Raw genomic sequence first — 57,428 nt, 5'->3', positions numbered from 1 at the left:
GCAGGTCGTCCCACTCCATGCCGTCGGGGATCGGCCAATCGAGGCCATTCACGAGCAGGTCTGTGAACGCCTGGAGGGATGAGCCCGCCTTCTGCAGGTAGTCGATGATCGTTGGCACTACTTGACCTCGATCCAGGCGACAGTCTCAGGGGTTGGGGCGTCGAGCGGGAGCTGGACCTCCTTGCGGAGCTGCTTCGTCTCGTCGCGCTCGAATTCGCGGAGCGAAGCGAGCAGATGGCCCTTTGCGCTGAACGGTTGCGCTGTGTCGTCCGGCTTCGCCTCGATTGCGGCGTCGATCGTGAGCAGGCCGCGCTCGACATCGCTGCTGGTCTTCAGCGCCCACTCGATCCGACCGGGCTTCAGGCTCCACTCGGGCTCGGCGTTCTCATCCAACTTCACAAGCACCGGGACGCGTCGCACCGTGAAGAGGCCGGCGGGCTTGCCACCCTTCGCAACGGAAATGCCGTCCGGGAGTCGGTCGACGAGGTCCGGCAGAGCCGGATGATCCTTGACGAGCCCGAGCCACTTGAGGCGGAGCTCCTCGCCCGGGGTGATATCGCCCTCGTATTCGTCCTTGAACGCCTGGAAGACTTTGACGTCGTCGTAGAGGTCGGACTCGTCGATGAGCTTGCCGCCGGGGATGCCCAGCGTTTTCGAGATCATGAGCGTCTTTCCCTGGACCCGGCCGTAGAGCTTGAGCAAGCTCTCGATCTCCTCGGGTGGGAGGAAATTGCGAATCTGTATGTGGCCACGGGAGCCCTTCGACAGCTTCCGCTCCTTCACGAGCTCGGCCTCAATGCCCGGATTCATCCGGCGATCGACGCGGCCGATGCGTTGCATGAGACGGACCGGGTTCCAATGGATGTCGTAGTTCACCAGCAGCGAACCGTCCTGGAGGTTCACGCCTTCGCTGAGGACATCGGTGGAGACCAGCACCCGGAGCGGCGTGAGCTGCCTCCGGTCGGCGGGGCCGACCTTGTTGTAGAAAGGGGCGAAACGCTTGATCATTGCATAGCGGTCGTTGCCCCGATTGCCGTCGATCCGGTCAACGTCGGCGAGACCGTCGGCACGGAGTCGTTCCTCCAGATAGCGGGCGGTGTCGGCAAACTCGGTGAAGACAATAACCGGCTGATCTTGGAACTCTTTAGTGAAGATCGTTGGGTCGAGCGCCTTCTTCTCCAGCTTCGACGGGCCGAGGAGCAGAGCGCGGAGCTGCGCGTATTTGTCATCATGCCCGGCCGCGAGTACGACGAGGTCCATAAACCGTTGCAGCTGGTCGAGGTCGCCAAAGGCCGCGTCTATCATCTCGCCGAGCTTGTATCTCCCGCCGACAAGGTTGTACTCGAGCTCGTCGAGTTCCTGCTCGGTGAGGTCCTCCTCGTGCCAAACTTCGTCGAGCGTCGCCCGGTAGGTGTCGTGAATACGCTGCAGAGTCGGCTCGTGCGCGGTGCGCCAGGCGACGAGCTTCGCCGCGTTCGCCGCGTCGCCCTTCGTGTTCACGTCGAGCCAGCGCAGCATCTTCGCCGAAAGGTCCAGGCAGGAGCCGGCGAAGGCGGCCAGGCTCGACTCGAAGCGCTTGAGGAAGATTGTGCGGATGAGAGCCACGACCTGCCGCTGGCGGTTCTCGGTGACTGTGTCGATGTCGCTGTCCGTCGAGAACGCGAGCGGGTAGTACATCGGCAGGATGAATAGCGGCGTCGCCCGACTGAATGCTGCCTGGATCTCCTTGAAGAGCGGTGCATAGAGCAGGCCGAACTCGTAGGGCACCACCCTCGGCACCTGCGTCTCTGGGAACACGACTTCGGCGCCGCCAGCGAGCTTCGCGCTGTCGACCGCGTACTTGCGGCTGCTCTGGTGGATGATTGCCTGGAAAAGTTTGTCCTTCGCCATCAGCGCGTCAATCTCCGCGTGGTCCGGAATGGCGGTCTTGAATGGCTTCTCGAGGTCGACTATGTACTTCCGCAGTGAGCTCACGCCGGCGCTTGCGAAGTGGTCGTCGGCGTCGACGCCAGTGAAAAGCTCCGCCTCGTGGACGAGGTCGAAGAAGGTGTTGTTGATCGGCGTTGCCGTCAGCAGGAAAACCGTCTTTCCCTTGCAGATCTCCTGCATCCGCCACCAGCGGGACCCCCAGGGGTTCTCCTCGGTCGGCATCGCGCCGTGGTTCCGGAAGTTGTGCGCCTCGTCGATGATGACGATGTCGGCTCGCTTGGCGAGGTGCTCGATCTCGGCCGCGCCCTTGTTCGTCGTGAGGTCCGTATGCGCGCGGACGAGGACGTTCGAGAACTGGCCACCAAAGAGCTCGGGGAGCTTCTCTCTAAGCTCTGGGTCCCACACCGCGTCCTGCCCGGTCTTCGTCGCCATGATGAGGACGTTCTTCCGCTGCCGAACTGCGAAGTACTCGGTGAGCATGAGCCCGACGAACGTCTTACCGAGACCGACGCCGTCAGTGAGGAACCCGCCGCCCCATTGCTTAGACATCTCGATCAGCGAATGGAACGCTTCCTGCTGGTACGGCGCGAGCAACGGGTAGATCGCGGATTCTGTCTCCTCCCAGCCCATGTCGCTCGGGTCAGCGTTCGCGGTGAGCGCCTGCAGCGCCTTCGCGTAGACCTCGAAGGGACTGAATTCGCGCACGTTATGGCTGAGGACCGCAAGCAGCTCGGGATTCACGAGAGTTGCCTGCTCCCAATGCTCTTCGTACCACGCCTGGAGCTCGACGACTTCTGGGCCTTGAAAGCGCACATTGAGTTCCACGTTCTGAGTCAGGCCCGGGCGGGTGAAATTCGACGATCCGACGAGCGCAGCCGAGCCGACGACGCGATGCCGGCCGTGCGTGATGTACGCCTTGGCGTGGAACTTCCGCGGCTTGTAGACGCGAATCTCGATCTTTCCGCTTCGGATTCCATCAACAACAGCATCGACGCCAGTGAGGAAGGCGTCACCCTCCTGGCGCTCGACCTTAATCGAGTGGTCGAGCGCGGCCGAGATAGCATCGGCGGTCGTGCGGCTCGTCTCACCGCCGATCAAGAGCCGTATGCGATCCACTTTCTGCCAGGCTCCATCGAGCGCGAGGAACGCGCCGATCTCGAAATGGCCCGTAGCGATATCAATTGACTCGCTGAGGTCGCACCATTCACGGACATATTGAAGGGCCTTCCAATCGTCAGAGGTGTTATCGACGATGAATTGGTCAGGTGTGGCCATGATCTCTACTTCCACTCGTTCGGGTCGACGACAGCGACACGGTTCACACCGTCGTCATCGATTCGGATCAGATCCCCGTAGGTCGTCAGTCGCAGCAGCTCGCCGCCGACTACCATCACATCCGGAGGGAGCTCATGGGACGCACCAGTCTCAATCTCCCTGACTTGAGACCCAACTACCTCAAAGTATTGAGGAAATAGGAATCCGCGCGCGATCTCGCCAGGAGGTTCTTCACCTAAGTAGCCCAGCAAACGGGGGACTGCAGTGACAAATCCGCCAACGGCACCGTCGGCGGCGATCCACAGCTCACCCTTGGGATTCGGCGCCAACCACGCGCGCAACTTCGACGTGACGTCCCCTTCGACCCGATCTCGAACAGAGTCGCCGGTGGTCACAGAGACCAAGTCGCCCGTCTTAGTGATCTTGAACTCGCCGGAGGGCACCTCACCCTGCCAGACGCCGCCGATCTTGGGTCGAGGTACAACGCCGACGATATCCACATCCGAAGTCGGCTCGACCGGCGGCTGTGTCTGATGGACTGGAACGGCTTCGGTTGGAGGCGGGACCTGGTTCGGTACGTATTGTCCGCGCTTGAGCTTGTGAAGCCGCGTGAGCAGCGGCACGATCGCGCCATCCGTTTTCATGTTGTAGTGGCGGGCGAACCCCTGGATCAGGTGCGCAACCTCACCGATGTCCTCGATCGATGCCTCAGCGCTGAAGTGCAAGAGCTCATTGCGCTTAGCCACGATGGTCTTTGCGCTTTTGATCGTTGAAGCGCTGGGCGGCAGCGCGGCATGAATCGGCGAGGCGATCTCTCGCGCGATCTCGTTCAGCACGATGACGGCGTCCCTTGGGTCCTGCTGCTGACCCCGGATCCGCTTCTCGTCAAGGCGCTGTTGCATCAGCTTCTGAAACCACCATTTGCCGAGCTTCGGGGCGAGTGAGTTCTCGCAGATCGCTGCCAACTCCAGGCCAAAGGCTCGCATGAGAGTTAAGAAGCTCTTCATCAGCTCGCCGTAGCTGTCGCGTTCGGGCAACTCGATGGATACCTTCGTGATCTCCATCAGTTCAACACCTCGACTCCATCCCGACCAAAGTCGGTCGCTATCGGAATCACTCGAGTCAGAGCGTACGCGGCGAAGAGCGCGAGTGGCTCGTGGGGGTCGACGATGATGGCCGGCTCATCCACGAATCGACCAGCTTCGGGCCGCAGCTCTCCGTGTGTACCTGCGGCCACGGCCCCAACGCCGAGGAAGTATGCCTGCGCATCCTCGCCCAACCACTCGTCGAGCTGAGGCCACCCGACCGCCTGGAGAGACGGTAATTCGCGACTTGTGTACTTGAGCGCTCGAAGGACCGCGACCACCCCGCCCTCGGTCGTGTTCAGGCTCATGTTGCCTGCGCGTTCGAGTCGACGATAAGGATCGGGTCCGGCGACAAAATCGATCAACCGTTGATCGTAGGCCTCGTCGGGCCACTTCGTAACGCCGACATTCGCGACCAGGCCGTCGGGCGTCGACAGTTTGGCAATGCGGACTGAACCCTCACGTTCTCCGCCGTCGCGATCGGAAAGTGGAGTGCCGCGAAAAGATCTCGCCCCGTCCCGTGTCTCCACCTCGACCAAACCCAGCTGCAACTTCGTCATGGCGGAGTCTCCCTCACGTCCGAAGACTATCGAGCGTCCGCGGCGAGCAGCGTTGCGTACGCCGCCGACACGACCTGATAGGCGAGGGGGGCCTTGCCGACTGGCTGCGGCTCCCAGTTCAGGGCCTGCATCACAGCCTTGTAGGCCTCGGCGATGCCGATCATGTTCCTGCGAAGGAACTCGAGCGGATCGGTCACCCACTCGATCGTGCCGTCCGCCTGCTGGACCAGGAGCTGACGCACGCCGTACACGATCGGGTAGAGGAAACCGTCGGGGCTGGCCATGTCGATCGGGTTCAGCGTGAACTTCGAATGCTGCTGCTTGCCGCTGAGGTTCAGCTTCTTTACCGCGCCGATCCGGCCATAGGAGCCCTGGGCCTTGTTGTACGCACCGGGGAAGAGCTCTTCGATGAGATCGAACACTTCGGGAAGGTCGGCTGCGACTTTGAGGGCGCTGAGAATGCGGGGATTGTGAAGCTCGAGTTTGCCGTTGTGCTCGCTTGTCACGGCATCGAGCCGCATCAGGTCGTCGAACTTCACCAGGCATTCGCCCTTGTTTCGGTAAAGGTTCTGAGCGATCGGCGGGACGACTGCCTTCTCGCCGGGATCCGTGGGCATAGGGTCGAGCACGCTGAGGGGGATCCATGTGAGTGCAATCAGGTCGGAAACCTTCACGACTCCGCCCTCGCCGGCCTTCCACTCGATCCGTTCTGCGATTGTCGGGGGGAGGAGGTTCTTGAGCTGCTCGTACAGTCCGGCCTGGTTCGACTTGGCGCTGACGACCAGCTCCGCGTTGTTGTTGCGGGCCGCACAGATCTCGAGGATCGATGACTGGAACCGGTCGATCACGACCACGTCATCGGGGTCGCTCGGCACGATTAGCTCGACGGGGATGAGGAAGCTCAGCTCATCGTCGACAGGCTCCTGCGTTCCGAAGGCCGACAACGCTCCGCGGAACTGCATGACGTCGCCATCGGATGCGCCCCACAGCTGTCGGAATGATGCCCAGTCGCGCGCTTTGCGCAGCTTGGCGTCGGTCACACCCGCGAGCTTGAGGATGTGCAGCCCGATGGCGAGGGTGTTGTGGCCGCCGTCAAGGATCCCCTCCTTGTCGCGCTCCTGGAAGGTCGCCCGTACCCGGCCGCGGTCGAGCATCTCGTACTTGGTCGTGCCGAGCAGCACTCCCTTGGTCTTGAAGGGGAACTCGAGTGGAGTGGTCTCGATCGAGTCGATGATCGCGTTCGTGACGCGACCGATCTTGGATGAGCGCGGGTTGGCCTCGAGATCCAGCGAGTCGATGATCTGGATGAAGTGCCGCGCCCTTACGAATCCGGAGATGCGCTTGATACCACCCGCGGTCTGCTCAGCGATCTCGTCGAACTTGATGGTGAGGGTGGTCGGTTCGGTGGTTTTCTGCATGGGTTCTTTCCTCTCGTTGAGGGAAGAACTTCCGGTTGAGACAAGAAAAGCCGGCGTTGGCCGGCTTCTGCGTCTCACGATTCCGGGTGAACGGATCCGTGTTCCAGAAGCCCTGTCCAGGGTGCTGATGTGGTTGGCCGCGATTCCTTGCGGATCCGCGATGTCGGGTGTTGCCCTGACCTTCCAGCCGGAAGGCAGTAGACAAGATTCTCAGGAGAAGGTCGACTTGTCAAGAAGTCTCTTTCGGCCCAACTGAGAAACGGTTCCAACTTTCGGGAAAGGCTGGTCCCCCGTGGCGGCAAAAGTCTCCGACACTACGGGCCACACGAGGCTCCGACCTCGGGCAAAGACTGGATCGGATCTGCCATCGGTGGGTAGAAATCATCGGCCATCACGGCCGATTTGACGATCCGGCGTCGACGCGGGCACTCGAGTGCGCGGCGACCTGCACTTGCGGCCTCCCTGCACTGCTTCGCGCTGGTGGCGTGCCTGGTCGACGTCGGCCTGCTCCGATGCGGGCACGGCTGCGGCCTGGTCGGGGCCGGCCTTGATGCCCTCGACGTGCAGCTCGCGCCGTTCGGCCGAGTCCCACGACAGCTCTGCGTCGTGCTCGACGTCGGCGGCGAGGTTTCCGGAGATCTTGCACTTCCTCAGCATCCGCGAGATCCTGGTCGTCGCGCGCCTGCGCCTGGCGCTCGTCGCGCTCGGCCCGCTGCGTGTCGCGATCGACGAGCGTGGCGCGCACCCCGGCGGGATCCGCACCCGTCTCCAACACCTCGACGTCGTACCGCTCACGCAACTCTTGACGGATGCGGCTCTCTGCGTCTCGGGCGGCCTGGTCTTCGGCACGGAATGTGACGGCCGTCTCGTAGGCGCGGGCGACGTCGCGCAGCTGGGCTTGGCCCCACTACGACGACTCGTGGACGGGGGCGAGCTCGGCCCGTGCTGCGACTCTCTGCGCGTCGAGCTGCGCCTGCAGTTGACGTGCTTCCTCGAGGTCGCGGCGGGTGGCTCGCTCGGCCGCGGCCTGTCGGGCCTGGGTCGCTGAGCGTGCCAGCTGCGCTGCGCCCATCAGGGCTTGGCGCATGTTGCCCTCGGCCTCTTCGAACCGGAAACCTCGCCTATTTGTCTTCAAAGCCATTGCCGGCGAGCCCGACGAGCTCCCGGTCAAAACGCTCAACTTTTACCTTTCAGGCGGCGCTAGTATCGTCCCTGCGACGCTCACCAAGCCCCGCACCCAAGGCATGCCCGACGCATACAAGGGAAGTCAGCCAACCGATAAGGGTCACCTCCTGGTTGAGCCGCACGACCTCGCGACCGTCAGCCGAGACCCTGACTCCGCCCGCTACCTCCGCCGGTTTGTTCAGGGGAAAGACATGCTGCAAGGAGGGTCGCCGCGTCATTGCCTTCGGCTGGTCGACGCGGCTCCCTCGGATCTCAACCACTCTCCCCTGCTCCGCGAACGACTTGCCCTAGTTCGAGCAGCTCGCCTCGAATCGCCCACCGCCTCCGTCCAGAATTACGCAGAGCGGCCGTCGCTCTTCACTCAAAACCGACAGCCGTCGGGCCGGTACTTCGCCCTCCCCGAGGTGTCATCCGAAAACCGCGGCTGGATCCCGGGCCGCTTCTACGACGCAAACGTAATTGCCGGCAACAAGCTCATAATCTTTCCCGACGCGGAACCCTGGCACGCCGCGCTCCTGCAGTCATCGATATTCATGGCATGGGTCTCGGTCTTCGTCGGCAGACTCAAGTCCGACATCTCCATCTCTCCCGCCCTCGCGTACTTCCCCGTCCCCTGGCCTGAGATTGCTGATGCAGGAAAGGCAGCACTTGCGGCCGGGTGGGCAGATGTTGAGGAAGCGCGCGGCGCTCATCCCGACGCGACCCTCGCTGACCTCTACGGCTCAAACTCCATGCCCCAACGACTCCTCGCCACCCACCACGCTCTGGATGGACTCGTCGACCGTACATTCGCGCAGCGGCGACGATTCACCGACAACGCGGAACGACTCAGCCACCTCATCTCCGCTTACGCGGCAGGGACTGCGCAAAACCAGCTCACCGTTCCGTCTCGAAGTCGCCGCGCCTGAGTACTCCAGTTCGACACGCGCGGCCAGCCTCCGGCATCCCACCGCGTGACGCTCATTCAAACAAAGCAGCAGCAGACCCAGCGGGTCCCCGATCAAACAACATCGGATACGCAATGCAGGCTGCCCGCGCGTTGCGATCAACGCTCGCGCTGACTCGACCCTGGAAGTTGGTCGTTCACAAAAACATCGACGTTTCGATTGCCCCGGCCGCCGAACCTGAGTGTGGCGATGAGTGTGCTGGACTTACTGAGACGCCATCCAAGGGAGGAGCACTGTGACCGCCCGAGCTATCCACGTCAATTCCCTTCAGTTTCTCTGCGGGCACGACGCCCCAAACTACGAACCGCTACTCAACGGAACGGGTTCAGCGCGCAACTTGCGGGTGATTATCGACTTCGACGTCTGGGAGCGAATCGCCACCGAGGAATCTTGGCTAGCACGAACGCTGGTCGGCTTCCTCCATCACGAAAGGATCAGCGTGAGTCTCTTTAGCGACGCTGGGCCCCCCGATGACGCCCCCCGCACGACTATGAACCCCTGGAAGGACGTCGAGCACGCGATTGGATGGACAACACTCTCTCCGTCATCCGACGGCATGATCGCCTATTCCGTAACTCAAACGACCGCCGACTCCGTCACGAGCAGCGCGCTCTTCGTGGATTCGATCTTGATGGCGCAAGTGACACTCTCGCAGGAAGGACGCGAAGGTGTTGACGACTTCGATGCCCGCCTGCTTCTCGCGGCTCAGGAAACCCATGCGGATCTATTGATCACGGACCGATCCGCACTTCTATGCACGGAGCTGGAGGAGCGTGGGAACTGCCGAGTGGCAAACGACGAGACGGCGGTCGCCTTGGTCGCCCTATATCTGCGAGCTGCCGGCGAATACATCTACGTCAAAGGACCAGATTTCACCGCTCGAGCGACCCCGTCGATCTTCTACGAGAAAGTCTCGGACCATTTGATCCCGTCATTCCCGGAGTTCATGTTGCGCGCCGAAGGAGTGGTGAGCAGCGCACGGTTGCTGACCATCCGCCGGCGTGCTCGATCACTACTAATGAACCGCGACAAGCTGGCGTTATTGACGAGCGTGAAATCCACGCAGGACGTCGCAGATGCCATCGATTCGACCTTCACTCACGCGCTTGTTGAGATGGTGGCGTTTCACGATCTGCTCGCCCGCGTCGTCAACGAATTCCTGCCAAACCCGGAGATGAGCCCACGGCACATCAAGTGGCAGATAGATCCATGGCGCGCGCAAGCGTTGACGCACTTTCCCAGCCTTACGGATGCGTGGGCCAACAATGGTTTCGCGATGAACCTAAACCGCGCACTCCGAGCGGCGCGAAACGAGATTCACGACGTCGCACCAGTGATAACGCCTTTTAGAACCCGATGGGGCGCGCCAGGGGTCGGCCTTGGCTTCTTCGACGACGCCGGGGGCTCGATCGCGCATGCGCTTCGCCAGCTTCCTGATGGCGGAGATCCTGGCATTCAGCGTAAATTCGCAGACGGGTACGTCGTCGAGCCCCATGTCTTTCTGGAGTTTGTTCTGCCGTGGATGCTGCAATCGGTGGACGTCACGCTTGCGGCGCTGCTCGCGAGCCTGCCAGCACGCGGCCCTGTGCTACATCGATCGAGCATTCGCGCTGAAGTTGCGTCCGAGTCAATCGCGCTGATCGCCCATCTCAGAGAAGTCGATTCACAACCGCGTCCATCCGCAGCGTTAAGCTAGTTGAGCTTTGCGGCAGTGAGCCTTTCCTATCTGTGCAGCAGAACGTGAACAGCCTCTTCGGCGGCACGCTGGGTGATCGTAACGACTTGTGTTGACGCCGACCCAAAACAGGGCCAATAGTGCCGGGCGGGGCTAACGGTCCCATTTTCGGTCGGCGTTAACAACTTGCCCGCCACGCGATCGACGATCGTAATTCCAGGTTCTTGCCGCGGCAGGCTGAGAACGTTCGTCGGCTTCTAAGGTGTCCGGCAGGGAACCTCCCCCGGCCCAATTTGAGGGCCCCGTCAGAGACAGAAAACGGGGTGCATTTCGTTGACGAGATTTGCCGCCGGTGAAGGTACCGTTCTCGCATCAGATGCAATTGGTTCTGCTTTAAGACCGATAACCGCCGATATGCAAAGACCCGAAGATCGCGCCGCAATGCTCGGCGTGTGTCACAAGGGAACGGTTTGTGCACGCACTGCATCCGCTTTGCGAAACGGGCCTAGACGCCCTAGACTCGAAGCGTGCGTAATAGCGTACGTAAGAGAGGACGTCATGGCCATCACGGCAACCGCGGCACGCAAGGATCTATATCGTCTCATCGAAGAGGTCAACCTCGACCACGACGAGATCGAAATCACGTCCAAGAGCGGTTCTGCCTTTTTGGTTTCTGCTCACGAGTACAACGCACTGCGCGAAACCGCGTACCTTCTTCGTTCCCCCACAAATGCCGCTCGCCTCGCCGCGTCTGCGCTACAGGTTCGCGAGGGGCTCGCCATTGGCCGCGACCTGATAGAGACAGACGAAGAACAGGCGTAATGCTCACTCTCGCCTTCACCGACAACGGATGGGACGACTACCAGCACTGGATCGCAAACGACAAAGCAATCCTCAAGCGAGTCAACACGTTGATCAAGGAAGCCCGTCGTGATTCCTCGTCCGGAATAGGTAAACCGGAACAACTCAAGCATCTCGACGGTTCGCCGTGGTCCAGACGGATTACGCAGGAACACCGCCTGATCTACTCTTTCGACACCCAGCAACTCATCGTGTGGCAGTGCCGCTACCACTACTGAGCCTCGACCCAGTACGCCTGTAAGCTGGTTATGTCAACTCGAAGTGGCCCCGGGGTGACGGTTAGATCTGGCCCCACCTGGTGACTTGCTGGGGTGATCACAAGTGAAGTTTCGTGGTGAAGGATACTGCTCCCAGCCGTAGCGAGTCGGCTTCATCTCATAATCGGCTTTCGGTGTTGAAGACCGGCCGAGAATGCCGTGCTCTGATCATCACCTCGTGCGTGTGAAGGCACCTTCATCGGGCACCAAGTCCGGAAATTTTTGTGGGCACCCTCGGACTAGGCGAAAACTCGCATTCCAGTGACCGCGCGGGTGGCGCGGTAGATCCTCCGGCCTGCGGAGGCGCGTGTCATCGCATTTGACTTGATGCGTCAACGGAGGTGGGGCAATCTGCATGTGAAGCTCACAATTAATTCGAGGTTTCAACTAGATTCGAAGCCTAGGGAGGCCTTGCTCATGAGATATCAGACCGGAGGACCTTCGAACTCGTGGCCAGATGAGATGGAGATACGTGTTGTTGACGCTCCGGCAGATTTACTGGAATTACTTTTCTTTGTGAAAGCTTGGTCTCTAACCCCCTCGACTAGGGTTCCGCCATTGAGACCTGGAATAGAACCTAGTCACTTGCGGCCGATAGCAGAACCGGCCCGGTTGGCTCAGCTATCGACCTCTTGGGACTCTGCCTGGAGAAGTGCTTGGGCGAGGATGGTTAGGATCGAGGACAAAGAGCACGACCACATTTCTCCCGTCGAGATGCACGCGGAATTCGGGACGGGGCCGCGGTGGGGCGCCCTCAGCGAGCTGGATGCTTTAAGCCAGAGTCATCGAGACGAATGGCTAGAATCGATCAAACCAACCCCAATCGAAGCATTCTCCGAACAAAGAGAAAGGCTGAGCCTGCCGTCGCTCGTACCTGCCTGGGAACGCGGTCTTAAAACCGTAATAGTGATGCCGTATTACGAGTATTTCGCGGCAAGCATTGGTTCGAGCTGTTTGGCCGTCTCGGCAGCAACTCGCCAGGAAATAGCGAGCTACTGCCGAGCTCTTGATTCATTCATGCCTGATCGGCCACCAACGTCATAGTCAGTCGGAATTCAAAACCCCGCTGACGGTGCGCCTGCCCAACAAATGTTGCCGTCAACTTTCATGACATAAGAACCAATAGCTACCTGGCCCCAGCCGCCTCCCGCTACGCTTGTTTGGCCATACCCAGTCCAAAATGCGGTTCCAGGGTAAGGGCTGTTAAAAGGCACATTGAATACTCCGGATCCACTCGCGCCGACGACGCCCCACTGACGGAACTGAATGGGGAGATTGACCGAGTACGAAGTTTGGATCTTTAGGACGCTCAATCCGCTTTTATAAAGGTAGATCGTGGAGGAGCCGCACGGCCCAAAAACTTGGCCTGATCCCCGCGTCGTGGGTGACCCCGGACCGGCGGACGCCGCTATGTTCTGCTCGACGAGTGTTTTCGCCGATTCACTTACCGGCACCGAATATTGCTCACCGACTGAGTTGACGCGGATTTCGAATCCGTTATCGCGCGCCACATTTTCGTCAAACCCATGCGACACCATGGCGGTTGTCACGGTGCTTTTCAAAGCCGTTGGGTCCGAAGGTATATCAGCGGCCGCGGCGGGTGCTGTTGTTACAAACGTCAAGACGGCGGCGACGGCCAAACCTTTAAGAACTGCTTTTCGAACAGACACATTTTCTCCTTGCTTGTCATTGCGAAGGCAGTACGTTCGGGTCGAGCTGCTGGATTTTTCCTCACACTAGTCCGGGAGGTCCAAGAACGGAATGAAATGTCGAAACCTATTTGTTGAGCCCTGTGATTCGCCCGGCGTGTCCGGAGAGTGTTCAATTTGAGATTTCCGCTGGTCGTCGCAGCGCATCGCTGTTTTTGGTGTGGGCGAGGCGGTAGGAGTCGGTGCCGGTTTCGATGATGTTGCCGCCGAAAGTGAGCCGATCGACGATCGCAGCACACAGGCGTGGGTCGGTAAATGTCTTCGTCCAGCCAGAGAAAGATTCGTTCGAGGCGATCGCGACGCTGTTCTTCTCCTCCCTCTCGGTCAGTACTTGGAAGAGCAGTTCCGCACCACGGCGGTCTAATTCCATGTATCCGAGCTCGTCGATCATGAGCAGGTCGACACGGCCGTAGCGGGCGATGGTGCGGGCTAACACTTTCTCGTCGGCGGCCTCGACGAGCTCGTTGACCAGGCGGGTAGCGAGGGTGTATTTGACGCGGTAGCCGGCCTCGGCGGCGGCGGTGCCCAACCCGATGAGCAGGTGGGATTTGCCGGTGCCGGAGTCCCCGATCAGACACAGTGGCTGGCCTTTACGGACCCAGTCACCGGTAGCGAGGGTGTGGATGGTGGCAGGGTTGATGTTCGGGTTCGCATCGAAATCGAAGTCGCCCAACCATTTATCCCGCGGGAAGCCGGCTGCTTTTACGCGGCGGACAGAGGACCGTCGGTCGCGGTCGTCGCATTCGGCCAGCAGCAGCTCCGCGAGGAAACCCTGGTAGGTCAGCTGCTCCTTCTGCGCGGCACCGATAGCTTCATCCACCACCGCCCGAATTGTCGGCAGTCGCAGGCGCCGGCAAGCTTGATCGACAGCAGCATTCGCGGCTTGCTCCGTCATCCCGCGCCTACGGCGCAGCGTGGTCGTGATCGACGTGGTTGTTGGGCTCATGATCCGGTCTCCTCCCTCGCTGTTGGTTCTTCGGTTCGTGCCGGGCCGGGCAGATGGAGTAGTTCGTCGTATCCGGCCATTGATGGGATTGGTCGCCGGTCCGGCGGCAGACCCGCGATCACCGCCGCAGGATCCGCCAGACGCCGCTGGGTGAGACTCACCACCCGCAGCTCACTTCGCTGCTGCTCCGCGGAGGGGAACCGGACCCGGCCACGACCGGAAGAGGGCGTGCCCGGTGTTTCGTGGTGTTGTGAGGCGTGGAGGCGGGCCTCGACCGCGACGACATCCGCGGTCACCGCACCGACCGTGACCGCGGCCTGCAGACCCGCAACCACATCAGCGGCATCCATAGAGCGGTGCAGCAACAGCACATCGATCAGCTCCCGGGTGGCGACAGCATCGCCGTCGGTTTTGCGGGCGGCAGCCCAGAACGCTTCATGCGCCGACGTGAACGCACCCGTAGCCCGTGCATGCGCGAGAGCGGTCGAGCCCGGTAGCGCGCCGGGCTTCAGTTTCAACACGTCGAGGTAGTGGTCCAGATCAACCGACTCCCCGCCGCGGGCCACCACCCGAGGGTGGCGTGCCACGACCGTGCGGGCGTCGAAGACGACTAGCTCCGACGCCCGCAACGACACGCGAACCTGCCTGCCGATCAAGCGGGAGGGCACGGAGTATTTCGCCATCCGCACCGTGACCAGACTCGACCGGTCCACCCGGGGTGTCAACGACAGGCCCGGATCGAACCGCTCCAGAGGCAACGACGCCAGCAGGGGTTGCTCGGTGGTGAAGTCCGCACCGACCGTGCGGATCCTGGTCGAGATGCGCCGGGTATCGTCGGCGTGATCCCACGCGCGAATGCGATCGTTCAACTCAGCCAGAGAATCGACCACGGGCATCGGTGAGAGATGGTTGCGGCGAAACCTGCCAACCTCACCCTCGACACCACCCTTCTCATGGGCCCCTTCAATACCCGGTTCGCAATAGAACGAGTCGAACCCGTAGTGCGAGCGGAACAGCACCCAGCGGGGGTTCTCTACCCGGTTGCGGCCGAACAGCACCTTCGTGACCGCGGACGTCAGGTTGTCGTAACGAATATGCCTGGTCGGGACACCACCGATCGCCTCGAACGCCTCAATATGACCTTCAAGGAACGCCTCCTGCCCCTGGGTCGAATACACCCGGTGGATCGCCTTACCCGAGTGGGAGAGGCGGAAGACGAACAAGTGACACTTCGTCTTCACCCCCGCCAGGACCACCCACACCTCACCGAAGTCGACCTCCGCCTCCGCACCCGGCTCGTGGTCCTGCGGGACGAACGCGTTCACACGCCGACCGGACGCGATCTCAATCTCCACCCGCCGCACCCGCACATAATCCCGAACCGTCGAATACGACAGCGCTCTCGCGCCATGCTCGTCCGCGAGGCGAGCCAAAACCCTGGTTGCGGTATGGCGCTGCTTGCGTGGAGCATCCAGATCCGTCGTCAGCATGGCGTCGATCGCCGAGGTGAACGGCTCCAGGCGGGGCGAGGACCGCACATGCGGTTTCCGTGCCGGTGGCTGGGCCGATTCCAACGCCGCCCGAACCGTGCGCCGGTGCACCTTATGTCGGCGCGCCAACTCCCGCACCGACAGCCCTTCAACCCTGGCATCCCTACGGATCTCCGCGAACACATCCACCCTTGACCTCATCCTGGCCTCCTCGCCGAATCATTCAGACGAGACCACGATCAAGTGGGGCCAAATCAAACCGTCACAACCACCCCGGCAAGTCACCAGGTGGGGCCAGATCTAACCGTCACCCCGGGGCCACTTCAGGCTGTCACAGACAGTAAGCCGAACCCTTAGTGAGGAATAGTGGTCTGCTGGTACAGGGCGAGCTTTGGCTCACCACTGATCAGGCGATAAGTGGTGGTCATGAGAGCGACGAAAGGCTCATCATCGCCCCGTACAGCGCGAGCACGGTAAACCAGCGCTGCGGCCTTGTCGCCGAGGTCGACGAGACTGGGTTCGCGGATCTCGAAAGAGTCCCATCGTGGCGAGTCGTTGAGCGATGCGACGACCGCGTCACGGTGCAACACCATGCCGTTGACCAGAATCATCACTGCGTCAGCAGACATCATCGCGCCGTAGAAGGCGCCGCCCTGGCTTTCGCACAGTGATTGCCACCCTTCGTATTCGAAAGCTAACAAGCTATCCAACGTAAGAGCCGACATGACTCGAGGGTACCGAAACACGATTGTCGTTCAAGTCCGCATACGGAACCACCGAACCTCTTGCGCTGTGGCTGGCCGTCCGCAGTGCTCGACGTGTGTCACAGAGGAACGCTAGGCGGGGTAACAGTTTCGAGTCGTGTGCGTGACCGGGTTACCTTTCGGCTAGTAGTCAAGAATCAAAGCATCTTGTGAAGAATCTGTCTGAATTTTGGTAGTCAGCGACCCGTCCCTAGTAGCAATCTTGACGGTTTTACCCTCCAGGAGTTGCACCGTCTCTTCATTACCCACCGGCACCGAGATTTGGTCCGTTATCCACTCGCGCACAGAAGCGATGTATACGGTATGTTTCGCCTCATCCCGCGCGACCCACTGCGCTGAAGCGACCGTCAGACCATAGACGCTGGCGCATCCCACGATCACAGTGGCCAATCCGCAAACAACAGCTCGCCATTTCGGTTGTGCCCCGGCGTGCGCAGCCATCACAAGCAAAAGAGTGAAAACGATCATGCCCGCGCACAGCAAAACACCAAGGAAAGGCAGAAATGGCCAAGCCTCCGTCTGCCGATACGCCTCGTATATACCCGGATTCTCAATCCCGCTCATAGTCAAGTCCCCTCACCATCGGTGTTGATGCGATCCAAGCTGTCTTCGCTCGGGGCGCGCATGAATGAGCGGCTTCAGGTCTGCTGCTGTCAAGCACACCTCCGCCTCAAGAACGGAACCCCGCAGTGGGTTGCCGCGGCCACGAGAGAATCGAATCTCGCCGCTTACTTCCATCCCGTGATACTACGACTATGCGACAGAACGTCACATCGAACGGACGATCCGCAAAGCGGGTCAAAGACGAAACCAACCATCGCGCCTCAGTGCGCTCGGCGCGCCAGATGGGGACGGTGAGCGGACGCTCCCCCGCCGCCAATGGTGGAGAGGGAGCGCTCGGAGCTCGAGTGCCCGTATGGGTGTCCCTAGAAACTGCCCGATGGCGGGGCGTGAAACGCTTGAGGTGGAGGCCTACGAAACCTCAGCTCGTCGGGACACCACGTTCGATCCCGGCGGGCGGACGGACGCAGCTAGCGGGGGGGTGTCGAACCAGCGGACGACACCGTTGGCGGTGTGTGCAGCGCTGATAGCGGCGGATGCTGTGTTGATCGCGGTCACGGCCTGCTCGAGTTTCTCAGCGGCAGTTACAGTGCCGGTCGCGCCGTCGCCGTTGGCGTCCTCGCCTTGGTAGTGCTGGCCGTCGACCGCTTTGGTGTGCCAGGCGGCGAGTTGCTGGCACACATTCTGGAGGCTGTCGAGGGTACCGACGAGCTCTCCAAGGAGGTCGTAGGAGTCCGGTGGTGACGGGACTGTCATTGTCGAGTGTGCGAGGGTGCGGGCTTGCTCTGCAAGGGAGCGGGCTATCTCCAGCTGGCGGTGCTGCTCATTGATGGCCATGGTTTCTTCCATTGTCTGGGTGGTGTTGTTGAAGATCCAACCGCGCACCCCTGACAAGTGCAGTCGTGCGCGGTCGGGGCCGGCTTTACTGGCAGCTCTCGCATTCGAGGTCATCCATCGGGTTGACCGGGACCGCGTACCCGTCGATGGAAGCGACCGTGGGGTTTGCGACGGTGTAGCTGTCGGTTTCGGTAGTTCCGTCCTGGTGCAGGTCGGTCTTGGTGACCTGGGCGATGACCGTGGGGCGCTGGTGGGTGTTCATGTGCTCTCTCCTGTCTGGTGTGTGCCTTCCGGCAAGGCAGGTCGTTGAGAGTGAAGCGGAAGAAGTTCAGGCTCGTGGAATACCGCATAGCGCAGCGAAGGATATGCCGCGAAAGGCCGCAACGTGAACCGCAAAGCGAACTAAGATCACACCGGTCGGAAAGCCCAGACTGGGGAGAATTCGTGCACTGCCACCACCCGCTGCCCTATCGTCATCCCTTATGGAACTGAGCGACCGTGTCGACTGGGCAGGACCACCATGCCCGACGTGTGGGCTTGAGCTTGATGCTGAGGTGCTGCCCACCAGTGACGGCATCGGCATCGCCTACAACTGCCGCACCCACGGGACAATCAGCATCGGCGACCCCTTCGAGACTGAGACATAGACTTCCACTCCCCCACCCTCGAGCATCAGTACTCGGGTGAACCTGACCCTACATACCCCTACAGGCATACGTGCCGCCGGTACACGGCGGTGTTGTGGTGACCGTCCGCCAGGGCGGCCGCAACACAACCACCTAGGCCAGGAGTTACGCCGGCCTGCCGGCGTTCTGTGTTCCTCCCCCGGTATCGGCCTACCTGCCAATGTCTGGGGGTGCTCGATGAAGAATGAGGCTCAGCCGCGCCCCCACCGAGCGCGGATCGCTTCCTCGACAACGTTGCGGATTACCCCTCCACCTTCGCCATTCGCGACGGCCTGATCGATCAGCTCGGCGATCTCTGGCGAGAGCCTGGTAGCGAAGGGAACGGTGACTTCGCGACGTGGACGTCCGCGCGGTGCCGGAATGGGGGCTGATACAGGGATGGGCTGAGCGGTGGAGGCTGGCTCCAATGGGGCTGGCGCAGATGTGAGGGTTTCGGGCCGACGGTAGTCGATGGGATCCACGGATTCGTCGGCCGCCGGCTGTGGCAACCGGCGCTTGCGATCCCCCAGTGTGGGGCGTTCCTCTTGTGAACTCATCGGACGACCTGCTTCACGATCTCGGTGTAGGCATCCAACACGGGAGCACCCTTTCTGTATTTGCCGTACCAGTCCCCCACAAGCCGGACTTCCTGAACGATGGTCCGTTCCGGAATTAGCGGTGTCAGCAGCAGCCCAGTCTCGCGAAGGTCGTCAATGCTGGCGACGGCGGCTCTCGACATGATCGTTTCGCGCACTCCCCCAACCACGATGCCAGCCTCGGTGAGGGTCGCTGGCGCGCCGATGCGCTGCCGACTAGACCGAAACTGTTCGACCGTGCGGCGTGCTCCCGATACGCCATCCATGCCGTCTCCTGATGCTGTGGAGGCATAGACAATTGTGTCGGAGGCATTCAGCGCCGACAAGGTCAGGGGGCCACCTTGGCGGTTGGGGCAATCGATGACAACAAGGTCAGCTTTGAGACCCTCGAGAGAGGTGCGCAGCCGTAGCTCGCCGTGATCGGCCCGGTCCGCCTCCCTATTCGAAACGTTGCGAGCGGAGGGCACGATGCGCAGTTCAGGGAACCAGGATGATTGGATCGCAAGATCTTCGGCCCAACCTTCGGGATTCTCGTCCCCGAGAATCGCACCGACGTGAAGTCCTTCCTCGGCCGGCTCGACGTCGAGCCACTTGGTTGACGCCGCGCGCGGGTCCAGGTCGATGAGGACCGTTCGAATACCTTGTGAGGCAGCGATCGCAGCGATTGAGACAGCGGTCGTTGTTTTCGTCACTCCCCCGGACTCGCTGTAAACCATAAGTGTTTGCATAGTTATATCCTTCCGTCTTTCTTTCTTTCTTTCAAGTTTTCTTTCTTTAATTCTTTCGTTCTTTCTTTCTTTCTTTCTTGAATAAACAAACATTAAGCACATGGTTCCGGAATCGCGGGGGTCGCCACCACACTCGGCTAAATCGCGACGACGCTGGGGGAGTGCCGGAGTGACGGCGGATTGTTCCCGTCACTCCGGACGCATGACGGCTATTTGCCGCTGTTGTCGACGTCATTCGCGCAGCCCTTGTCGATGCCGGCCGCGGCCGCGATGTGTTCGATGTCACTGAGAGGCGTAGCCCCACGCAGCCAGCTGCTCGAAGTATCCGGCGTAGGTCCTTCGGGGTATCGCCATGTGTTTTTGCCGGTGCGGTCTTCGATGCCACCGAGGATCACAGCAACAACGTCAGAAGAATCAGTGGGCGCAAGAAGGCGTTGCGGATGGTGCGAACTAGCAGGCCATAACCGTCGGTCCTGCACAGTGTGGATCTTTGCTGGCAAGTGTCGAGTCTGTCGCTGCCACGGGCACGATAACCGCACCCGCTCGGGGTAAACACGCGGCACACCGAGTCCAAGTCTCGTTTTATTGATGCAAAGCTGAACTCCGGTCTTTATGTGCGACCGGGGGTGGGAACCTGGGGGTTGTCCGGAGAGAACAGCACAGATCGGTCTGCCTCGTCGAGAGTTCGGAAATAGCCCACCAAGGCGCGGTCGTGGGATTCCACTGCCCACGTCACCACGCGGAAGAAGGTTTCGTTTCGCGGCCCCAGCTGCAGCGAACGAACTAGGGCGGCCGGCTCCCGGTTGTTGTCACGCATGATGACCCATTCGTCCTTCCGAATACGAATCGGTGGCCACGGGGGACGCCAGTCTTTAACCACCGGGGGACTGGCGATGGGTCGTGCGGCCGCGTCGGCAAGGCGTTGTTCAACTCGACGGTCGATTGCGTACGCGTATCGTTTGGAGCTGCCCATTGTTGTTCCTGGTCGGGCGCTCGGCCACGCGCACATCGGTCACTATCTACTGCTGCAGACGTTGTCTAGATTCACTCTACGAGCCGACAACGACAGTCGCGGTGCCGGCGGCATGCTCGGCATCCAAGGCAGAACACCCAGGCCGTCTTCTACGCTGCGTCGCCGAGATACTGCCAGCGGCTGTCTGGGCTAAGCGCCCCGACCGCGACCAGGTGCCGCGCTGAGCGGTGATCGGCACGACGCTCGGTATTACGTGGGTATCGGGGCCATGACCGTTCAGCAGGACTGGTATCAACGGATTCCAGCGTCCGGCTCGACACGTGAGGACGACGACTTCGCTTTCGGGGCGCGGTCATCATCTGCTCAAGCTCGGCTTGCCACCACTCCCACACCTCCCGTTCCCCGCGATACCTATCCGCTCGGGCCAGCAGAAGCCCTGCAACGCCGAGGATCCTGGCAGCGCCATCGCGGAGATCCCTTCTTGCCCTGACCCAACCGCCGCCGTGTTTAATGATCAGGTGATGATGGCGAAGCCGAGACAGAATCGTGGCCGCATGCCGGCTACCGATACCCACCAGACGAGCAGCTGACTCCACCGTCACCGAAGTCTCAAGTGCGAGGGCTGCATACAACTGTCCTGCGGTATGGCCAAGCCCACCCCGGGTGAACAGATCATGCCGACCATCGGTGAGCTGAGCTTCCAACAGGCTCACTAATTCCGCCCGCACATTGAAGAGTTCGCCGGGGGGGCGGGGGTTATCTAGTGGTTGTGACCGGAGTGTTCCGTAGCTTGTGGATAGATCTGCCTGTAGGCGCCATTCGGCGGCGTTACCACCGTCGCTGACACTGACCCGCTCCAGAAGCCCCGCCCCCGCAAGGGCTGTGAGGGCGTCTGCGGCCGTGGTGCGACCAAGGCCGCCCATCAGGGCCAGGTCGCGGATGGATGCCGCAACGACGCGTTTACCGGTCTGCAAGCACAGGTAGGCGATCGCGGAAAGGATCGTGCGCTGGTGCACGGCCTTCTCGCTGCGCCCCCACCGGCCGGGGGAGACCCGAAACCCACTCAGCACCGCCTCCGTGGCGGCGACGATCGTGGTCAGTTCCGTTAGGTCCGCCGGTTCCCTGCGCTCTGGCAGCGGCGCTTGCAAGGCCGAGTACTGCTGGGCTTTGGCCCACTGCCGCTCCAGGCGCGCTGTGGCCTCGACGCTGCTGCGGAGTTTGCGGGTGCCACGACTGGTGTTCTTTGTACGGTAATGCTCCATCCCCGGCGCCGTGCGCGCCTCACGCACAACCTCGGCCAGCGACCAGCCGGCTGTGGCAGCCGCAAGCAAACACATGAAACCCGTCCACGACGGGTTGCTGCCACCGTCGATGGTGGCCATGTGCGCCTGACCTGTGGCGCTCAGCGGCCGGTGTGAGGCATAACGTGCATCGACCGGACCCGACGGGGCAGAATCCGTACGCCGCACGGCCGGCCGCGACGCATCCAGCAGCACCGTCAACGCCTCGAGCTCGCTTGTCGAAACAGAGGGGGCGGTGAGGCTATCCAGATGACCGCGCAGCACGGTGGAGCTACTACCGTCGCGGTGGGGGGACAGCGGCGGACGCGCCCCGCCCGTGCGAGCGTTGCAGAGCATCCCATGATCCAACGTCGCGTAGTTGGCCCTGGCCGCCCTGGCCAACGCCTCCACCATCTTGCTGGGCGCCCCGTAGAGAGCCACCCAGATATGCCGACCACCGGTACCCGACGACCGGCACACCACATGCGCGATACGGAGACCATCCAGCAGGCCAGAAAGCGCGTCGCAGTCATCGACGGCCTGCTCCATGAGGTCGGGGGAGACGACGCCGGCCTCTTTGCCGTCAAAGTCGAAACACAACAGACGAAACATGCCCGCATCATCGGCCAGGCGCACCAACCACGGCGCCGACGGTTCTGTCGGACCCACCGGGTGCGTGCGCGGATAGCTGTTCTCATCCAGACGACCGTAAGCATCTCGCTTCATCGTGCCTACATGCCCGCGAGGGCTTATCCGGCGTGTCAGGTCCCAGGCTGACCACCGCTCTGAGGGGAAAACTGAAACACCGGAATGGATGAATGGTGCTAAAGCGCCGTTTTCGGGTACTATGAGGCCATCTCCTTTGGTTCATCATCTGGGGGTACAGCAAGGCCCCGGCCTGATAAACCGGAACTTATTGCTGATTAGCTCGAACCTCACGCCGGCAAGCTGAGAGGGTTGGAGCTACGAAACTTGGAAAGCCCGTCGCGTAAGCGGCGGGCCTTTTCGTTTAGGCGGCTGGGATATGCAGCTCCTCCTGTTGGGGGCGTGGTGCTTCCACGATGGGCAGCGAACCATTCTGGGCGAGCTGGTCGCGGAAAAAGGATTCGAGATAGTACGCCAGAGAGACACCACTAGTGGCGGCGGCGTACTCGATGCCTTCGCGAACCTCGGGGGAAACCCGGGCTTGTAGCGAGACAGTAGGTGACGGGTTTCGCCGGCCCCGTCGTGCCCGACCTGCTGTTGCGCTCATAGGGGGCGTTTGAGAAAACGGAGCTCAGAGTACGGTAAGCGCGATTTTTCCTGGTCGTCGGAGTACTTGGTGCCCTGTTTTCCTCATGGCTGGCGGCGTCCTGGGGAGCGGAGTTGTCGGTAGCGGCCGGGTTTGGTGGGGTTGCGCCAGGTGTAGTTGCCGGTGAGGTTGATGTGTTCCCAGCCCAGCGGGGAGAGGTGCTGGATCAGCTCAGGGTCAACGCCGGCGTCTGCGCTTTGGAGCGCCTGGATGGCCCTGTCGAGGTAGACGGTGTTCCAGAGCACGATCGCCGCGGTGACGAGGTTCAAGCCGGAGGTGCGGTACCGCTGCTGTTCGAAGGAGCGGTCGCGGATTTCTCCGAGCCGGTTGAAGAACACGGCTCGTGCGAGGGCGTTGCGGGCTTCGCCTTTGTTCAGGCCCGCGGTCGTGCGGCGGCGCAGGTCGGGGCTTTGCAGCCAGTCGAGGATGAATCGGGTGCGTTGGAGCCGTCCGAGTTCCCGGAGGGCACGGGCGAGACTGTTTTGCCGCGGATACGCGCCGAGTTTCCGGAGCATGAGCGAGGCGCTCACTGTGCCGGTCTTGATCGATGCGGCCAGGCGAAGGATCTCGGGCCAGTGGGTGCGAATCAGGGCAGTGTTCACGGTCCCACCGATGAGGGGATCAAGGTTGGGGTAGGAACGGCTCTTGGGAATGTAGAGGCGCGTTTCGGCGAGGTCCCGGATCCGGGGTGCGAACCGGAATCCGAGGAGGTGGGTGAGGGCGAAGACGTGGTCGGTGAAGCCGGCGGTGTCGGTGTAGTGCTCGCGAATGTCGAGGTCGGATTCGTGGTGGAGGAGACCATCGATGACGTAGGTCGCGTCGCGGACGCCGACGTTCACCAGCTGGCTGTGGAACGGCGCGTATTGGTCAGAGACGTGCGTGTAGATCAGCCTCCCGGGTGCCGACCCGTACTTGGGGTTGATGTGTCCGGTGGCTTCGGCAGAGTTCCCGGCGCGGAACCGTTGCCCGTCGGAGGACGACGTGGTGCCGTCACCGAAGTGCGCCGCGAAGGGGTGCTGGTGTTGGGTGTTGACGATGGTGGCCAGAGCGGCACTGTAGGTCTCATCGCGGACGTGCATCGCTTGCAGCCTCAGCATCTTCGCGTAGGTAGCGCCGGCGCACGCATCGGCCATCTTCGTCAGGCCGAGGTTTATCCCGTCGGCCAGGACCACGGTGAGGAGCATGTGGGTGTCACGGGCCGGTTCGCCTGTTTTCAGGTGGGTGAGGGTGTCGGCGAAACCGGTCCAGTTGTTGACCTCGACAAGAATGTCGGTGATGGGGACACGCGGGAGCATCCCGGCAGCTCGGGTGATGAGCTGCTCTGCTTCGGCGGGGACGATCGTGTCGGCCGCCTCGATGCGAAGACGGCCGCCCTCGATACTCACCCCCAGAAGCTCGCCCGTGCCGCCCTGCTCGTCGACGAGGGCCAGTTGTCGTTCCACCTCGGCGATTTCCCCGATCAGATAGTCGTCGACGTTGACCGGGAAGCCCACCGGCACCGCGTCATTGGCAGTGAGGGATTCGAAGGTCGGGGCCGGGATGAGGTACCCGTCGAGGTCCTTGTACTGCCGGGAGCCCTCCACCCAGAGATCTCCGGAACGCAGGGCGTTGCGGACTTCGGCGAGGACGCACATTTCGTAGAAGGCCCGGTCGATGGTGCCGTCCTCGGCGAACACGACCCGAGCCCACCGCGGCCGGACGATCGAGCGCGGTGCGTTCTCTGGGACAGGCCGGGAGCCGGCCTTGTTCAGCTCGCGCACGACGTCGACCGCGTCGAGGAGGTCCGCGGCTGCCGGTGCCGCCTTGAAGGTCAACGTCTGAAGGAGATCGGGCGTGTACCGGCGCAGCATCGCGTAGCTGTCCCGGATCTGCGGCAACGAATCGAAGTCCCTCCCGAGTGCGAGTGCTTTCGCTTCGGTGACGCTGCGTTGGAACGCCTCCCACCCGATTGCGGCGTCGATTGCCGCAAACGGATCCGCCCCCTCTTCCCGCGCGGTGACGAGCAGGTCCCCGACGCGGCTGAAGAGGAGCACCTTGTCATTGATCTCCCGGCCCGAGTCGTGAAACTGGTCACGATGTCTGTTCTTGGCCTGGTTGAACACACGCCCGAGGATCCGGTCATGCAACTCGATCACTTCGTCGGTGATCGTCGCCTCCGACTCGATCGCCACGGCCGCGAGGGTCGCATACCGGCGTTGCGGCTCGAACTTCGCCAAATCCCCGGCACTCATCTGAGCGCCCTCCCGAGCGAGCTTGAGAAGCCGGCTCTGGCGCACCGCAAACCGCAACCCAGCAGGCAGCCCGATTCTCCGCCAGGCGCGTAGGCGGCCCAAATGCTCCCGCATGTGCTTGGAATTCGGTTTCAACGGCGACTGCCGCAACCAGGTCAACTGGGTCCCCTGGCCATCGGAACGCGGCCGCAACAGGGCATCCAGGGCACGTTTCTGCTCCGTCGCCAACCCGTCAGCCAAGGCGGAATAGACCGCCCGGTTCGCGGCCGTAATTGCCGCCGATACAAGTTCGTCGAGCGTCCCCACCGCGGGAAGAAGCACCATCCAGGACCGTAAGAGCTCGACCGCCGCGTCAGCGATCGCCGTAGCTTTGTCGGTCTCAACGGCGACCGGGCCCAACGCGGCCAGGGCTTGCGCCGCGACTTCATCCGTGAACCGTCGCAGCCCTAACGCACTCCGCAGCTCGAGCGCGTGCTCTCGCCTGGTTTCGTCACGGCGGCCATAATCAGCCCAGAGGGCCTCCCGAACGCCAACCTGACCGGCGACCGACCTCAGTATCCGCGGAACCGGCTCCGCCGTCCCCAAGGCGATTCCCGGGAACCGGATATACGCCAACTGCACCGCGAACCCCAAACGGTTCGCGTCACCGCGACGGCGCCGAATCAGCTCCAGCTCGCTCGACGTGAATGTGTATTCGCGAATCAGGTCCTCTTCGGACTCGGGAACGGCGAGCAGCCGCTCCCACTCCAACTCCGACAAAGCAGTCCGACGAGGCACACGGCACCCTTCTTGAAAACGAGGGAAAACAAGAACCCCGCCGACATCCAGGCAAGGCGCCAGAACTTCGCGGATCCTGCTCTCTCACAAACACTTCTCAGAACGGTATTCTTGCATCATCCGGGATTCGACGGATACCGAGAACCCACCACGAGGACCCTCATGCTCATCGGCTACGCCCGTGTTTCGACCAGCGACCAGAACCTCGACCTGCAACACGACGCCTTGAAAGCCGCCGGCTGCGAGAAAACCTTCACCGATGTCATCAGCGGCGCCAAAGCCTCCCGACCGGGACTGGACAAAGCACTCGAGCAGCTTCGCGACGGCGACACCCTCGTCGTCTGGAAACTCGACCGCCTCGGCCGGAGCGTGAAGAACCTCATCGCCTTCACCGAGCAACTCCACGAGGCAGGGGTCGGGTTCCGTTCCCTCACCGACCAGATCGACACGACCACCCCGGCCGGCCGGTTCTTCTTCCACGTCATGGCGTCCCTTGCACAGATGGAACGGGAACTCACCATGGAACGAACCCGCGCCGGCCTCGAAGCCGCCCGCAAGAACGGGCGCCCGCCAGGCCGGAAAAGAATCATGACGGACCGCAAGATCGCCGCCGCTCGGCAGCTGTTCGCCCAAGGCACGTCCGCCGCTGACGTGGCCCACAACATCGGCGTCTCGATCCCCACGCTCTACCGGTGGATCCCCGCCACCGAACGCTGAGGAAGCGCCCTAACGTACTCTGAGCTCCGTTTTCTCAAATGCCCCCCATCCGACGATGAAGGCGTTCAGTTGCATCGCCCGGGTGACCTCGTCGCTCGCCGGGTCGATGGCGTCGACGGAGATGTGAGTGAGGTGCCGACGAATCAGCCGCACCCCCGCTTTGAATGCTCGCCCGTTGAAAACAGTTGGCGTATTTTCGCCCAATCGTCCGTGTTGATCACCTTCCATACGGGTCGGTGGCCCTGCTTTCAATCGGCGTTAACAGCGCAGCCAGCGCGGCTTACGCGTTCACGTTGGCCTTGACCGGGGGTTGTCCGCTACTTGCTACCTGCTAAGTGCGCGTTCTCAAGCGAGTCCTTCGCATCGCCGGCACCGGAGTGAGCTTCGGGTTGTTAACTGACCCCTGACGAGTCAGGTAATCAGGTATGGGCGACGTAGACCGTGTTCGACGATACGCCGCCGGTGAGCGGGTTGTCGAAGTCGACGACGTGCGCCGCGGGCTCGGCGAAGACGAGAGCCATCATCGCCATGAACTCCTGGTCGGGCGGATCATCCGACCACAGCGCGAACACCCCCGAGGGCTTAAGGTGGCGGCTGAGCGCGAAGAGCCCCTGCTCGGTGTACAGGTCGGCGTGGCTCGGATCGAGCTGGTGCCGCGGTGAGTGATCCACATCCAGCAGGATGGCGTCGTAGCGGGGGTCCGCTGCTTCGGGCTCGCGCCGCATCACGGCGAAGAAGTCGTCGAGAACGAGGCTCGTCCGCGGATCGCTCGTGAGCTCGCTCGAGACCGGAAGCAGCCCTCGCTGGTGCCAGTCGATCACGGCCGGCATCGTGTCGATGACCGTCATGGTGCTGACCCGGGAGTCGCGGAGGGCAGCGATAGCGGTGTAGCCGAGACCGAGGCCACCCACGAGCACCTCCAGTAGGTCACCCTCGACGGCGGCGAGCCCCAGAGTCGCAAGTTCCTCCTCCGCGACGGTGAACAGACTCGACATGAGGTACTCCTCGCCGAGCTTCACCTCGAAGATCTCCACCCCGAGCGCCGCGTCGGTGCGACGCCGAAGCGTGAGGTCGCCCATCGCGGTCTGTTGCCAGTCGAGCTCCTCGAAGGGGTGGATGCGCATGCGCCCCATTCTCCGCCTATCGGCGAGCCCCGACACGCGAACCGGGCGAGCCCACCGTGAAATGGTGGGCGCGCCCGGTCCGATCGGGGGCCGATTACCAGAGCGGCCGCTACTCCAGAGAACGGAGGATGTCGGCCATCTCAGAGATCTCGGCCTTCTGGCTGGAGGCGATGTCCTCGGCGAGGGAGATCGCGGCGGGGTTCTCTCCACCCTCGATTTCCGACTCGGCCATGACGATGGCGCCCTCGTGGTGGGTGGTCATCTGCTTGAGGAACAGCCTCGACGCCTCGACGCCGGTCGCGGCATCCAGCCGGTCCATGTCGTCGTCGGACATCATGCCGCCGCCCATACCGGACATTCCCGACATCGAGCCCATCGGGCTGCCCCAGGCGTCCAGCCAGTCCGAGAGCTCGATGATCTCAGGCTCCTGGGCGGCCTTGATCCTGGTCGCGATGTCGATGACCTTCGCGTCGATCCCGTCTTTGGTCAGGATCATGTCGACCATCTCGACGGCCTGCTCGTGGTGAGGCACCATCATCATCGCGAAAGCGACGTCGGAATCGTTGAACGGGGTCGAGTTCTCCTCCGAGGAGGAGGAGGACGACTCGTCGTCGTTCATCCCGCCCGTGCCGTTCGCAGTGCAGGCGGAGAGGGTGAGGGCCGCGGCGAGAACGCCGACGATGGCCAGGGTGGAGCGTAGTGCTGACATGAGTGTTGTCCGATCAGTTGTAGGTAGTGGGTGGAGTGTGTGCGGTAGTGCCCTTCGGCCCTGCGCACCACATCACGTCCTGCTGATCGAGAGTTCTGTCAGGTCGGGCGGCCTGGACGGCCACACCGTGTGAAGGACCTGAGCCGTCAGGGCAGGCACTGTGGCAAGCGTGGGCGGCCATCGGCGGGACACTACCGGGAACAGCAGCGCACCCGTGAACAGCAGGGCGAGCACACAGGCCATGCCCGACATGACATGACCGGGGTCACAGGCTCCGCCGCACTCGCCGGCTGTCAGCTCGTTCGGCGGCAATCCCTGCGCCCCGGCATGATGCTCCATCCCCGATGGAACGCTCGAAGCCATCGGCGACGTCATCGACATCGACGAGTCATGGTTCCCCGGCGTCGCCGACACGATCGTGTGCATCGCGAGCAACCCGACGAGCACAGCGCCGACGAAGGCGAGCAGCATCACCGTTTGCCCGAGAAACCGTGGCGGTTCGGCTGCACCCCTCAGCCGCCGGAGCGTCATCGCGAGCCCGCGCCTGCGGCCCTGAACCGCCGAAGCCTGAGGCTGTTGGTCACGACGAAGACCGACGACAGGGCCATCGCTGCACCCGCGAGCAGCGGATTCAGCAGGCCCAGCATCGCGAGGGGAATCGCCGCCACGTTGTACGCGAACGCCCAGAACAGGTTGCCCTTGATGACGGCGAGGGTGCGGCGTGAGAGCCTGACGGCATCGGCGACAACCAGCAGGTCGCCGCTGACGATGGTGATGTCGCTGGCCGAGATCGCCGCATCCGTTCCCGTACCCATGGCGATGCCGAGGTCGGCCGCCGCGAGGGCGGCGGAGTCGTTCACGCCGTCGCCGACCATCGCCACGACGTGACCCTGAGCCTGCAACTCGCGCACGACCTCGAGCTTGCCCCCGGGTGTCACCCCGGCACGCACATTCTCGATCCCGACCTCGCCGGCGACGGCAGCTGCGGCCCCGGCGTTGTCCCCTGTCAGCAGCACCGGCGTGAGGCCGAGGGCGCGAAGGCGGGTGACGGCGAGCGCGCTCGACGGCTTGACCGTGTCACGCACGCTCAGGATGCCGCGGAGCACGCCATCCCAGGCGACGGCGATCACGGTGCATCCGCGCGCCGCCTCGGAGCCAGCGTGCGCGAGGGCGTCGTCCCCGACGGCGACGGACCAGGACTCGGCCAGCCACCCCAGGGTTCCGGCGAGCACGAGGTGCCCGTCGACCGTCGCCTGCACCCCGTGGCCGGGGTGCGACTGGAACGATTCGGTTTCGGCGATGTCGGCACCCGCCGTTCGGGTGTGGTCCACGATGGCGCGTGCGACAGGGTGCTCGGACGGGTTCTCCACGGCGGCGGCCATGGCGAGCAGCATGTCGGGGTCAGCGCCGGCCATTACCTTCATCGACTGCACAGTCATCGTGCCGCTCGTGATGGTGCCGGTCTTGTCGAGGATGATCGTGTCGACGGTGCGCGTCTGTTCGAGCACCTGCGGGCCACGGATGATGATGCCCAGTTGCGATCCCCGACCGGTGCCGACGAGCAGCGCGGTGGGGGTCGCGAGGCCGAGAGCACACGGGCACGCGATGATGAGGGTGGCGACGGCGGCCGTGAATGCCTGCTCGAGGGAGCCGCCCGCGATGAGCCAGCCCGCGAACGCCGCGAGCGACAGCCCGATGACGACGGGGACGAAGATCGCGGAGACCCGATCCGCCAGCCTCTGGGCCTGGGCTTTGCCGTTCTGGGCGTCTTCGACCATGCGGGCGATGCGCGACAGTTCCGTGTCAGCGCCGACGCGCGTCACCTCGACGACGAGGCGCCCGCCGACATTGACCGTTGCGCCGACGACGCGATCGCCGGGGCCGACGTCCACCGGCGCCGACTCACCGGTGAGCATGCTCAGGTCGACAGCTGAAACGCCATCGGTGACGAGTCCATCGGCGGCGATCTTTTCGCCGGGGCGCACCACGATCGTGTCACCGACGACCAGGGATGCCGCTGCCACACGTGACTCGCTGCCATCCCGCAGCATGGTCGCGTCTTTCGCTCCCAGCTCGAGCAGCGCGCGCAGGGCCGCCCCTGACTGCTTCTTCGCCCTGGCCTCGAGATACCGACCGGCGGTGATGAAGACCGTCACGGCAGCCGCGACCTCGAGGTAGATCTCGCCCGTACCGGATCCGCCCGGTGTGAAGAGACTGAAGGACATGTGCATGCCGGGCTGGCCAGCCATCCCGAAGAAGAGCGCATACAGGGACCAGCCGAATGCGGCCAGCACGCCGACGCTGATGAGGGTGTCCATCGTCGTGGCGCCATGGCGCAGGTTCACCGCTGCCGCGCGATGGAAGGGCCACGCGCCCCAGACGACGACGGGCGCCGTAAGGGTCAGCGCGAGCCACTGCCAGTTCGTGAACTGCAGCGCGGGGATCATCGAGAGCAGCACGACGGGAACGGCGAGAGCCGCCGAGATCACGAGCCTGTGCCGCAGCTCCGCGGTCTCCGCATCGATCCGGGGCGCCGGGGGGTCGTCGGACGGCGGGGTAACGACAGGCTCGACGGCGGTGTACCCGGCCGCCTCGACAGCGGCGATCAGCTCGGCCGCATCCACTCCACCGGAGGTGACGCGCGCCTTCTCGGTGGCGTAGTTGACCGTGGCGGTGACCCCGTCGATGCGGTTCAGCTTGCGCTCGATCCGCGTCGCACAGGAGGCACAGGTCATGCCTCCGATTTCCAGGTCCACCTCGGTGTTCGTCATCGCCCGACGGTCGCCTTCGGGTAGCCTGCTTCGCTCATCGCCGCGAGAATCGTCTCGACGGGGATCGGTGCGTCGCTGGTGACGATGACCCTGGATGCCCCGCCGACCTCCAGGTCGACGCTGACGCTCTCGACACCCTCGATGGCCGAGACCTCCTCGGTGACGCTGGCCACACAGTGGTTGCAGGTCATCCCTTCCACCAGAAAGTGCTCGCTGATCGCTGGGTTGCTCATGGTGTTTCTCCTTCTCATGACCGCACGAGGCGGGCAATAGCGGCTGATGCTTCTCGGATCTTCTCGTCGGCGACGGCGCCGCCCTCGCGGGCCGCCTCGGCGACGCAGTGCGCGAGGTGATCCTCGAGCAGCGCGAGCGCAACGGTCTCCAGAGCCTTCGTCGCCGCAGACACCTGGGTGAGCACGTCGATGCAGTACGTGTCTTCCTCGACCATGCGGTGGATGCCACGCACCTGACCTTCTGCGCGACGCAGCCGCGTCAGCAGTTGTTCCTTATTGCTGGCGTATCCGACCATCACTGTGCCTTTCGTGGGTTCGCCCGGGGGCTGTCGAGAATTGCTGCCGTGCTCGACTCGGCCCTGAGGTCGAGCCGGCGCAGCAGTTGGGCGTTGAGAGCGACCACGACCGTGGACGCTGACATGAGCAGTGCACCCACCGCCATCGGAAGGATGAATCCGATGGGTGCGAGCACACCGGCGGCGAGCGGCACCGACAGCAGGTTGTACCCAGCTGCCCACCACAGGTTCTGCTTCATTTTCGCGTAGCTCTTGCGGGAGAGTTCAATCACAGACAGCACCGACCGCGGGTCGTCACTCACCAGGATGACCCCGGCGGAGGCGATGGCCACATCGGTTCCTGCGCCGATCGCGATCCCGACATCCGCCTGGGCGAGTGCGGGCGCGTCGTTGACGCCATCCCCGACCATCGCGACCTTTCGGCCCTCGGCCTGCAGCTCGCTGACCTTCGCTGCCTTGTCTTCGGGGCGCACTCCAGCGAAGACCCGATCGATTCCGAGCTCGGTCGCCACTGTCTGCGCGACGGCGTCGGCATCGCCCGTGATCATGACGACCTGGATGCCGAGGGCGTGCAGGGCATCGACGGCCTGCCGAGACTCTGGCCTGATCTCGTCGGAGAGCCCGATGGCGCCGATGACGGTGCCGTCACGCAGCACGTGCAGGATGATCTCCCCGTCGCGCTCCCAGCCCTCGGTCTCGGCCAGCGGTGCGGCGTCGTGCGAGTCGAGCATGCCGGGCCCGCCGACGCTGACACTCGCTCCGTCCACCGTGCCGCTGACGCCGACAGCGGTGGACGACTGGAAGTCCGTCGCGCGAGCCACGGTGAGCGAGCGCGCGGTGGCCGCCGCAACGATCGCCCTGGCCAGCGGATGCTCGCTGTCTCCCTCGACCGACGCCGCCCATTGCAGCAGCTCGGCCTCAGAGACGCCCTCGGTCACCGCGACCGTCGACACCACGGGTTCGCCCCGGGTGAGCGTTCCGGTCTTGTCGAAGAGCACGGAGCTGACGGTCCGCATCCCCTCGAGAGCGAGCCGATCCTTGATCAGCACTCCGCCCTTCGCCGCACGCTCTGTCGCGATCGACACCACCAGGGGAATGGCGAGCCCGAGTGCATGGGGGCACGCGATGACGAGCACCGTCACGGTGCGGATGATCGCGTCATTGGGCGATCCCACGAGCATCCACACCACTGCGGTGATGGCGGCCGAGCCGAGGGCGAACCAGAACAGCCACCCTGCTGCGGTGTCGGCGAGCCGTTGTGCGCGCGAGGTGGAGCCCTGAGCTTCGGTGACCAGTCGCTGGATGCCCGCCAGCGCAGTGTCATCGCCGATCGCGGTGATCCGCACGCGCAGAGCGTTGTCGGTCGCCACCGTGCCAGCCACGACGTGGCTGCCCATGCTCCTGCTGACCGCGCGCGACTCCCCCGTGATCATCGACTCGTCGACGTCGGCGGTTCCTTCGATCACGTCACCGTCGGCAGGCACGCGGCCGCCCGGTCGCACGACGACGACATCGCCGACGATGAGTTCTGAGGGCGAGACCGTGACGATGGTGTCACCCTCGACCCGCTCGGCCTCATCCGGAAGCAGTGCCGCCAGGGAGTCGAGAGCCGACGAGGTCTGGGCGAGTGAGCGCATCTCGATCCAGTGGCCCAGCAGCATGATCACGACGAGCAGTGCGAGTTCCCACCAGAAATCGAGCTGGCGATCGATCAGGCCGAGACTGGCGCCCCAGGATGCGAGGAACGCCACAGAGATCGCGAGCGCGATGAGCAGCATCATCCCGGGTGTGCGCGACTTCAGCTCTGATACAGCTCCCGTGAGGAAGGGGCGGCCACCCCACACGAACATGACCGTGCCGAGCACCGGAGAGATCCAGGCGATGAAGGGCAGGTCGGGCAGCGTGTAGTTCAGGATCATCGCCATCATGTGGCTGAAGACGACCACCGGGAGGGCGATGACCAGCATGATCCAGAAGAGCCGGCGGAACTGGGCGACATGGTCGGAATGGCCGCCGTGGCCGCCGTGGTCACTGTGGTCACCGTGAGCCGTGCCAGCGTGCTGCACGGTGGTGCTCGCGGGTTGCTCCAGATCGGTCTCCACACCTCGATCGTATACCCCCAAGGGGTATCTTCGCTGGGAGAGGCAGGGTCTTACGAATCCATGACAACCACGGCGATTTCACCCGCTTCTCAGGCATGAATGTCACGGTTGTCTCGTGAACAAGAAACTTGCAGCAGTCACCGTCGGCCTCGTCGTGCTGATCGGAGGCTCACTCGTGGCCTATGGGGTGACCCGAGGCGACGACGCGACGGGGAGCGACTCCGCGACATCCTCCACCGAATCGACGGCCACTGAATCGACGGCACCTGACCAGGTCACTCGCGAAGAAGCTGATCTGCCGACGGTCGCCTCAGAGGCCGAGGGTGCCTATGTCGACTACTCGCCCACAGCGATCGCCGATGCGACCGGCGACACTGTTCTCTTTTTCCACGCTCCGTGGTGCCCGTCGTGCAGGTCACTCGAGACGGACATCCTGAGTTCGGGTGTACCCGCTGGAGTGACGGTCATTAAGGTCGACTATGACACCAACCAGGATCTGAGACAGAAGTATGGTGTGACGGTGCAGACCACCTTCGTGAAGGTCGACCCAGCAGGAGAGGGGCTCGGCAACTTCGTCCCCGCCGAAGATCTTCGCCTGGCAGCGGTCGTCGACGCCCTGCTGTAGTCGTCGTGACCGGCCTACTGCTGCTCTCGTTCGTCGCGGGCATTCTGACCATCGCGGCGCCCTGCGTGCTTCCCCTGCTGCCGGTGATCGTCGGCGGCTCGATCGTACGTACCGATGCGAATGTGACGGTCGCCGACCGCACCTGGTTTCGCCCGCTCGTCATCGCGGGCAGCCTCGCCGCCTCTGTCGTGCTGTTCACGCTGCTGCTGAAAGCCACCACCGCGCTGCTGGGCGTTCCACAGATCGTGTGGCAGGTGATCGCGGGCGGCATCCTGATCGGATTCGGTCTCACGCTGGTGTTCCCCGCGCTGTGGGAACGCCTCATGATCGCCACCGGCCTGCAGAATCGCGCGAACGCCGCGCTCGACAGGTCGTACCGCAAGAGCGGCGTCGGCGGCGACATCCTGCTCGGAGCCGCGCTCGGGCCCACCTTCAGCAGTTGCTCGCCGACATACGCACTCATTCTCGCGACGATTCTGCCCGTGTCGTTCGCCGAAGGCGTGCTCTACATCGTCGTCTACGCCGCCGGACTGGCCATCGCCCTGCTGCTCGTCGCCTTCCTCGGGCAGGCTTTCGCGCGCAAACTCGGTTGGCTCTCATCGCCGAGTGGATGGTTCCGTCGGGTGGTCGGGATCCTGCTCATGATTGTCGGGGTGGCCGTGATCGTGGGCCTGGACAAGCAGTTCCAGGCGTTTGTGATCGACCAGGGCTGGTACGACCCGATCGCGAATTTCGAAGAAGGATTCGCGGGCTGATCCCACCGGTCGAAATAATGCGGCGCAGCAACCGGTTGGGCTGAAAATAACCCACGGGAAGAAGCTCACGATGGATCTCACACCACTCGACCTCAACGATCGTCGCGGAATCATCACCGGCGCCGGGCAGGGAATCGGCCTTGCGCTGGCGCTCGAATTCGCGCGTCGCGGCGGTCACCTGCTGCTCGTGGGCCGCACACCAGAGACTCTCGCTGAGACGGCCGAACTCGTAGCGGCAGAGGGTGGGACGTCCGAGGTGCTCGCCTGCGACCTCACCCAGGCTGGCGCCACCGAGCAGATCACGGACGCCGTCGCTTCCTGGAACTCGGTGGATCTGCTCGTCAACAACGCCGGCAACGTGCGCGCCGGTCGGCTGGAGCTGACCCCCGACGCCGACATTCGCTCGATGCTCGAACTCAATCTCACCGCCCCGATCCTCCTGACCAAGGCGCTGCTGCCGGAACTGCGCGAGAGCGGAGCGGGCCGCGGCAGCATCATCCTGAACATCTCCAGCGGGATCGCGCTCGTCGGCATGCCGTTCTATTCGATCTACGGGGCCACAAAAGCAGGGCTCGCGCACTTCGGCGAGTCGCTGCGCCGCGAACTGATCGGCACAGGAGTGCACGTCGCGACCGTCTACCCGGGAGCGACAGACACCGCGATGATGAGGTCGCAGAACGCCGGAGCAGACCTCGGCTGGGAGCGCCGCTCCCGTGAGGATGTCATCGCCGACCTGATGGCGGCGCTCGAGGCCGGCGAGCACGAGATCAACACCGCACCCCGGAGCCGGCGCGCCATGCAGCAGCTCAACATCAGCGACCCCCTTGCCGTGGATGCGGCCATCGCGCCGGGGCTCGTCGAACTCGAAGCCGCCGTGCGGGATCATCGCAGCATCTGACCGCGACTGAGTGGACGGGGCTGAGTGGACGGGGCTGAGCGGACAGGGGCTAGGGGCTAGGGGCTAAGCGACAGCGCGGCTCGACCAGAGCAGTCCGCGCTCGATGATGCGGCGCACATTCGGGTTCTCGAGCACGTCGAGACTGTGACCGGGGGTCGCCACGAAGATCCGGCCGTCGGCCCACTGGCGTGTCCAGACGGCGGGCGAATGCACAGGCCGGTGCCAGGGCTGGTAGCCGCGTGCAGGATGAGTCGTGGTGGCGAGCACGTCGATGAGGTCGTCGTGCAGCACCCAGTACTGCTCGGTCTCGAGCTCGAAATCCTCGATCCCGGCCGTGATCTCGTGTGATTTGCCGAGGTCGGTGATCTCGATGGTGTGCCGCAGGAAGTTGTCGGTCTCGTCGCCAGCCAGCTGGCCGGGCTCCCCGGAGGGGTGGGTCGCAAACTGCCCACCGACGAGCTGGAGGTAGTCCGAGGTGTTGCGGAACGAGTCGGCTATTCCCCCGTGCCACCCCGCGAGTCCCGTTCCCCGGGCCACCGCGTTGCGGAGTCCAGTGAACTCCTCCGGGCCGATCTCCGACATCGTCATGCACTGCAGGATGAGGTCGGTGCTGCCCATGGTCTCGACATCGGCATACACGGCCGTCGACTCCTCGATGGTCACCTCGAAATCGTTCGCCTCGAGGAAGGGAACGAAGGCATCGGTGGATTCCACCGGGTGATGGCCTTCCCAGCCGCCTCGGACAATGAGTGCTTTCCTGGATGACATGGCCCCCCAATGGACGCGGACGACGCTGCCTGGAATGCTGGCAGCTGGCTGTGGAAGAGTAGCAGGGGCCCCGCGAACGATATATCGTTAAGTATCGTCGAGCCCGACCGGGCGCCGACACCGAGGAGGTCATCATGAGTGGTTCATTCCCCAACGACACATTTTCTGGCGGCGGGTTCCCCGGAGGAGGATTCCCGGGGCGTCGCAACGGCCAGGCCGACAGCTGGCCCATGAACGCCGTCTGGGAGCGGTTCGAAAACATGCGCGGCCAGTTCCAGCAGAAGGCCGGCACCCGCATGGGTCGCGGCGATGTTCGTGCCGCCGTCCTGTCGCTTCTCGCCGAAAAGCCGATGCACGGCTACCAGATCATCCAGGAAATCAGCGAGCGCAGTGGTGGCGCCTGGAAGCCCAGCCCCGGCTCGGTCTACCCGGCCCTGCAGTTGCTCGCCGACGAGGGACTCATCCTCGCCGAGGAGTCCAACGGCCGAAAGACATACTCCCTGACCCCCGAGGGCAAGGCCGTGGCGGATGCCGCGGCCGAGCACAAGGCACCCTGGGAAGACCAGGGAATGCGGGACAGCGGTCGCGCTTCAGCCCTGCCCAAGGCCGGCATCGAGCTCGCCCAGGCAGCAGCCCAGGTGGGCCGGACCGGAACCCCGGAGCAGGTGCAGCAGGCTGTCAAGATTCTCGACGAGGCTCGCCGTAAGCTCTACTCCATCCTCGCCCAGGACTGAACCGGTGCCGGCGGCCCCGCCGCGCCAAGGAGATTAGATGACCGACAGCCGCGCCATGCGCGCCCGCTATCGCAGGATTTTGAGATTCGCGGCACGTTATCTGGCACAGGCGTGGTGGTACGAACTGTTCCTCCCCCGGCTCGGACTCTCGACGTTCGTGGCACGGGGGAGGCCCGCTCGACTGAAGAAGATCGCGCAGCGCTTCCATGTGCTCGCCGTGGAGCTCGGTGGCCTGATGATCAAGGTCGGGCAGTTCATGTCGTCCAGGCTCGACGTGTTGCCGCCCGAGATCACCAAAGAACTCGAGGGGCTCCAGGATGAGGTTCCCGCTGTTCCGTTCGCGCAGATCAAGGTCTTCGCGGAAGCCCAGCTGGGGGTGCCACTCGAGCGCGCGTTCTCGTTCGTCGACCCCACACCGCTTGCCGCGGCATCCCTCGGCCAGGCCCACCGCGCGACGCTGTCTGATGCCGACGCGGCAGACACCGGTTTGCGCGATGTCGTGCTCAAGGTGCAGCGGCCGGGCATCGACAAGATCGTGGATGTCGACCTCGCGGCGCTGCGGCGCATCGCCCAGTGGCTGAGCCGGATCCGTCTGGTCTACGATCGGGTAGACATGCCCGCCCTGCTCGAGGAGTTTGCGACCACGAGCCTGGAAGAGATCGACTACCTGCACGAGGCTTCCAACGGCGAACGGTTCGCCGGCAACTTCGCGGGAGATCCTCGCGTGAGCGTCCCCGAGCTGGTCTGGGAGCGCACCACCCGTCGGGTACTGACGTCGCAGGATGTCACGGCGATCAAGATCAACGACATCGACGCCCTGCGCGCCGCCGGGATCGACCAGCACGACGTCGCGTCTGAGTTTGCCGCCGTCATGTTCGATCAGCTGTTCTTCCACGGCTTCTTTCACGCAGACCCGCATCCCGGCAATATCTTCGTCACACCTCTGCCCAACGAGGATGGCATGGGTCGCGCCTGGAAGTTCACCTTCATCGACTTCGGAATGATGGGCGAGGTTCCCGACACCCTGAGGAAGGGGCTGCGAAGCCTCCTCATCGCTGCCGCCTCCCGCGACGGCAAGGGAATGGTCGACGGAATCCGCGGGGTGGGAGTGTTGCTCCCCTCGGCCGACACGGCCGAACTCGAACGTGCGATGACCACGGCGTTCTCCCGCTTCGGCGGCATGGGTTTCGCCGAGCTGCAGGAGGTCGACCCCCGCGAGTTCCGCGCGTTCGCCGTCGAATTCGGTGACCTCGTGCGCACCCTGCCGTTCCAGCTTCCCGAGAACTTCCTGCTCATCGTGCGCGCCATGTCGATGACCTCAGGCATGTCGAGCTCCCTCAACCCGGCCTTCAACATCTGGGATGCGATCGAGCCGTACTCGGCCCAGTTGATCCGAAGCGAAAGCGTCAATCTCGTTCAGGATGTCGCGAAACGGGCCATGACGATCGCCAGCACCCTCTCGCGCCTCCCTGATCGCCTCGACGATCTCACCACCCGCATCGACGAGGGCAGGATCGCGGTGCAGACACCCCGGCTCGACCGCCGCATCAGCGGCCTCGAGCGCATGGTGAGGCAGCTGATCTCGGCCGTGTTGTTCGGCGTGCTGCTGATCGGCGGCATCACCCTGCGCTCCGACGATGTCGTCTTCGGAACCGTGCTGATGGCCTTCTCGGTGGTCCCACTGCTGCACGCCCTGTTCGCCGGAGTGGTTGCGCGGCGCGGTCCCCTGCCGTAGGCGGCCCGGCCGCTTGACCTCGAGTGCACTCCAGGTTCTAGCATCGAGGGATGACCACCACACAGGACATGATTGCTCGCCAACAGCCGCTCAGCACAGAGTTCGGCTACCGTACGACCGCGACCGAGGTGCTCGCAGGCCGTGATCTCACCGGCACGACGGCCATCGTCACCGGCGGATACTCAGGGCTCGGTCTCGAGACAGTGAGAGCGCTGGCTGCGGCGGGTGCCTCCGTCGTTGTGCCGGCACGTCGGCCCGAGACTGCCGAGGCGGCGCTGGCAGGCGTGCCCGGAGTTCGGGTCGCGCCGATGGATCTGGGCGACCTCGAGTCGGTCGCCGCGTTCACGGCCGAGATGCGCGAGGCTGGCACATCCATTGGCCTCGTGATCAACGCTGCCGGCGTCATGGCCACCCCGGAGCAACGCACTGCGCAGGGCTGGGAGCTCCAGTTCGGCACCAACCACCTCGGGCACTTCGCCCTCGTCGCCGGGCTGGCGTCACTGCTTCAGGATGGCGCCCGCGTGGTGTCGTACTCCTCGGTCGGGCACTACCGCTCCCCCGTGTTGTTCGACGACATCAACTTCGAGACGACCCCGTATGACTCGTGGGTCGCCTACGGCCAGGCGAAGAGCGCGAACGCCCTGTTCGCGGTCGGTCTCGATGCGCGGGCCAGTGCCAGCGGCATCCACGCCTTCTCCGTGCACCCCGGCGGGATCATGACCGACCTCCAGCGCAACATGCCTCGCGAAGAACTGATCCAGCGCCAGTGGATCGACGCCGACGGCAACCCGAACCCGATGTTCAAGTCGGCAGCCGAGGGCGCGTCGACCGGGCTGTGGGCCGCGACCGCGACGGAGCTGCTCACCCGCGGCGGCATCTACGCCGAGGACTGCTCGCTCAAGGGGGTTGTGGCGAACGATCACGCTGACCTCACGAGCGGTGGAGTCAAGGAGTGGGCCATCGATGTGGATGCCGCCGACCGCCTCTGGGCTCTCTCCGTCGAGGCGACCGGGCTCGATCCATTCGCGGGCTGACGACACGTCAGTAACGCGCGCTAGTCGCGATGGCGGGACGACCACTCGGCGTGGAGGATCGCGTAGACCCCGGTATCGCTCCACTCGCCCTTGAGCCACATCTCATCACGGAACAGTGCCTCCTCCCGCATTCCCAGTCGGCGGCACAGTGCAATGGATGCGGCATTGCGGGGATCCAGCTCGGCGACCACTCGATGGAGTCCGAGCTCTCCAAAGGCGTAGGCCAGCATCGATTCGGCAGCCTCGGTGGCGTATCCGCTGCCCTCGAAGTCAGGGTGCAGGGTCCAGCCGATCTCCGCGGCGAGGTCGTCGATGCTCTTCAGGGTGAAGTACAGGTGGCCGATGACCCTGCCGGTATGCGTCCCGGCTGCATGGAGTTCGAGGGCCAATTGAAGATAGTCGCCCACTTCGGCGAGCCGCGTCGACATCGACCACTCGGCGATTTTTTCCGCCACTATCTGGCGGGAGCGCGGTTCGTGCAGCAGGTATCGGCAGACCTCGGGATCTGACATGTACGAGTGCACGGCATCCGTGTCGTCCAGGGTCATTGCTCGCAGAAGCAACCGCTCAGTGCGGATCGGAGAAAAGTCTCGCGCGATAAAGACCGGTGCCTCAGGAGGCATCGACGACTGCGGCACGGAAGCCTCCTCTCACTGCTCAGCTGGTGAGTGCCGGGATGATCGCGCCGGAGAACACCTGCCAGGCGAGAGCGGTCTTGGCGACGAGGCTCAGGGTGATGTACGTGCGCTCGCCCTGAAGGTAGCTCTTCCACTTTCCGACCTGCTTGTACTGCAGCCACTGGTTGATGGCGAACGTGTTGAAGAACAGGAACAGGGAGATGACGATCCCCACGACGAAGCCGGGGATCTCGGTCTCGCTGTCGCTGCCGGGACGCAGGAAGTAGACCAACACGACGAGCCACGGCACGATGCCGACCATCGACCCGAAGATGAACGGGACCAGGCCGCCGGATCCTGGTGACTCGTACTTCTCCTGCAGCGCCCCGAACAGGATCATGGCGGCGTTCGCGGTGAAGAGGCCGAAGAACGCTCCGAAGTCTGTCACGCCGTTGATCGCGAGGATGAGCCAGATCATGATCGACGAGCTGAGGGAGTATTCGACCCAGCGGAAGTAGTTGCGGTTCTGCAGCAGGCCGGCCTTGTAGCGCCCGAAGAACCATGGGCTGGAGATGAGGAAATGGAAGAATGCGCTGAGGGCGAGGAAGGCGACGACTCCGACGCCGATGTTCACCTCGAAGAGCGTGACACGCTCGGGAGGGATCGGCACTCCGGGCGGCCCGGCCAGATAGTCGGCGGTCACGGCGAACAGCACCTGCGTGCTCAGCATCGTCAGCACGATCGCGAACCCGATGGCCTGCACCAGATGCAGGCTGCCCGCCACGATGTTGTAGATCCGCAGGCGGTTTATCTGCTGGTCAGGGGTGTAAACAGTCTTGGCCATGTGCTGTCTCCTTCGTTGACGCTGACGTTAGCACCGGAGTGGCCCCGCTCACCACGCCCCGTATGCTGGCGCCATGGCGTCCCCACCAGCCGGGGCGACCCCGGACCAGAGCACCACGGCGACCGCTCCCGCGTATCTGGATTCCGTCGAGCGCACCATCGCCAGATTCGAGACCACAACCACCGGGCTCTCTGACGCCATCGCGAGCGAGCACCGACTGCAGTTCGGCAGCAACGTGATTGTCGAGTTGACGCGGGAGTCGTGGCTTCGCCGTTATCTGAGACAGTTCAAGGATGCGATGATCGTGCTTCTGCTTGCGAGTGCAGCGGTCACCGCGTTCCTCGGCGACATCGGCACCGCCATCGTTCTCGTCGTACTGGTCGCCATCAACACACTCATCGGATTTCTGCAGGAGTACCGCGCCGAGAAGACCATGGATGCGTTGAAGAAGCTGCAGTCCCCGACCAGCCAGACCTACCGAAACGGGGTTCTGGCCGAGATCGACTCCCGCACCCTTGTCGTGGGCGATGTGGTTCGGCTCACCGAGGGCGTCTCGGTTCCCGCAGACGTGCGATTGATCGAGACCGTCGCCTTCGCCACGAACGAGTTCGCGCTCACCGGCGAAAGCGATCCAACCCGCAAATACGCCAGGGCCATCGCCCACGAGGTACCTGTGGCGGAGCGGCACAATATGGCCTACGCGGCGACAACGGTCGCGACCGGGTCGGCCGTCGGTGTGGTGGTAGCAACGGGAATGGACACCGAGCTCGGCAGGATCGCCCAACTCAGTCAAACCGCTCCGACAACTCCGAGCCCCCTGCAGCTCGAGATGGCACGGATCGCGAAGTACGTGACCTACGGCGTCGCCGTGCTTACCATCGTCGTGCTCATCATCGCCGTGCAGTCTGACCTGCCCCTCACAGTAGCGCTGCTGTTCGCGGTGGGATTCGCCTGCGCTCTGATACCGCAGGGATTACCAGCCGAGGTCAACACGGCGCTTGCTTCTGCTGCGGCAATGCTCGCCCGGCGACACGTGCTCGTCAAGAAGCTCAGTGCCGTCGAAACCCTCGGCGCTACCCACGTGATCTGCACCGACAAGACAGGCACACTCACCAAGAACGAGATGACCGTCACCGAGCTGATCGTGGCGGGAGTGCCGTACGGCGTCTCGGGTATCGGCTACGAGCCGGTGGGCTCGTTCACACCCGTGGCAGCAACCGGAGAATCGGCGCTTCGCCTGCAGCAGCTTCTCACCGTCGGGGTTCTTGCCAGCACCGCGAGGCTCGTCCCGCCAGCCGGGGATGTCACTACCTGGCGGGTCTTCGGTGACCCCACCGAGGGTGCCCTGCTCGTCGTGGCGGGCAAGTACGGGCTTGATGCTGCGTCGCCCGCATCGGAGCACGTCGAGGTCGGCGAGTTGCCATTCGACTCAACACGCAAGGTCATGACCTCCATCCGTCGCGACTCCAGTGGCGGGTTCGTCGCCTATTCGAAAGGCGCACCGGAGAGCATCCTGGATCGCGCCACTCACCTCGACACGAGCGCAGGAATCCGCCCCATCACCGCGTCTGACCGCGCAGACCTGCTCGCCCTGCACGAGGGGAAAGCGAGCAGGGCACTGCGCAATCTGCTTTTCGCGACCCGCGTGCTCAGCGACGCGGAGGCTTCCAGCGACGACATCGGCGTCATCGAGAAGAATCTCACGGTGCTGGGAATGGTCTCGATGATCGATCCCATTCGATCCGCGGTGCCCGCCGCGATGGCTATCGTGCTCGGAGCCGGCGTGAAGGTCAATATCGTTACCGGCGACTTCTCGCTCACCGCAATTGCGATCGCGCGGCAGGCTGGCCTGTCCGATCCCATGGCGATCAATGAGGATGACGCGCTGACCGTCGTCACCGGCGCCGAACTCGCCACGCTGTCTGACGCGCAGGTGCTCGCGCACGCGTTGCGGGGCGGAACGGTCTTCAGCCGCGTCGCGCCCGAGGACAAAGTGCGCATCGTCGATCTGGTCAGAACCGCCGGCTTTCTCGTCGCGGTCACTGGAGACGGAATCAACGACGCGCCAGCCCTGCGGCACGCCAGCATCGGGGTCGCGATGGGCGCATCGGGCACAGACGTCGCCAAGGAGGCCGCCGAGGTGGTGCTGCTCGACGACAGTTTTGCGAGCCTGGTGGGGGCGGTGCGCCAGGGACGTACGATCTACCAGAACATCCGCAAGGGTGTGCTGAGCTGTCTCACGTCGAATATCGCCGAGTTCGTGGTGAATTCGGCGAGTCTCGCCCTCGCCTCCCTGTTCGGCGTGCCACTCGCGCTCAACGTGCTGCAGATCCTCGCCATCGACCTGCTCGGCGAGATCTTCCCGATCGCCGCCCTCGGGCGCGACCGCGAGGAAGGCGAGACGATGAAGAACGCGCCGCGCGACCCGAAGACACGCATCATCAACCGGCGGTCGATGCTGGATATCTTCATCGCCGGTACTCTCATCGGTGGCCTGGCGATAGCGAACTACCTGCTCTTCTACACCCGCACGGGCATAGACCCTTTCACGATGGAGGTGCCGACAGACGTTCTGGTGCGCGCTATGACGGTCACCTACGTCACCGTGATGGTCTGCCAGCTCGTGAGCATCATCCAGCGTCGCAGCGTGCACGGCTTCTTCACCAGGTTCCAGTTCTCTAATCGCGCGTTCTGGGTAGCGATCCTCGCCGCGGTGGCCATCATGTGCGCCATCGTCTACGTGCCGATCATCGCGATATTCTTCGGAACGGGGCCGCTGGGCATTGTGGACTGGGCGTGCGTCGCAGCGGCGGCCGTAGTGTTCCTGGGCATTCGCGAGGGCGAACGGATGCTGCGGCGCCGGTTCGCGCACGGTCTCACTGTCACCTGATCCAGGAACGGGGACTTTCGGCACTACGGCACGTCAGCGACGCCAGCAAATATGGAGGAATGACACACACCATCGTCTCGGCGCTGCTCGGGCCGTCGGGCTCGGGTCCACGATGACCGCCGTGCGGCGGCACCCGGTTCGGCGCCGCATCACGATCATCGCCCTCGCGGCACTGGGGTCGCTCCTGGTGGTGGCCGGAGTGGTGTTCGCCGTCGGCGGGGCGTTCGCGCCGTCGCGCTACCTGGATCCCTGGTCGTCGGATTATCACAAGAAGTTCGACGATCCACGCGTGCAGCTCGTTTCCGCCGGCCTGCTGGCGTCCAGCGGCCACAACATGCAGCCGTGGCTCGTCACACTCGATTCCGACCCCGACGTCTTCTACCTCTACGCGGATGACTCTCGCCTTTCGATAGCGGTCGATCCACTGTCTCGGCAGGTCATGGTGTCGCAGGGCACGTTCCTTCAGAACGTGACAGTCGCCGGTGACCAGCTCGGGCATCCGGTCACCATCGAGCTCTTTCCCGACGGAGACTTCGACGAATCAAACCTGGTCGCGAGCATGGCCAGCACGCCGGTGGCCCGAGTGACACTGTCTTCCGCGGCATCCGTTCCCCAACCGACCTGGGAGTCGGTGTTCAGGTCGGACACGAACCGAGCCCCGTATTCGGATGCGCCACTCACCTCGCATCAGCGCAGCGCTTTCGCGGGGCTCGACAGCTGGCCGGACAATGATTCAGAAGCGTCTCTCTCGGTCCTTACGGCACAACAGGATCTCGACGCGCTGGGCTCATTGAGCATCGAGGGCTCGACCATCGAGTCGGAATCGGCGGCGGCGACCGCTGAATCGGATGTCGTGTTCCGCTCGAACGAGTACCTCAAGAACGAATCACGATGGGGCTTCTCCGTGGAGGGCCAGGGCACCAGCGGCCCGATGAAATACCTGATCCAGGGGCTCATCACCCTCATCCCCGCCATGAACAGCGACGACGTAGGAGCCCAGCGGCAGATCGACCTGACGACGGCAGCGGTGGCGGCAACACCCGCGTACGGCATCATCTCCACTCCGGCGAACACCCGGCAGCAACAGGTCGAAGCGGGGATGCTCTACAGCAGGTTCGAGCTCACAGCCCGCAGCGTCGGCCTCGTCATGCAGCCGCTCAGCCAGGTGATCCAGGAATACCCCGAGATGGCCGAACTGTATTCGTCCGTTCATCAGCAGTATGCGTCAGACGGTGGAACCATCCAGATGATCGTCAGGGTCGGAATGCCCACCGCCGAGTATCCGCAGACCATGCGGCGCGACGTGTCCGATCTGCTCGTCGACTGACGGCACCCCGTGCGACCCACCACCCTCGCGACGATCGCTCGAAGAAGTCTTGAGATTGTGCTCATCTTCTCTGCGGTGTCGGCGATCGGAGGAGCTATTGCGATGCTCATCACCGACGGTCTGGGCATGCCCGATTCACTATTGACGGGCAGTCCGTTTTCGTCGTTCGTCTTTCCCGCGCTGATTCTCTTCGTGATCATCGGGGGCACCCACACGCTCGCAGCGTTCCTGCTTGTGCGGCAGCGGCCGACGTCTCTGCTGTGGAGTGCCGTCGCCGGGTTCGCAATGATCATCTGGATCATGGTCGAGACCGTGATCGTGCGCGGGTTCAGCCTGTTGCAGGGCCTCTACTTCTTCGCGGGCGCAGCGGAACTCGGTTTGGTTCTCGCGCTTCTGGGCATCGTCACCTGGGTCACACCTGCACACTTCGCACACGACACCACCGTCACAACAAAGAAAGCCAGGTCATGAAAACACGTAAGCGCCGCGTTTACGCCCAGGGGCAAGAGCGAGTTATTCTCTTCGCCAGTGTCGTCATCGTCAGCACGACAGTCATCATCCTCACTACCCACGCGATCTCCGGATCGTGGGCCGTCGGGGCCACCGCTGGAGCAATCGCGGGGATCGTGTCAGCCGCAACCTACCCTGTCATCTTCCGCGATCGTCGCTAGCGTGCTCTCCGTTTCCTGCTGCCTCGATCCAGTCGATCGCGCGATCGGACAGCACGAATCCTTCGGGTCCTGTGTCGCCCACCCACCAGCCTCCGGATGCCGCATCCCCCCCGACCGACGCTATCTCTCGCAACAGCACCTCAGAGACGGCGTCGCCGTTGTTAGCGACGAGCCATTCGCGTGCCGGCGCGCTCAGCTTGGGCCACCTCTCATCGATTTCCATGCGTGAATCCTCGCACCGTGCACGAACGGATGGCAGTCGGGACTTTCGGCTCTGCCACCTCTCCGTAGGGCAGGATGGGATGGGATCACCCACGAATCAGCGCTGGCGCTCCGGCCCGGCAGAACGGAAGCATCCCATGAGCGACAACTCCGCAGGCCAGGACCACGGCACGACTCCGCCCGACGAGCCCTTTACCGAGAAAATACGGGTTCAGGGCGAGGCGCTGCTCGCTAAAATCAAGGAGCTGCTGCACGAAGGCAACGTGCAGCGCATCATCGTCAAGGACAGCTCCGGTTATACAGTCATGGAGATTCCCGTGAATGCCGGGGTCGTCGCCGCGATCGTTGCACCGGTCCTGATCGCGGTCGCAGCTCTTGCCGCACTCGCCAGCGACTGGAACATCGAGGTCTACCGGTCGACCCCCCAGGAGAAGCCGACCGACGGCGGCTCCGCCGAAAGCGGCACGCCAGCAGAGTAGCGCCAGAGGGACCTTCGACCCTGTTCGGCGTCGCGACGCTGACGGAACATTGCGGTATGGATGTCCCGAGCATGAGCCTCGCGCTGCCGGGTCATGGCGTTGACGATCTCACCGCGCTGCTGCGTGAACTGGAGAACCTGCGGCAGAGTCTTTTGGACGCCGAAGAGCGCGAGTGCGCCTCCATCGAGGCCGTCATGGCGCGGCATCGGCCGAGCGCCATCAATCTCGTGCACTACGTGGAGCTCAGGTCACATGACATCAGGGAGTTGCAGGAGCGACTGACGGGCTACGGTCTGTCGTCCCTTGGCAGGACGGAATCGCACGTGATGCCCGGCATCGACGCAGTGATCCGAACGCTGAAGCAGCTCACCGGACACCGGGCGGGACAGCGTCAGGGGCCCGTCCGCGTTCCATCCGCAGGCGTGCTTACCCGCAACGCCGTCAGTCTGCTCGGGGCCCACCCGAAAGACCGACCGACCCGCATCATGGTGACCTTCCCCTCGGAAGCTGCAACTGACTGCGCCCTCGTGACGACGATGCTGTCCAGCGGCATGGATATCGCCCGCATCAACTGCGCCCACGACGACGCCGACGCGTGGAGTGCCATGATCCGCAACGTGCGTGCGGCCGAAGCCGAGCTCGGAAAGTCGTGCCTCATCTCGATGGATCTCGCTGGCCCCAAGCTCCGGACAGGGCCGCTCGTGCCCCGCGCCCAAGTCGTCAAGGTCAAACCGGAGCGCGACGAGCGCGGCATGGTGGTGACACCAGCGGCGGTATGGTTCGGCGAAGCGCCGGCGGGGGCCAGCGGCATCCTGATCCCGGTGATCGACCCGGCGTGGGCTGCCCGCCGAACCGTCGGGCAGCGCATCCACCTCGTCGATGCTCGCGGCTCCCATCGCGTGCTCACTGTCGAGCAGGTACACGGCACCGGATGCCTGGTCTCGTTTCGCAGGACCATCTATTTCGAGCCGGGGACGCGACTCCGTGCCCGTGTCTCCGGCGGCGAAAGGCACGGAGCGGAACTGGTCACCCGGGTGGGAGCCCTGCCGTCGCGAGCGGGCTCGATAACGGCTCGCCGTGGCGACCTCATCCGGTTGATGGCCGACCTGACACCGGCCGAGGTGACCGACGGACCCGTCCACAGCATCGGGGTGACGCTCTTCGAGGTGTTCGCCGACACCGAGCCCGGCGACCGGGTGCTCATCGACGACGGAAAGATCTCCACAGTGATCACCGAGGTCACCCCCGACATCGTGACGGTCGAGGTGCACAATGCCGGCGTCGCTGGCATGAAACTGCGCGCTGAAAAGGGGATCAACCTTCCCGATTCGACGCTCACCCTGTCCGCTCTCACAGCGAAGGATGTGGATGATCTGGCCTTCGTCAGGACGCACGCCGACATCGTGGAACTGTCGTTCGTGCGCAGCGCAGCCGATGTCGACGAGCTGCTCGTCAGGCTGGATCCGACCACAGACGCCGCCCTCGGCATCGTCCTGAAGATCGAGACCGTCGCCGCCTTCGACTCGCTTCCGCAGATCCTGCTCGAAGCGATGCGCTGGGGAGATATCGGGGTCATGATCGCCCGGGGTGACCTTGCCGTCGAGGCTGGCTTCGAGCGCCTGGCGGAACTCCAGGAAGAGATCCTCTGGCTGGCTGAAGCAGCCCACGTGCCCGTGATCTGGGCCACCGAAGTGCTCGACGACATGGCGCGCACGGGTGTACCGTCGCGGCCCGAGGTCACGGACGCCGCGATGGCCCAGCGAGCCGAGTGCGTCATGCTCAACAAAGGGCCGTACATCGGCGAGACCATCACGATGCTCGCCGATATCCTCCATCGAATGCAGCGCCACATGGCCAAGAAGCGCAGCCTGCTGCAGCGGTTGTCAGCATGGGATCTCAACCGCGCTGTCGATACGACCGCACCGTCGAGCTCGAACCGGCATGCGCCGGATGCCCGGATCACTGTCCGGTGATCACGCGCGAACCCGAGGTGACGGGGCTTTCCCGTGACGAGGTCGCCGAGCGGGTCGCCGCCGGCCTCACGAATACCCCGTCGACCGTGTCGAGCAGGTCGGGTTGGGGCATCCTGCGCGACAACGTCTTCACCCTGTTCAACGGCATCGTGGCCGGGTGCTTCATCCTTCTGATTGCACTGGGCCAATGGCAGGATGCGCTCTTCGGCTTTGCCGCGATCGGCAACTCGGTCATTGGTGTGGTGCAGGAGTACAGGGCAAAGAGGTCGCTCGACAGTCTTGCCGTGTTGAACTCGCCACTGGCTCGAGTGCTGCGCGAGGGCGGTGTGACAGAGATCCCGGTCGCTGACGTCGTCAAGGATGACGTACTCGTGCTCCGGGCAGGCGACCAGGTCGCGGCGGACGCTCACGTGCTCGACTCCGACGCGCTGGAGATCGACGAATCCATGCTCACCGGTGAGTCCGACTCGGTCGACAAGGCCGCGGGCTCCGGCATTCTGGCGGGATCGAGTGTCGCCTCTGGCCATGGGCGCGCCAGGGTCACTCACGTCGGCGCCGACACTTTTGTGAGCGGCGTGACCGTCGAGGCTAAGACATTTTCAATGGTGCGATCCGAGATCCGCACCGGGCTGAACCGCATCCTGCGCTGGATCTCGTGGGCGCTGCTGCCCGTGATGCTCATCGTCGTCAACGGCCAGATGCAGGTGCTGGGCGGCTGGCAGACGGCGATCAGTTCGGGCAGCTGGCGCCTGGGTGCTGTCGGCGCCGTCGCTGCCGTGATCGCCATGATCCCGCTCGGACTCGTGCTGCTCACCAGTGTCGCTTTCGCGGTCGCGGGCGTTCGGCTCTCGCGGCAGAAGGTGCTCGTGAAAGAACTGGCCGCCGTCGAGGGCCTCGCCAGGGTCGACGTGTTGTGCCTCGACAAGACAGGCACCCTCACCGAGGGTGCGATCACCTTCGACGATGTGCACCCGGTCGGCGAGCGCCACCCTGCCGGTTGGAGGTTCGCGCTCGGCTGGTTCGGTTCAGAACCGAACGCCAATGCGACAGCGCGCTGTCTCACGGTGGCCTTTCCCGCTGGCACGGGCCCGCCGCCGGTCTCGACAGTGCCATTTTCGTCGACCCGAAAGTGGAGCGCCGTGGACTTCGGATCAGCTGCCGACATCTCCGGCACCTGGATCCTCGGTGCTCCGGAGCTCGTGCTCGGCGCGACCGAGACCGATGCGCTGGCCCGCGCCGCGAGCCTCGCTTCCCAGGGCAGGCGCACACTCGTGCTCGCTCATTCCTCAGCCAGTCTCGAGCTCGACTCGGCTGCGGATCCATCACTCCCGACCGGAATTCGCGCCGTCGCACTGATGACCTTCCGGGAGCAGGTGCGACCAGATGCCCGGCAGACGATGCGCTATTTCCGCGAGCAGGGGGTGCAGATCCGCATCATCTCGGGTGATGACCCCCGAACCGTCGCCGCCATTGCGACGCAGGTCGGCCTGGGCCCGGTAGAGGGAATCGATGCGAGGACGCTGCCGGAAGATCTCGAGCAACTGGGCGACATGCTCGAGAATCACACGACGTTCGGGCGCGTCACGCCTGCGCAGAAGCGACAGATGATCCTGGCCCTGCAATCCCGCGGTCACGTGGTGGCGATGACCGGCGACGGGGTCAACGATGTGCTCGCGCTCAAGGTCGCCGACATCGGTATCGCCATGAACACCGCAACGCAGGCGACCAAGGCGGTGTCGCGGCTCGTGCTTCTCGACGACCGCTTCGATCGACTTCCCACGGTGGTGGGCGAGGGGCGACGGGCGATCGCCAACATCGAGCGCGTGTCTATGCTGTTCCTCGCGAAGACGACCTACGCGGTGGTGCTCTCCGTCGTGTTCGGCGGCATGCTCTGGGGCTTCCCGTTCCTCCCACGCCAACTCTCGGTCATCGACGGTCTGACGATCGGCATCCCGGCATTTTTCCTCGCCCTCATGGCGAACCGCCACCGCTATCGTTCGGGCTTCTTGAAGCGATCCCTCTCGTTCGCCATCCCCGCCGGCATCATCGTCGCGACGGCGATCGCGGCCGTGCACGTGGTCGGTGAGATCACCGTTGTAGGTGCCGTTGACAGCCGCAGAACCGCAGCACTGATCACCCTGGCCCTGGCAGCGCTCTGGATCCTCGTGGTCATCTCCCGCCCCCTCAGCCCACGGCGGTTGCTGATCATCGGCTCGATGTATATCGGGGTGGCCCTAGTCTTCACCGTTCCGATCTCGACTGACTTCCTGAGCCTCGAGATACCGCCACCGCCGCTACTGGCAGCAACGGGAGCGTGCGTACTCGGTGCCACGATCGCGCTCGAGATCCTCGCCCGTGTGCATCGTCACCGCCTGGTCGATACCACTCGCTCGCTGCCGCCGCGAAGTGGCTCTGCTCTTCGCGCCGAAAAGGCAGTCGCCCCAACGTCACGTTGAGGCGACTGCCCGTCGACATGCTTCGTGATCAGACTCCGAAGAGCCCGATGATGAGTGCCATCACGAGTACGGTGATGAGCTCGTGGCCGATGGTGATGAAGAAGATCCGGATGTCTCGACCATCGAACAGGTCATGCACGAGCATCCGCGCCGCCGTGAAGCCGAGCCACAGGAAGAAGCCCGTCACGAGGGCGGGAAGCAGGCTCGCTCCGCCCTCCGAGTTCCATGTCAGTGACGTCATGTACGCGAGCACGTACGCGGTGATGGCGGACGCCAGGAAGGTCAGTATGTAGGTGAGCGCGGGGCGCTTGGGCTTGTTCGGGTCGACTCCGGTGAGTGCCGTCAGTCGATTGCCGAACAGTGCCGGCAGGTAGTAGATGGTGCCGACGACCATGCTGCTGAGGGCGGCGAGTCCGACGGCGAGGAAGTTGATGGTGACGTTCATGATGTGCTCCCAGAGTTAGTCGGTCGACCCTCTGTCGATCCGGTTGCTCAGATGACGCACGCCTCGCGTCAGATCGACAGGTCTCGGGAATTATTTTGAGAAGTTTCTGAAATGCGCCGGTCGAGGTGACGCTTCTCCGCCCGGTTGGTCGCGAGGGTGCGCGCACGACGGAACGCCTCCACCGCCGCGGGGTGGTCGAGGCTCCTCAGCAGCAACTCCCCCCTGGTCGAGTGCAGCAGGTAGTACCCGTCGAGTCCCTCGACGGCATCCAGCACCGCCAGACCGGCCAGAGGCCCATCGGCCATCGCCACCGCGACGGCGCGATTGACCTCGACGATGGGCGAATGGGTCATTGCCGAGAGCTGGGAATACAGGGCCGCGATTGCCGACCAGTCGGTGTCGGCCGCTGTACGTGCGTTGGCGTGGTGCGCCGCGATCATCGCCTGCACCTGGAACGGCCCGGGGCGCATGGCGGCAAGAGCGGAGACGAGAACCCGGTTGGCGCGCGCGATGCTCTCGGAATCCCACCGGCTGCGATCCTGGCTGTCGAGCAGGATGAGTTCCCCGTCACGGTCGAGCCGCGTGCTGACGCGGGACTGCCCGAACAGTTCGACAGCGAGCAGGCCCAGTACCTCCGGGTTGGGCGGCAGCAGTTCCGTCGCCTGTTCGGTGAGGCGTACAGCTTCGTCCATGAGGTCGACGCGGATCGCGGAGTCCCCGGAGCCTCTCGAGAGATAACCCTCGTTGAAGATGAGATACAGCACGTCGAGCAGGGCATCGACGCGTTCGTCGAGGTGCGCCGGGATATTCAGCGGGATGCCCGCATCCCGGATCTTGCGTTTCGCCCGCACGATGCGCTGGGCGAGAGTCGCCTCCGGCACGAGGAAGGCCGCAGCGATCTCGGGCGTCGTCAGCCCGCCGACGAGTCGGAGCGTCAGCGCGACCTGGGTGTTGCGATCCAGTGCGGGGTGACAGCACAGCAGGAGGAGTCGCAATTGCTCGTCTCCCACGAAGGAGTTTTCCACGATCATGTCCGGCTCCTCCTGCCATGGTTCTGCGGTGAGCTCGTGCGCAGAGTCCAGCATCCTGCGTCGGGCGCTCGCCGCGCGTCTGAGCCTGTCGATGGCTTTGTTGCGCGCGACGGTATACAGCCAGGCGGGCGGGTTAGAGGGGATGCCGTTGATCGGCCACGATTCGAGAGCCTCGAGAAGGGCATCCTGAACAGACTCGTCGGCGAGGTCGAGATCACCGAACCGATGTGCGAGGAGAGCGATCACCCGACCGCTCTCCTCGCGGGCGAGGCTGACAATCGTCGCCTCGCTGACCGTCGGATCGGTCAAGCAGCATCCGGACGGAACGCGACGGGGCGGATCTCGAGGGCTCCCGACGGGATCGGCATCTGCTTGACGAGTTCGATCGCTTCGTCGAGGTTCTCGGCCGAGATCAGATAGTAGCCGCCGAACTGCTCCTTGGTCTCGACGTACGGTCCGTCGACGATCGTGTCTGCAGCCCCCGGGCTACGGCGAAGCGTGGTTGCTGTCGGGGTCGGCTGCAGGTTCGCGCCGCTGACCCAGTGCCCACCATCGATGAGAATCTGGTTGTACGCCATCCAGCTTCCCATGAACTCTTCGAACCCCGGCTGGCCGTACTCTGGAGCCTGCACTGATTCGTCACTGTTGATCAGGATCATGTATTCCATTGCGATTCTCCTTGCTCGAGGAGGCGACTAGGTCCGCCTCACGAAATCATGACGCAGCAGGCCACCCGAATCGACAGCTCAGGAGAAAGAATATTTTGCTCGGATTTCGCGGCGATTCCTGACCCGCCCTCGACCACGAGTTCAGGGCGAGGTGAGACCCACGGAGACCGCCCACAGCCGGCGCGCGACATCCTGATCCAGTGCGTGCGGCACGACCCCGTGCACGCCGTCGACGATCCGGGAAACGACCTCCGCCGGCCCGCAGTCTTCGTAGTAGGCGGGCGTGCCAGGGCCGAGGGTGGCGCGGGTTGCCACGAACAGAGAGGTGGCCGCTCCCTGCCCAGCGGTCTTCGTCGGATATCGGCGTTTCATGTCGTCGAGAAAAGCAGGGTCCCAATAGCGCTGCAGGTTCGTCCAGATGCCGCCGGGCATGACCGCAGCGGCAGCGATCCCATCGTCGGCCCACCTCGACGTGACCTCAAGGGCGAAGAGCACGTTAGCCGTCTTCGATTGCCCGTAGGCCAGCCCTGCGTCGTAGGCGTCGCGCTCGAAGAACATGTCGTCGAAGCGGATGCCGCTGGAGGCGTGCCCGCTCGAGCTGAGGGAGACGATCCGCGCTCCTCCGGCCGCAGCCAGTGCCGGGTGCAGGGCGGTGGCGAGGGCAAAGTGCCCGAGATGGTTGACCGCGAATTGCATTTCCCACCCAGCGGCGGTGCGCAACTCCGGCGCATGCATGATTCCCGCATTGGCGACCAGGAGATGCAGCGGGCCCGACCACGCCGCGGCGAACGCCCGCACTGAGCCGGGATCGGCCAGGTCGAGTTGCGCCACCCGCACATTCGGGTTGCCGGTGGACGATCGGATATCACGCGCCACCCGCTCTCCGGCCCCGCGGTCGCGGACCGCCAGGGTGACGGCCGCGCCAGCCGACGCCAGCGCGCGGGCCGTCTCGACGCCGATCCCGGAGCTCGCGCCGGTCACGATGGCCGTGGTGCCGCCGAGGTCGATACCCTCGACCACCTCGAGAGCGGTGGACTCGGCCCCAAACGTGGTGAGCGCCACGGGGTCAACCCACCTTGATGTTCGAGATGCCACCGTCGACGTCGAGCACGATCCCATGCACGAATCGCGCATCGTCCGACACGAGGAAGCGCACGGCGTAGGCGATATCCACCGGTCGCACCGGCCGGCCCGCGACAGTGCCGGCCGTCATGGCGGCGAGCACGTCGGCGCTGTCGGCGTTGCCCGGGGTGCTCGTCACTCCTGGCGCTACCGTGTTGACCCTGACCCCGCTCGGCCCGAACTCGGCAGACCAGGTGCGGGTCAGCTGCTCGATTGCGGCCTTGGATGCGGTGTACATAGCGCCGAACGGCACGCCCACCCGCGACATCCACGAACCGATGTTCACTATCGCGCCGCTGCCGTGGGCGGCCATCGCCGGAGCGAGTTCACCCACCAGCACGTGGGGCGCTCGGATATTGGTCGCGAGCATGGCATCGAGGTCGGCGTCCGAGAGCGCTGCCGTGGCAGAGACGGGGTAGATTCCTGCGTTGTTGACGAGGATGTCGACGCGTCCGCCCAGCGCCGCGGTCGCCTCATGGGCAAAGCGCCTGACCTCGTCGTAGGTGCCGCCGACGTCGGCGACGACCGCATGGGCCGTGCCGCCCGCGGCGATGATCGCGTCGACGACCGACCGGGCACGGTCGGTGTCGCGGCCAGCCACGACGACCTCGGCGCCGGATGACGCGAGCACCCGGGCGATGGCTTCGCCGATGCCGCCGCTGGATCCGGTGACGATCGCGGTCTGTCCGCGGAGTCGCGAATCGCGGGGCAGGGACATCAGTTCTTCTTCGTTGGACTTCATGGTCCATTCTTATCATCGAATGGACTCGGTAGTCCAATGGATTAGAATCGAGACATGGATGGCAGGAAGATCACCGATCGCGGGCGCGCGACCCGACAGCGGATCATCGAAGCCACCGGTGAACAGATCCTTGCGGCCGGCATCGGCGGAACGACCCTCGACACCGTTCGCGCCGCGACACTGACGAGCAAGAGCCAGCTGTTCCACTACTTTCCCGGGGGCAAGGCCGAGCTCGTTCGCGAGGTAGCGGGCTGGGAAGCCCAGCAGCTGCTCGAGGCGCAGGAGCCGTTCATCCACGACCTCGCGACCTGGCAATCGTGGAGCGACTGGCGCGACGCGCTCGTGCACTATTACCTGAGGCTCGGACGCTGGGCCTGCCCCATCGGATCGCTCGCGACCCAGGCCGCGATGACCGATCCGGAGCTGGAGAAGCTCGTCGATACCAGCATGTCGGAATGGCGACGGATGCTGGCGGCCGGCGTGGAGAAGATGCAGGCTGCGCGGCTCATCGACGGTTCCGCTGACCCCGAACGGCTGGCCGTCGTGGTGCTCGCCGCCATCCAGGGCGGCCTCGTGCTCAGCCAGCCGCTGAAATCCTCGTGGCCGCTGGAAGCTGCCCTGGATTCAGCTCTCGACCCGCTGCACCGCGAGCGCCTCGGTCACCTAGACGGCAATCGCGAGTAGCCCGGGAAGTTTCCGAACAGCTCCTCCGCCACGCCGACCGGTCCATTCGTCACCGCATCGATGAGCAGGTCGCCGCCGACGAACGCGCCGGTCCACGACGCACCCATGCCGCCGAAGACCTCCTCGCGGTCGCCCCTGCTGCGCGGGCGATTGACCCCGACCTTGAACGATCTCAGTTCGTCCCCGATGCGCTGCGCGAAGTCAGCGTCGTCGGTGGCGATGGATGCGACGAGGTTGCCGTTGCTCACATTCATCGCCGCCAGCAGCTCGGCCTCGGTATCGACGAGAACTATCGAGTCGAGGGGGCCGAACGGCTCGGCGTGGTGCAGCGACCACGAGGATGACGGATTGAGCACCGTCGCCGGTGCGATGTATGCGGAGACGTCCTGGTCATCCAGAAACCGACCGCTGTCGAGGCGCCCGTGGTAGATCGGTGCGGCCCCCTTGTCGAGAGCTTCATCGAATTGGGTCGCCAGCGCTGTCGCCTTGGTGGAGTGGATGACCGGCCCGAAGTCGAGCACGGGCAACGGGTCGTCGTCATGCTCGACGGCCAGCGGATGCCCGAACCTGAGGTCGCGCACCATCGGCACATAGACGTCGAGGAACTGCGGGAGGAGCCGTCGCTGGATCACGTATCGCGGATACGCCGTGCAACGCTGTTTGGCGTACTCGAAACCCTTGCGGAGGTGGCCGGCGAGCATGTCCCAGTGCGAGAA

General features: G+C 63.9%; 54 protein-coding genes and 1 pseudogene (2 of these 55 running past the window's edge). 20 read left to right on the top strand and 35 right to left on the bottom strand.

Translation table 11 applies throughout. The features are described 5' to 3' along the window. The 7 genes and pseudogenes from IWX81_RS14220 to IWX81_RS14195 form a co-directional block, all read right to left on the bottom strand. Positions 1–118, bottom strand: partial view of a type ISP restriction/modification enzyme gene (locus IWX81_RS14220; protein ID WP_199281990.1) — the 5' portion only. The gene continues 3,230 nt to the left of window position 1, outside the view; 118 of the gene's 3,348 nt are visible here — the first part of the coding sequence; the start codon lies at positions 116–118; its stop codon lies off the left edge, out of view. Next, positions 118–2,559, bottom strand: coding sequence for a helicase-related protein (locus IWX81_RS14215; protein WP_334594327.1), 2,442 nt, complete (start codon positions 2,557–2,559; stop codon positions 118–120). The genes IWX81_RS14220 and IWX81_RS14215 overlap by 1 nt, the downstream gene beginning before the upstream one ends. 186 nt (positions 2,560–2,745) lie before the next feature. Continuing rightward, a pseudogene (locus IWX81_RS15090) lies at positions 2,746–3,204 on the bottom strand (phospholipase D-like domain-containing protein); the annotation flags it as partial. 5 nt (positions 3,205–3,209) lie between these two features. Further along, positions 3,210–4,268, bottom strand: a complete 1,059-nt coding sequence (locus tag IWX81_RS14210; protein ID WP_199281988.1) for a hypothetical protein — start codon at positions 4,266–4,268, stop codon at positions 3,210–3,212. Then, positions 4,268–4,849, bottom strand: a complete 582-nt coding sequence (locus IWX81_RS14205) for a hypothetical protein (protein WP_199281987.1) — start codon at positions 4,847–4,849, stop codon at positions 4,268–4,270. The genes IWX81_RS14210 and IWX81_RS14205 overlap by 1 nt, the downstream gene beginning before the upstream one ends. Before the next feature lie 26 nt (positions 4,850–4,875). After that, entirely contained in the window at positions 4,876–6,267 is a 1,392-nt protein-coding gene (locus IWX81_RS14200; RefSeq protein ID WP_199281986.1) for a hypothetical protein, read from the bottom strand. Positions 6,268–6,648: 381 nt separating this feature from the next. Next, positions 6,649–6,924, bottom strand: coding sequence for a hypothetical protein (locus tag IWX81_RS14195; protein ID WP_199281985.1), 276 nt, complete (start codon positions 6,922–6,924; stop codon positions 6,649–6,651). Between IWX81_RS14195 and IWX81_RS14190 the strand changes: the two genes are divergently transcribed. The 5 genes from IWX81_RS14190 to IWX81_RS14170 all read left to right on the top strand — a co-directional run bounded on the left by IWX81_RS14190 (position 6,908) and on the right by IWX81_RS14170 (position 11,153). Continuing rightward, positions 6,908–7,315: a hypothetical protein gene (locus tag IWX81_RS14190; RefSeq protein ID WP_199281984.1), complete on the top strand. Its 408-nt coding sequence runs from the start codon at positions 6,908–6,910 to the stop codon at positions 7,313–7,315. The two genes, IWX81_RS14195 and IWX81_RS14190, sit on opposite strands and share 17 nt — an antisense overlap. Positions 7,316–7,352: 37 nt before the next feature. Further along, positions 7,353–8,360, top strand: a complete 1,008-nt coding sequence (locus IWX81_RS15020; RefSeq protein WP_334594321.1) for a type IIL restriction-modification enzyme MmeI — start codon at positions 7,353–7,355, stop codon at positions 8,358–8,360. Between the two features lie 274 nt (positions 8,361–8,634). Beyond that, the gene (locus IWX81_RS14180) at positions 8,635–10,095 is read left to right on the top strand and encodes a hypothetical protein (protein ID WP_199281982.1); all 1,461 of its coding nucleotides are present in this window, start codon (positions 8,635–8,637) and stop codon (positions 10,093–10,095) included. Positions 10,096–10,632: 537 nt separating this feature from the next. Next, positions 10,633–10,896, top strand: a complete 264-nt coding sequence (locus IWX81_RS14175; protein ID WP_199281981.1) for a type II toxin-antitoxin system Phd/YefM family antitoxin — start codon at positions 10,633–10,635, stop codon at positions 10,894–10,896. Continuing rightward, positions 10,896–11,153 (top strand): Txe/YoeB family addiction module toxin, encoded by a 258-nt coding sequence (locus IWX81_RS14170; protein ID WP_199281980.1) that lies wholly within the window; start codon positions 10,896–10,898, stop codon positions 11,151–11,153. The genes IWX81_RS14175 and IWX81_RS14170 overlap by 1 nt, the downstream gene beginning before the upstream one ends. Before the next feature lie 1,094 nt (positions 11,154–12,247). Here IWX81_RS14170 and IWX81_RS14165 read toward each other — a convergent pair. The 11 genes from IWX81_RS14165 to IWX81_RS14115 all read right to left on the bottom strand — a co-directional run bounded on the left by IWX81_RS14165 (position 12,248) and on the right by IWX81_RS14115 (position 26,040). Then, positions 12,248–12,862: a hypothetical protein gene (locus IWX81_RS14165; protein WP_199281979.1), complete on the bottom strand. Its 615-nt coding sequence runs from the start codon at positions 12,860–12,862 to the stop codon at positions 12,248–12,250. 151 nt (positions 12,863–13,013) lie between these two features. Next, positions 13,014–13,847: an IS21-like element helper ATPase IstB gene (gene istB / locus IWX81_RS14160; RefSeq protein ID WP_199281978.1), complete on the bottom strand. Its 834-nt coding sequence runs from the start codon at positions 13,845–13,847 to the stop codon at positions 13,014–13,016. Then, positions 13,844–15,538 carry an IS21 family transposase gene (gene istA / locus IWX81_RS14155; protein WP_199281977.1) on the bottom strand — a complete coding sequence of 565 codons (1,695 nt, stop codon included), beginning with the start codon at positions 15,536–15,538 and terminating at the stop codon, positions 13,844–13,846. Before istA ends, istB begins: the two co-directional genes overlap by 4 nt. A 152-nt stretch (positions 15,539–15,690) precedes the next feature. Continuing rightward, positions 15,691–16,062, bottom strand: coding sequence for a nuclear transport factor 2 family protein (locus tag IWX81_RS14150; RefSeq protein ID WP_199281976.1), 372 nt, complete (start codon positions 16,060–16,062; stop codon positions 15,691–15,693). Positions 16,063–16,224: 162 nt separating this feature from the next. Further along, on the bottom strand, positions 16,225–16,665 hold the full coding sequence (locus IWX81_RS14145) for a hypothetical protein (RefSeq protein ID WP_199281975.1): 441 nt from the start codon (positions 16,663–16,665) through the stop codon (positions 16,225–16,227). Positions 16,666–17,073: 408 nt separating this feature from the next. Continuing rightward, positions 17,074–17,499 carry a hypothetical protein gene (locus tag IWX81_RS14140; protein ID WP_199281974.1) on the bottom strand — a complete coding sequence of 142 codons (426 nt, stop codon included), beginning with the start codon at positions 17,497–17,499 and terminating at the stop codon, positions 17,074–17,076. 85 nt (positions 17,500–17,584) lie between these two features. Further along, the gene (locus tag IWX81_RS14135; RefSeq protein ID WP_199281973.1) at positions 17,585–17,761 is read right to left on the bottom strand and encodes a hypothetical protein; all 177 of its coding nucleotides are present in this window, start codon (positions 17,759–17,761) and stop codon (positions 17,585–17,587) included. A 956-nt stretch (positions 17,762–18,717) separates the two neighbouring features. Beyond that, positions 18,718–19,581 (bottom strand): ParA family protein, encoded by an 864-nt coding sequence (locus IWX81_RS14130; RefSeq protein WP_334594315.1) that lies wholly within the window; start codon positions 19,579–19,581, stop codon positions 18,718–18,720. A gap of 116 nt (positions 19,582–19,697) precedes the next feature. Beyond that, positions 19,698–19,883: a hypothetical protein gene (locus IWX81_RS14125; RefSeq protein WP_199281972.1), complete on the bottom strand. Its 186-nt coding sequence runs from the start codon at positions 19,881–19,883 to the stop codon at positions 19,698–19,700. A 727-nt stretch (positions 19,884–20,610) separates the two neighbouring features. Next, entirely contained in the window at positions 20,611–22,467 is a 1,857-nt protein-coding gene (locus tag IWX81_RS14120; protein WP_334594314.1) for a hypothetical protein, read from the bottom strand. Positions 22,468–23,076: 609 nt separating this feature from the next. Further along, positions 23,077–26,040, bottom strand: a complete 2,964-nt coding sequence (locus tag IWX81_RS14115) for a Tn3 family transposase (protein ID WP_199281971.1) — start codon at positions 26,038–26,040, stop codon at positions 23,077–23,079. Between the two features lie 111 nt (positions 26,041–26,151). Here IWX81_RS14115 and IWX81_RS14110 point away from each other — a divergent pair, with 111 nt between their 5' ends. After that, complete coding sequence (locus IWX81_RS14110) at positions 26,152–26,757, top strand: recombinase family protein (RefSeq protein WP_442977810.1); 606 nt, start codon at positions 26,152–26,154, stop codon at positions 26,755–26,757. Positions 26,758–27,176: 419 nt separating this feature from the next. Here the strand turns inward: IWX81_RS14110 and IWX81_RS14105 are convergent, their stop codons facing one another. The 7 genes from IWX81_RS14105 to IWX81_RS14075 form a co-directional block, all read right to left on the bottom strand. Continuing rightward, positions 27,177–27,881, bottom strand: coding sequence for a spermidine synthase (locus tag IWX81_RS14105; RefSeq protein ID WP_199281970.1), 705 nt, complete (start codon positions 27,879–27,881; stop codon positions 27,177–27,179). 109 nt (positions 27,882–27,990) lie between these two features. Continuing rightward, complete coding sequence (locus IWX81_RS14100) at positions 27,991–28,590, bottom strand: DUF305 domain-containing protein (protein WP_199281969.1); 600 nt, start codon at positions 28,588–28,590, stop codon at positions 27,991–27,993. Positions 28,591–28,662: 72 nt separating this feature from the next. Next, the gene (locus IWX81_RS14095; RefSeq protein WP_199281968.1) at positions 28,663–29,061 is read right to left on the bottom strand and encodes a DUF6153 family protein; all 399 of its coding nucleotides are present in this window, start codon (positions 29,059–29,061) and stop codon (positions 28,663–28,665) included. A gap of 56 nt (positions 29,062–29,117) precedes the next feature. After that, positions 29,118–31,361, bottom strand: coding sequence for a heavy metal translocating P-type ATPase (locus IWX81_RS14090; RefSeq protein WP_199281967.1), 2,244 nt, complete (start codon positions 31,359–31,361; stop codon positions 29,118–29,120). Beyond that, positions 31,358–31,594: a heavy-metal-associated domain-containing protein gene (locus tag IWX81_RS14085; RefSeq protein ID WP_199281966.1), complete on the bottom strand. Its 237-nt coding sequence runs from the start codon at positions 31,592–31,594 to the stop codon at positions 31,358–31,360. The genes IWX81_RS14090 and IWX81_RS14085 overlap by 4 nt, the downstream gene beginning before the upstream one ends. Before the next feature lie 14 nt (positions 31,595–31,608). Next, the gene (locus IWX81_RS14080; protein ID WP_199281965.1) at positions 31,609–31,890 is read right to left on the bottom strand and encodes a metal-sensitive transcriptional regulator; all 282 of its coding nucleotides are present in this window, start codon (positions 31,888–31,890) and stop codon (positions 31,609–31,611) included. Continuing rightward, positions 31,890–33,992, bottom strand: coding sequence for a heavy metal translocating P-type ATPase (locus IWX81_RS14075; protein WP_442977809.1), 2,103 nt, complete (start codon positions 33,990–33,992; stop codon positions 31,890–31,892). Before IWX81_RS14075 ends, IWX81_RS14080 begins: the two co-directional genes overlap by 1 nt. 115 nt (positions 33,993–34,107) lie before the next feature. Here IWX81_RS14075 and IWX81_RS14070 point away from each other — a divergent pair, with 115 nt between their 5' ends. From IWX81_RS14070 to IWX81_RS14060, 3 genes are all read left to right on the top strand, one after another. After that, positions 34,108–34,617 carry a thioredoxin family protein gene (locus IWX81_RS14070; RefSeq protein WP_199281964.1) on the top strand — a complete coding sequence of 170 codons (510 nt, stop codon included), beginning with the start codon at positions 34,108–34,110 and terminating at the stop codon, positions 34,615–34,617. Between the two features lie 5 nt (positions 34,618–34,622). After that, complete coding sequence (locus IWX81_RS14065) at positions 34,623–35,372, top strand: cytochrome c biogenesis CcdA family protein (RefSeq protein ID WP_199281963.1); 750 nt, start codon at positions 34,623–34,625, stop codon at positions 35,370–35,372. A gap of 70 nt (positions 35,373–35,442) precedes the next feature. After that, on the top strand, positions 35,443–36,270 hold the full coding sequence (locus IWX81_RS14060) for an SDR family NAD(P)-dependent oxidoreductase (RefSeq protein WP_199281962.1): 828 nt from the start codon (positions 35,443–35,445) through the stop codon (positions 36,268–36,270). A gap of 63 nt (positions 36,271–36,333) precedes the next feature. Here IWX81_RS14060 and IWX81_RS14055 read toward each other — a convergent pair whose 3' ends face one another. After that, the gene (locus IWX81_RS14055; protein WP_199281961.1) at positions 36,334–37,038 is read right to left on the bottom strand and encodes a ThuA domain-containing protein; all 705 of its coding nucleotides are present in this window, start codon (positions 37,036–37,038) and stop codon (positions 36,334–36,336) included. Between the two features lie 134 nt (positions 37,039–37,172). On the opposite strand from IWX81_RS14055, the gene IWX81_RS14050 reads away from it, so the two are divergent. From IWX81_RS14050 to IWX81_RS14040, 3 genes are read left to right on the top strand one after another with little or no spacing between them, the layout of a single operon-like run. Continuing rightward, complete coding sequence (locus tag IWX81_RS14050; protein WP_199281960.1) at positions 37,173–37,772, top strand: PadR family transcriptional regulator; 600 nt, start codon at positions 37,173–37,175, stop codon at positions 37,770–37,772. A 37-nt stretch (positions 37,773–37,809) separates the two neighbouring features. Further along, positions 37,810–39,507, top strand: a complete 1,698-nt coding sequence (locus tag IWX81_RS14045; RefSeq protein WP_199281959.1) for an ABC1 kinase family protein — start codon at positions 37,810–37,812, stop codon at positions 39,505–39,507. A 50-nt stretch (positions 39,508–39,557) separates the two neighbouring features. After that, positions 39,558–40,541 (top strand): oxidoreductase, encoded by a 984-nt coding sequence (locus IWX81_RS14040; RefSeq protein ID WP_199281958.1) that lies wholly within the window; start codon positions 39,558–39,560, stop codon positions 40,539–40,541. A 20-nt stretch (positions 40,542–40,561) separates the two neighbouring features. Here the strand turns inward: IWX81_RS14040 and IWX81_RS14035 are convergent, their stop codons facing one another. Together IWX81_RS14035 and heR are read right to left on the bottom strand one after the other, a co-directional pair. Then, positions 40,562–41,164, bottom strand: a complete 603-nt coding sequence (locus IWX81_RS14035; RefSeq protein WP_199282011.1) for a GNAT family N-acetyltransferase — start codon at positions 41,162–41,164, stop codon at positions 40,562–40,564. A 34-nt stretch (positions 41,165–41,198) separates the two neighbouring features. Beyond that, positions 41,199–42,002 carry a heliorhodopsin HeR gene (gene heR / locus IWX81_RS14030; protein ID WP_199281957.1) on the bottom strand — a complete coding sequence of 268 codons (804 nt, stop codon included), beginning with the start codon at positions 42,000–42,002 and terminating at the stop codon, positions 41,199–41,201. A gap of 73 nt (positions 42,003–42,075) precedes the next feature. Between heR and IWX81_RS14025 the strand changes: the two genes are divergently transcribed. The 4 genes from IWX81_RS14025 (at position 42,076) to IWX81_RS14010 (ending at position 46,890) form a co-directional block, all read left to right on the top strand. Next, positions 42,076–44,892, top strand: a complete 2,817-nt coding sequence (locus IWX81_RS14025) for a cation-translocating P-type ATPase (RefSeq protein WP_199281956.1) — start codon at positions 42,076–42,078, stop codon at positions 44,890–44,892. Positions 44,893–45,004: 112 nt separating this feature from the next. Further along, on the top strand, positions 45,005–46,219 hold the full coding sequence (locus tag IWX81_RS14020) for an Acg family FMN-binding oxidoreductase (protein ID WP_199281955.1): 1,215 nt from the start codon (positions 45,005–45,007) through the stop codon (positions 46,217–46,219). A gap of 9 nt (positions 46,220–46,228) precedes the next feature. Next, complete coding sequence (locus IWX81_RS14015) at positions 46,229–46,690, top strand: hypothetical protein (protein WP_199281954.1); 462 nt, start codon at positions 46,229–46,231, stop codon at positions 46,688–46,690. Beyond that, the gene (locus IWX81_RS14010; protein ID WP_199281953.1) at positions 46,687–46,890 is read left to right on the top strand and encodes a hypothetical protein; all 204 of its coding nucleotides are present in this window, start codon (positions 46,687–46,689) and stop codon (positions 46,888–46,890) included. Before IWX81_RS14015 ends, IWX81_RS14010 begins: the two co-directional genes overlap by 4 nt. On the opposite strand, the gene IWX81_RS14005 is transcribed toward IWX81_RS14010, so the two are convergent. Beyond that, a complete protein-coding gene (locus IWX81_RS14005) occupies positions 46,868–47,113 on the bottom strand; it encodes a hypothetical protein (protein WP_199281952.1) in 246 nt (81 codons plus the stop codon). The two genes, IWX81_RS14010 and IWX81_RS14005, sit on opposite strands and share 23 nt — an antisense overlap. A 136-nt stretch (positions 47,114–47,249) precedes the next feature. Between IWX81_RS14005 and IWX81_RS14000 the strand changes: the two genes are divergently transcribed. The 3 genes from IWX81_RS14000 to IWX81_RS13990 are packed head-to-tail and all read left to right on the top strand — an operon-like array spanning position 47,250 to position 52,020. After that, complete coding sequence (locus IWX81_RS14000) at positions 47,250–47,591, top strand: DUF4342 domain-containing protein (RefSeq protein WP_199281951.1); 342 nt, start codon at positions 47,250–47,252, stop codon at positions 47,589–47,591. Positions 47,592–47,647: 56 nt separating this feature from the next. After that, positions 47,648–49,564, top strand: a complete 1,917-nt coding sequence (locus IWX81_RS13995; protein WP_199281950.1) for a pyruvate kinase — start codon at positions 47,648–47,650, stop codon at positions 49,562–49,564. Then, positions 49,561–52,020, top strand: a complete 2,460-nt coding sequence (locus IWX81_RS13990) for an HAD-IC family P-type ATPase (RefSeq protein ID WP_334594303.1) — start codon at positions 49,561–49,563, stop codon at positions 52,018–52,020. Before IWX81_RS13995 ends, IWX81_RS13990 begins: the two co-directional genes overlap by 4 nt. A gap of 28 nt (positions 52,021–52,048) precedes the next feature. Here IWX81_RS13990 and IWX81_RS13985 read toward each other — a convergent pair whose 3' ends face one another. From IWX81_RS13985 to IWX81_RS13965, 5 genes are all read right to left on the bottom strand, one after another. Continuing rightward, positions 52,049–52,465 (bottom strand): DUF1761 domain-containing protein, encoded by a 417-nt coding sequence (locus IWX81_RS13985; protein WP_199281948.1) that lies wholly within the window; start codon positions 52,463–52,465, stop codon positions 52,049–52,051. Between the two features lie 68 nt (positions 52,466–52,533). Then, on the bottom strand, positions 52,534–53,805 hold the full coding sequence (locus IWX81_RS13980) for an RNA polymerase sigma factor (protein WP_199281947.1): 1,272 nt from the start codon (positions 53,803–53,805) through the stop codon (positions 52,534–52,536). After that, on the bottom strand, positions 53,802–54,164 hold the full coding sequence (locus IWX81_RS13975; protein WP_199281946.1) for a YciI family protein: 363 nt from the start codon (positions 54,162–54,164) through the stop codon (positions 53,802–53,804). Before IWX81_RS13975 ends, IWX81_RS13980 begins: the two co-directional genes overlap by 4 nt. Positions 54,165–54,305: 141 nt before the next feature. After that, positions 54,306–55,226 (bottom strand): SDR family NAD(P)-dependent oxidoreductase, encoded by a 921-nt coding sequence (locus IWX81_RS13970; protein ID WP_334594300.1) that lies wholly within the window; start codon positions 55,224–55,226, stop codon positions 54,306–54,308. A 4-nt stretch (positions 55,227–55,230) separates the two neighbouring features. Continuing rightward, a complete protein-coding gene (locus IWX81_RS13965; protein ID WP_199281944.1) occupies positions 55,231–56,028 on the bottom strand; it encodes an SDR family NAD(P)-dependent oxidoreductase in 798 nt (265 codons plus the stop codon). A 54-nt stretch (positions 56,029–56,082) separates the two neighbouring features. On the opposite strand from IWX81_RS13965, the gene IWX81_RS13960 reads away from it, so the two are divergent. Further along, positions 56,083–56,712, top strand: a complete 630-nt coding sequence (locus tag IWX81_RS13960) for a TetR/AcrR family transcriptional regulator (protein ID WP_199281943.1) — start codon at positions 56,083–56,085, stop codon at positions 56,710–56,712. Here the strand turns inward: IWX81_RS13960 and IWX81_RS13955 are convergent. Next, positions 56,688–57,428: the 3' end of an aldehyde dehydrogenase family protein gene (locus IWX81_RS13955; RefSeq protein ID WP_199281942.1), read on the bottom strand. It continues 825 nt past the right edge of the window; the window shows 741 of its 1,566 coding nt (coding positions 826–1,566); its start codon lies off the right edge, out of view — the gene reads right to left on this strand; it ends in the stop codon at positions 56,688–56,690. The two genes, IWX81_RS13960 and IWX81_RS13955, sit on opposite strands and share 25 nt — an antisense overlap.

This window comes from Salinibacterium sp. CAN_S4 (assembly GCF_015752305.1).
Lineage (GTDB): Bacteria > Actinomycetota > Actinomycetes > Actinomycetales > Microbacteriaceae > Rhodoglobus.
The sequence above is the reverse complement of the archived record's forward strand: the minus strand, read 5'-3'. Positions and strand labels throughout refer to the sequence as shown.

Excerpts from the sequence above, each read along its gene's own strand:
- IWX81_RS14215 (WP_334594327.1), bottom strand. The coding sequence starts at position 2,559 with ATGGGCTGGGAGGAGACAGAATCCGCGATCTACCCGTTGCTCGCGCCG.
- IWX81_RS14210 (WP_199281988.1), bottom strand. The coding sequence starts at position 4,268 with ATGGAGATCACGAAGGTATCCATCGAGTTGCCCGAACGCGACAGCTAC.
- IWX81_RS14205 (WP_199281987.1), bottom strand. The coding sequence starts at position 4,849 with ATGACGAAGTTGCAGCTGGGTTTGGTCGAGGTGGAGACACGGGACGGG.
- IWX81_RS14200 (WP_199281986.1), bottom strand. The coding sequence starts at position 6,267 with ATGCAGAAAACCACCGAACCGACCACCCTCACCATCAAGTTCGACGAG.
- IWX81_RS14195 (WP_199281985.1), bottom strand. The coding sequence starts at position 6,924 with ATGCTGAGGAAGTGCAAGATCTCCGGAAACCTCGCCGCCGACGTCGAG.
- IWX81_RS15020 (WP_334594321.1), top strand. The coding sequence starts at position 7,353 with ATGTTGCCCTCGGCCTCTTCGAACCGGAAACCTCGCCTATTTGTCTTC.
- IWX81_RS14175 (WP_199281981.1), top strand. The coding sequence starts at position 10,633 with ATGGCCATCACGGCAACCGCGGCACGCAAGGATCTATATCGTCTCATC.
- IWX81_RS14170 (WP_199281980.1), top strand. The coding sequence starts at position 10,896 with ATGCTCACTCTCGCCTTCACCGACAACGGATGGGACGACTACCAGCAC.
- istB (WP_199281978.1), bottom strand. The coding sequence starts at position 13,847 with ATGAGCCCAACAACCACGTCGATCACGACCACGCTGCGCCGTAGGCGC.
- istA (WP_199281977.1), bottom strand. The coding sequence starts at position 15,538 with ATGAGGTCAAGGGTGGATGTGTTCGCGGAGATCCGTAGGGATGCCAGG.
- IWX81_RS14150 (WP_199281976.1), bottom strand. The coding sequence starts at position 16,062 with ATGTCGGCTCTTACGTTGGATAGCTTGTTAGCTTTCGAATACGAAGGG.
- IWX81_RS14145 (WP_199281975.1), bottom strand. The coding sequence starts at position 16,665 with ATGAGCGGGATTGAGAATCCGGGTATATACGAGGCGTATCGGCAGACG.
- IWX81_RS14140 (WP_199281974.1), bottom strand. The coding sequence starts at position 17,499 with ATGGCCATCAATGAGCAGCACCGCCAGCTGGAGATAGCCCGCTCCCTT.
- IWX81_RS14135 (WP_199281973.1), bottom strand. The coding sequence starts at position 17,761 with ATGAACACCCACCAGCGCCCCACGGTCATCGCCCAGGTCACCAAGACC.
- IWX81_RS14130 (WP_334594315.1), bottom strand. The coding sequence starts at position 19,581 with ATGTTTGTTTATTCAAGAAAGAAAGAAAGAAAGAACGAAAGAATTAAA.
- IWX81_RS14120 (WP_334594314.1), bottom strand. The coding sequence starts at position 22,467 with ATGAAGCGAGATGCTTACGGTCGTCTGGATGAGAACAGCTATCCGCGC.
- IWX81_RS14105 (WP_199281970.1), bottom strand. The coding sequence starts at position 27,881 with ATGCGCATCCACCCCTTCGAGGAGCTCGACTGGCAACAGACCGCGATG.
- IWX81_RS14100 (WP_199281969.1), bottom strand. The coding sequence starts at position 28,590 with ATGTCAGCACTACGCTCCACCCTGGCCATCGTCGGCGTTCTCGCCGCG.
- IWX81_RS14095 (WP_199281968.1), bottom strand. The coding sequence starts at position 29,061 with ATGCTGCTCGCCTTCGTCGGCGCTGTGCTCGTCGGGTTGCTCGCGATG.
- IWX81_RS14090 (WP_199281967.1), bottom strand. The coding sequence starts at position 31,361 with ATGACGAACACCGAGGTGGACCTGGAAATCGGAGGCATGACCTGTGCC.
- IWX81_RS14085 (WP_199281966.1), bottom strand. The coding sequence starts at position 31,594 with ATGAGCAACCCAGCGATCAGCGAGCACTTTCTGGTGGAAGGGATGACC.
- IWX81_RS14080 (WP_199281965.1), bottom strand. The coding sequence starts at position 31,890 with ATGGTCGGATACGCCAGCAATAAGGAACAACTGCTGACGCGGCTGCGT.
- IWX81_RS14060 (WP_199281962.1), top strand. The coding sequence starts at position 35,443 with ATGGATCTCACACCACTCGACCTCAACGATCGTCGCGGAATCATCACC.
- IWX81_RS14055 (WP_199281961.1), bottom strand. The coding sequence starts at position 37,038 with ATGTCATCCAGGAAAGCACTCATTGTCCGAGGCGGCTGGGAAGGCCAT.
- IWX81_RS14050 (WP_199281960.1), top strand. The coding sequence starts at position 37,173 with ATGAGTGGTTCATTCCCCAACGACACATTTTCTGGCGGCGGGTTCCCC.
- IWX81_RS14045 (WP_199281959.1), top strand. The coding sequence starts at position 37,810 with ATGACCGACAGCCGCGCCATGCGCGCCCGCTATCGCAGGATTTTGAGA.
- IWX81_RS14040 (WP_199281958.1), top strand. The coding sequence starts at position 39,558 with ATGACCACCACACAGGACATGATTGCTCGCCAACAGCCGCTCAGCACA.
- IWX81_RS14035 (WP_199282011.1), bottom strand. The coding sequence starts at position 41,164 with ATGCCTCCTGAGGCACCGGTCTTTATCGCGCGAGACTTTTCTCCGATC.
- heR (WP_199281957.1), bottom strand. The coding sequence starts at position 42,002 with ATGGCCAAGACTGTTTACACCCCTGACCAGCAGATAAACCGCCTGCGG.
- IWX81_RS14025 (WP_199281956.1), top strand. The coding sequence starts at position 42,076 with ATGGCGTCCCCACCAGCCGGGGCGACCCCGGACCAGAGCACCACGGCG.
- IWX81_RS14020 (WP_199281955.1), top strand. The coding sequence starts at position 45,005 with ATGACCGCCGTGCGGCGGCACCCGGTTCGGCGCCGCATCACGATCATC.
- IWX81_RS14010 (WP_199281953.1), top strand. The coding sequence starts at position 46,687 with ATGAAAACACGTAAGCGCCGCGTTTACGCCCAGGGGCAAGAGCGAGTT.
- IWX81_RS14005 (WP_199281952.1), bottom strand. The coding sequence starts at position 47,113 with ATGGAAATCGATGAGAGGTGGCCCAAGCTGAGCGCGCCGGCACGCGAA.
- IWX81_RS14000 (WP_199281951.1), top strand. The coding sequence starts at position 47,250 with ATGAGCGACAACTCCGCAGGCCAGGACCACGGCACGACTCCGCCCGAC.
- IWX81_RS13995 (WP_199281950.1), top strand. The coding sequence starts at position 47,648 with ATGGATGTCCCGAGCATGAGCCTCGCGCTGCCGGGTCATGGCGTTGAC.
- IWX81_RS13985 (WP_199281948.1), bottom strand. The coding sequence starts at position 52,465 with ATGAACGTCACCATCAACTTCCTCGCCGTCGGACTCGCCGCCCTCAGC.
- IWX81_RS13975 (WP_199281946.1), bottom strand. The coding sequence starts at position 54,164 with ATGGAATACATGATCCTGATCAACAGTGACGAATCAGTGCAGGCTCCA.
- IWX81_RS13965 (WP_199281944.1), bottom strand. The coding sequence starts at position 56,028 with ATGAAGTCCAACGAAGAAGAACTGATGTCCCTGCCCCGCGATTCGCGA.
- IWX81_RS13960 (WP_199281943.1), top strand. The coding sequence starts at position 56,083 with ATGGATGGCAGGAAGATCACCGATCGCGGGCGCGCGACCCGACAGCGG.